The organism is Flavobacterium sp. FlaQc-49, assembly GCF_044005985.1.
Classification (GTDB): Bacteria; Bacteroidota; Bacteroidia; order Flavobacteriales; family Flavobacteriaceae; genus Flavobacterium; species Flavobacterium cupriresistens.
Genome location: NZ_JBIPCS010000006.1, coordinates 228,151 through 285,821 on the forward strand (window position 1 = coordinate 228,151; position 57,671 = coordinate 285,821).

At 34.2% G+C, this 57,671-nt stretch carries 38 protein-coding genes (2 of these 38 only partly in view); 23 read left to right on the forward strand and 15 right to left on the reverse strand.

Features of this window, described 5'->3' with window-relative positions:
- The 14 genes from ACHRV3_RS14420 to ACHRV3_RS14485 form a co-directional block, all read left to right on the forward strand.
- Positions 1–3,434 carry the final stretch of an amino acid adenylation domain-containing protein gene (locus tag ACHRV3_RS14420; RefSeq protein WP_395435095.1) on the forward strand. It extends 7,654 nt beyond the left edge of the window, so the window shows 3,434 of its 11,088 coding nt (coding positions 7,655–11,088); its start codon lies off the left edge, out of view; its stop codon occupies positions 3,432–3,434.
- Positions 3,435–3,491: 57 nt separating this feature from the next.
- Entirely contained in the window at positions 3,492–7,706 is a 4,215-nt protein-coding gene (locus ACHRV3_RS14425; RefSeq protein WP_395435094.1) for a MupA/Atu3671 family FMN-dependent luciferase-like monooxygenase, read from the forward strand.
- Positions 7,707–7,769: 63 nt separating this feature from the next.
- Positions 7,770–11,426: a beta-ketoacyl synthase N-terminal-like domain-containing protein gene (locus ACHRV3_RS14430; RefSeq protein ID WP_395435093.1), complete on the forward strand. Its 3,657-nt coding sequence runs from the start codon at positions 7,770–7,772 to the stop codon at positions 11,424–11,426.
- Between the two features lie 151 nt (positions 11,427–11,577).
- The gene (locus ACHRV3_RS14435; RefSeq protein ID WP_395435092.1) at positions 11,578–13,839 is read left to right on the forward strand and encodes an outer membrane beta-barrel protein; all 2,262 of its coding nucleotides are present in this window, start codon (positions 11,578–11,580) and stop codon (positions 13,837–13,839) included.
- A 54-nt stretch (positions 13,840–13,893) separates the two neighbouring features.
- Positions 13,894–14,619 carry a thioesterase II family protein gene (locus ACHRV3_RS14440; protein ID WP_395435091.1) on the forward strand — a complete coding sequence of 242 codons (726 nt, stop codon included), beginning with the start codon at positions 13,894–13,896 and terminating at the stop codon, positions 14,617–14,619.
- Positions 14,620–14,645: 26 nt separating this feature from the next.
- Positions 14,646–16,283 carry a cyclic peptide export ABC transporter gene (locus tag ACHRV3_RS14445; RefSeq protein WP_047773439.1) on the forward strand — a complete coding sequence of 546 codons (1,638 nt, stop codon included), beginning with the start codon at positions 14,646–14,648 and terminating at the stop codon, positions 16,281–16,283.
- A gap of 106 nt (positions 16,284–16,389) precedes the next feature.
- Positions 16,390–20,835 carry an amino acid adenylation domain-containing protein gene (locus ACHRV3_RS14450; RefSeq protein ID WP_395435090.1) on the forward strand — a complete coding sequence of 1,482 codons (4,446 nt, stop codon included), beginning with the start codon at positions 16,390–16,392 and terminating at the stop codon, positions 20,833–20,835.
- Between the two features lie 35 nt (positions 20,836–20,870).
- Complete coding sequence (locus tag ACHRV3_RS14455; protein ID WP_395435089.1) at positions 20,871–22,811, forward strand: alpha/beta fold hydrolase; 1,941 nt, start codon at positions 20,871–20,873, stop codon at positions 22,809–22,811.
- Between the two features lie 72 nt (positions 22,812–22,883).
- Positions 22,884–24,254 carry a hypothetical protein gene (locus ACHRV3_RS14460; RefSeq protein WP_395435088.1) on the forward strand — a complete coding sequence of 457 codons (1,371 nt, stop codon included), beginning with the start codon at positions 22,884–22,886 and terminating at the stop codon, positions 24,252–24,254.
- Between the two features lie 26 nt (positions 24,255–24,280).
- Positions 24,281–24,931, forward strand: a complete 651-nt coding sequence (locus tag ACHRV3_RS14465) for a 4'-phosphopantetheinyl transferase superfamily protein (RefSeq protein WP_230002485.1) — start codon at positions 24,281–24,283, stop codon at positions 24,929–24,931.
- Between the two features lie 709 nt (positions 24,932–25,640).
- The gene (locus tag ACHRV3_RS14470) at positions 25,641–26,828 is read left to right on the forward strand and encodes an FAD-dependent oxidoreductase (protein ID WP_395435087.1); all 1,188 of its coding nucleotides are present in this window, start codon (positions 25,641–25,643) and stop codon (positions 26,826–26,828) included.
- A 12-nt stretch (positions 26,829–26,840) separates the two neighbouring features.
- Positions 26,841–28,604, forward strand: coding sequence for a flavin monoamine oxidase family protein (locus ACHRV3_RS14475; protein WP_395435086.1), 1,764 nt, complete (start codon positions 26,841–26,843; stop codon positions 28,602–28,604).
- 367 nt (positions 28,605–28,971) lie between these two features.
- Complete coding sequence (locus ACHRV3_RS14480; RefSeq protein WP_395435085.1) at positions 28,972–29,160, forward strand: type II toxin-antitoxin system HicA family toxin; 189 nt, start codon at positions 28,972–28,974, stop codon at positions 29,158–29,160.
- A 62-nt stretch (positions 29,161–29,222) separates the two neighbouring features.
- The gene (locus ACHRV3_RS14485; RefSeq protein WP_395435084.1) at positions 29,223–29,633 is read left to right on the forward strand and encodes a type II toxin-antitoxin system HicB family antitoxin; all 411 of its coding nucleotides are present in this window, start codon (positions 29,223–29,225) and stop codon (positions 29,631–29,633) included.
- 643 nt (positions 29,634–30,276) lie between these two features.
- Here ACHRV3_RS14485 and ACHRV3_RS14490 read toward each other — a convergent pair.
- Positions 30,277–31,308 carry a hypothetical protein gene (locus ACHRV3_RS14490; RefSeq protein ID WP_395435083.1) on the reverse strand — a complete coding sequence of 344 codons (1,032 nt, stop codon included), beginning with the start codon at positions 31,306–31,308 and terminating at the stop codon, positions 30,277–30,279.
- 64 nt (positions 31,309–31,372) lie between these two features.
- The gene (locus ACHRV3_RS14495; protein WP_395435082.1) at positions 31,373–32,905 is read right to left on the reverse strand and encodes a sulfatase-like hydrolase/transferase; all 1,533 of its coding nucleotides are present in this window, start codon (positions 32,903–32,905) and stop codon (positions 31,373–31,375) included.
- Positions 32,906–33,568: 663 nt separating this feature from the next.
- On the opposite strand from ACHRV3_RS14495, the gene ACHRV3_RS14500 reads away from it, so the two are divergent.
- The 4 genes from ACHRV3_RS14500 to ACHRV3_RS14515 all read left to right on the forward strand — a co-directional run bounded on the left by ACHRV3_RS14500 (position 33,569) and on the right by ACHRV3_RS14515 (position 37,431).
- Positions 33,569–34,324 carry a LuxR C-terminal-related transcriptional regulator gene (locus tag ACHRV3_RS14500; protein ID WP_230002479.1) on the forward strand — a complete coding sequence of 252 codons (756 nt, stop codon included), beginning with the start codon at positions 33,569–33,571 and terminating at the stop codon, positions 34,322–34,324.
- Positions 34,325–34,532: 208 nt separating this feature from the next.
- A complete protein-coding gene (locus ACHRV3_RS14505; RefSeq protein ID WP_395435081.1) occupies positions 34,533–34,673 on the forward strand; it encodes a hypothetical protein in 141 nt (46 codons plus the stop codon).
- A gap of 3 nt (positions 34,674–34,676) precedes the next feature.
- Complete coding sequence (locus ACHRV3_RS14510; protein ID WP_395435080.1) at positions 34,677–36,299, forward strand: ELWxxDGT repeat protein; 1,623 nt, start codon at positions 34,677–34,679, stop codon at positions 36,297–36,299.
- Positions 36,300–36,534: 235 nt separating this feature from the next.
- The gene (locus tag ACHRV3_RS14515) at positions 36,535–37,431 is read left to right on the forward strand and encodes a cyclase family protein (protein ID WP_395435079.1); all 897 of its coding nucleotides are present in this window, start codon (positions 36,535–36,537) and stop codon (positions 37,429–37,431) included.
- Between the two features lie 190 nt (positions 37,432–37,621).
- Here ACHRV3_RS14515 and ACHRV3_RS14520 read toward each other — a convergent pair whose 3' ends face one another.
- Both ACHRV3_RS14520 and ACHRV3_RS14525 read right to left on the reverse strand, forming a co-directional pair.
- Entirely contained in the window at positions 37,622–37,837 is a 216-nt protein-coding gene (locus ACHRV3_RS14520; protein WP_395435078.1) for a hypothetical protein, read from the reverse strand.
- Positions 37,838–37,907: 70 nt separating this feature from the next.
- On the reverse strand, positions 37,908–38,177 hold the full coding sequence (locus tag ACHRV3_RS14525) for a hypothetical protein (protein ID WP_047773416.1): 270 nt from the start codon (positions 38,175–38,177) through the stop codon (positions 37,908–37,910).
- Between the two features lie 126 nt (positions 38,178–38,303).
- On the opposite strand from ACHRV3_RS14525, the gene ACHRV3_RS14530 reads away from it, so the two are divergent.
- Positions 38,304–38,630: a helix-turn-helix domain-containing protein gene (locus ACHRV3_RS14530; protein ID WP_395435077.1), complete on the forward strand. Its 327-nt coding sequence runs from the start codon at positions 38,304–38,306 to the stop codon at positions 38,628–38,630.
- A 372-nt stretch (positions 38,631–39,002) separates the two neighbouring features.
- Here the strand turns inward: ACHRV3_RS14530 and ACHRV3_RS14535 are convergent, their stop codons facing one another.
- Positions 39,003–39,689 carry a DUF4386 domain-containing protein gene (locus ACHRV3_RS14535; RefSeq protein ID WP_395435076.1) on the reverse strand — a complete coding sequence of 229 codons (687 nt, stop codon included), beginning with the start codon at positions 39,687–39,689 and terminating at the stop codon, positions 39,003–39,005.
- A gap of 393 nt (positions 39,690–40,082) precedes the next feature.
- Here ACHRV3_RS14535 and ACHRV3_RS14540 point away from each other — a divergent pair, with 393 nt between their 5' ends.
- A complete protein-coding gene (locus tag ACHRV3_RS14540; protein ID WP_395435075.1) occupies positions 40,083–41,432 on the forward strand; it encodes a hypothetical protein in 1,350 nt (449 codons plus the stop codon).
- Positions 41,433–42,288: 856 nt separating this feature from the next.
- Here ACHRV3_RS14540 and ACHRV3_RS14545 read toward each other — a convergent pair.
- Positions 42,289–42,654 carry a lipocalin family protein gene (locus ACHRV3_RS14545; RefSeq protein ID WP_047773410.1) on the reverse strand — a complete coding sequence of 122 codons (366 nt, stop codon included), beginning with the start codon at positions 42,652–42,654 and terminating at the stop codon, positions 42,289–42,291.
- Positions 42,655–43,036: 382 nt separating this feature from the next.
- Here ACHRV3_RS14545 and ACHRV3_RS14550 point away from each other — a divergent pair, with 382 nt between their 5' ends.
- On the forward strand, positions 43,037–43,627 hold the full coding sequence (locus ACHRV3_RS14550; RefSeq protein WP_395435074.1) for a M15 family metallopeptidase: 591 nt from the start codon (positions 43,037–43,039) through the stop codon (positions 43,625–43,627).
- Here ACHRV3_RS14550 and ACHRV3_RS14555 read toward each other — a convergent pair whose 3' ends face one another.
- The 9 genes from ACHRV3_RS14555 to tsaD form a co-directional block, all read right to left on the reverse strand.
- Complete coding sequence (locus tag ACHRV3_RS14555; RefSeq protein ID WP_230002470.1) at positions 43,628–44,194, reverse strand: hypothetical protein; 567 nt, start codon at positions 44,192–44,194, stop codon at positions 43,628–43,630.
- Between the two features lie 2 nt (positions 44,195–44,196).
- Entirely contained in the window at positions 44,197–45,378 is a 1,182-nt protein-coding gene (locus ACHRV3_RS14560; protein WP_395435073.1) for a class I SAM-dependent methyltransferase, read from the reverse strand.
- 2 nt (positions 45,379–45,380) lie between these two features.
- Positions 45,381–46,472, reverse strand: a complete 1,092-nt coding sequence (locus ACHRV3_RS14565; RefSeq protein ID WP_230002468.1) for an AI-2E family transporter — start codon at positions 46,470–46,472, stop codon at positions 45,381–45,383.
- A gap of 113 nt (positions 46,473–46,585) precedes the next feature.
- Positions 46,586–47,548 carry a zinc metalloprotease gene (locus ACHRV3_RS14570; protein WP_230002467.1) on the reverse strand — a complete coding sequence of 321 codons (963 nt, stop codon included), beginning with the start codon at positions 47,546–47,548 and terminating at the stop codon, positions 46,586–46,588.
- A gap of 410 nt (positions 47,549–47,958) precedes the next feature.
- Positions 47,959–48,918: a zinc metalloprotease gene (locus tag ACHRV3_RS14575; protein WP_395435072.1), complete on the reverse strand. Its 960-nt coding sequence runs from the start codon at positions 48,916–48,918 to the stop codon at positions 47,959–47,961.
- Positions 48,919–49,077: 159 nt separating this feature from the next.
- Positions 49,078–49,572 (reverse strand): TrmH family RNA methyltransferase, encoded by a 495-nt coding sequence (locus ACHRV3_RS14580; RefSeq protein ID WP_047773395.1) that lies wholly within the window; start codon positions 49,570–49,572, stop codon positions 49,078–49,080.
- A 10-nt stretch (positions 49,573–49,582) separates the two neighbouring features.
- Positions 49,583–50,221, reverse strand: a complete 639-nt coding sequence (locus tag ACHRV3_RS14585) for a DUF4159 domain-containing protein (RefSeq protein ID WP_047773394.1) — start codon at positions 50,219–50,221, stop codon at positions 49,583–49,585.
- Between the two features lie 146 nt (positions 50,222–50,367).
- The gene (locus tag ACHRV3_RS14590) at positions 50,368–51,078 is read right to left on the reverse strand and encodes a 16S rRNA (uracil(1498)-N(3))-methyltransferase (RefSeq protein WP_395435071.1); all 711 of its coding nucleotides are present in this window, start codon (positions 51,076–51,078) and stop codon (positions 50,368–50,370) included.
- A gap of 2 nt (positions 51,079–51,080) precedes the next feature.
- The gene (tsaD, locus tag ACHRV3_RS14595; protein ID WP_230002464.1) at positions 51,081–52,103 is read right to left on the reverse strand and encodes a tRNA (adenosine(37)-N6)-threonylcarbamoyltransferase complex transferase subunit TsaD; all 1,023 of its coding nucleotides are present in this window, start codon (positions 52,101–52,103) and stop codon (positions 51,081–51,083) included.
- A gap of 204 nt (positions 52,104–52,307) precedes the next feature.
- Here tsaD and ACHRV3_RS14600 point away from each other — a divergent pair, with 204 nt between their 5' ends.
- Together ACHRV3_RS14600 and pfkA are read left to right on the forward strand one after the other, a co-directional pair.
- A complete protein-coding gene (locus tag ACHRV3_RS14600; protein WP_395435070.1) occupies positions 52,308–56,795 on the forward strand; it encodes a translocation/assembly module TamB domain-containing protein in 4,488 nt (1,495 codons plus the stop codon).
- Positions 56,796–57,445: 650 nt separating this feature from the next.
- A protein-coding gene (pfkA, locus tag ACHRV3_RS14605) for a 6-phosphofructokinase (protein WP_047773389.1) crosses the window boundary here: on the forward strand, positions 57,446–57,671 show its start. Its footprint extends 761 nt past the window's final position; the window shows 226 of its 987 coding nt (coding positions 1–226); its start codon is at positions 57,446–57,448; its stop codon lies off the right edge, out of view.

Sequence of the window (57,671 nt, forward strand, 5' to 3'; positions counted from 1 at the left end):
AGAATAAAATTGGTATTCGGGATAATTTTTTCTGGATAGGAGGAGATTCGATTCTGTCCATCCGATTGATTAGTAAAATTAATAAGAAGTTCGATGTAAGTTTAACGATTGCTCAATTGTATGAATTTAATACAGTTGAGGCATTACGTACTCAGATTGAAAAAGATGTTTATTCCTCTAAACATAAGCAATTCATTAAAAAAGAGATTGAGGATAAAATTGACCTTATAAAGGAAAAGGTGCTGACCGAAATTTCTTGCCCGGAAACAATTGAAGATGTTTACCCGATGAGCGATATACAGAAAGGAATGGTAATTCTTTCTAGTTTAAATTCCGGAACAGGAATATACCACGACCAATTTGTTTTCCAAATTCCGACTGTCAACACAGAGCGATTTCAAGAAGCATTTTCAATGTTAATTTGGAAACATGCTTCATTGAGATCAAGGTTTGATCTGACAACTTATGAATATGAAGTACAAATAGTAGAAAAGGAGATAGAATTCGCTATAGATTATCAAGATATTAAGGAGCTTGGGACTAAAGAAAAAGAGGATTATATCAAAAGATATATGGTATCGGAGAGACAAAATACGTTTAGCATGGAATCAGGCTTACTTTGGCGTATTAGTTTATTTCAAATAAGTGAAACAGCAACTATATTTTTATTCCAGTTTCATCATGCCATTTTAGATGGATGGAGTATGGCTACTCTAAACACTGAATTGTTCCAAATTTATAGAGATCTGACCAATAGCACTACTCCTAAATTCGAAAAGTTAAAATCTACAAACAGAGATGCTATAATTGAAGAATTATATGAAAAAAACAATCAGGAGAATATCAGCTTCTGGCAAGAAGAATTAGCAGATTATAAGCGCCTGGATATATTTAAAAGTGAAAATGCCAATGAACATTTTGAAAAAGTCTATGATTTTGATTTTAAATACAAATTGGAGGAAAAATGTAAAAAAGACGGTGTTTCTATAAAAACAGCAATTTATGCAGCTTTTATTCATGTTCTTAAAATTATGAATTATGAAGAAGACTTTGTAATCGGAATGGTCACCAATAATCGACCTGTAATTGAGGATGGAGAGAAAATCTTAGGTTGTTTTTTGAATACTATACCAGTTAGAAACAGGTTGGAGAATTCTCATAACTTAACATGGTCTGATTATTTTAGAAATACAGAAAATCAATTAACGGCTATTAAGAAAAATGAGCGGTTAACATTATATGAAATTTCAAAGGTAACAAATGAGGAAACTCTGGGAGGTTCACCATTTTTTGATGTGTTGGTTAATTATGTCGATTTTCATGTTTACAATGAATTAGAGTTGGAAACAGATGAATCATTTGTTAAATCTCGGGAGTTTGATTTCAATGTAAAGTCTTTTGAAGCAACTAATACTGTTTTTGATTTGAATATCAATCTTTCCGGACACGAATTAAAATTAGGCTATGCACTAAAAAGAGGTTTGAAATTAGATATTACACTAGAGAAAATTCATAGTTTAATTGATGAAATTTTATCAATTTATCTCAATTTACCAAATCAAAAATTGAGTGAAACAAATTTATCGATTGATGATCGCGATTTAATATTGAATGTATTCAATGCTACTGCAGTTAATTATGAAGAGGATAAAACAGTATTAGATTTATTTAAAGAATGTGTTTCAGAATTTCCGGACCACACAGCAGTGAGCTATCAAGATACAATTATTAGTTATCAGCAATTGGATGTTCTTACAGATCAGTTGTCCTATTACTTATGCGAAAATTTTGAAGTTCAACCAAATGATTTAGTGGGTATAAAACTAGAGCGCAGTCAAAAAATGTTGATAGCTATCTTGGGGGTTCTAAAATCCGGAGCAGGATATGTTCCAATAGATACACATTATCCTGAGACTAGATTAGAATATATAAAAAGCGATAGCAGTTATAAGATCTGCATAGATGATGCCGTATTAGAAATATTTGAAAGAGAAAAAAGCAACTCTAAAATTCCAGCAGTACAGAGAACTGTTTCGGGCACAAACATAGCCTATGCGATATACACATCCGGTTCAACAGGTAATCCTAAAGGAGTTTTAAATGATCACTCAGGATTATATAACAGGTTGTTATGGATGCGGGATGATCTTAAAATTAGCTCAAAGGATGTTATTTTACAAAAAACGCCCTATACTTTCGATGTTTCCGTTTGGGAGCTTTTAATGCCTTCTATAACCGGATGTGAATTAGTTTTTGCTCAACCTGAGGGACATAAAGACCCTGCATATCTTCAGGAAATAATAGCAGAAAAACAAGTTACAGTTATGCACTTTGTGCCTTCGATGTTAGGCATTTTTCTGGAAGAACTAGATCCTTCAAAATGCAAAAGCTTGCGTCATGTGGTTTGTAGTGGAGAGGCTTTACCGGGAGTCATGGTTGAAGAGTTTAAGCAAAAATTACCTTGGGTTCGAATTCATAATTTATATGGACCAACAGAAGCTGCCATCGATGTCACTTCAATTGATTTAACAGAAGTAGATACAAAAAGAGTGGGAGTTACTATAGGAAAACCGGTAGCTAACACAAAAATCTATATCGTAAATAAGCAAATGTCATTGCAACCTGTAGGAATCCCCGGAGAACTTCTTATTGAAGGGATTCAGGTAGCCAGAGGCTATTTGAATAATCCGGAATTAAATTCCGATAGATTTATACCTAGTCCATTTAATAGCCAGAAGCGCGCCTATCGCACAGGAGATTTAGCAAAATGGCTTCCAAATGGAGAGATTTCTTATCTGGGAAGGATTGATAATCAAGTTAAAATTCGAGGAAACAGGATAGAATTAGGCGAAATAGAAACCAGGATTCAAGAATTCGATTACGTAGAGCATGTTGCCGTATTGGTAAAAGGTGATTCGACTCTTCGTAAATATCTGGTAGCTTATGTTATTTCAAAATCAGGATATACCCAAGAACTGTTATTTGACCACCTAAAAGATAGTTTACCGGATTATATGATCCCAAGCAGAATTGTAGAGTTGGATAGTTTTCCATTAACCAACAGTGGAAAATTAAATAGAAAAGCCTTATCAGATCTAGAAGAAGAGACAGCTGTTTCAAGTTATGAAGCCCCTCGAAATGAGATGGAATCTGAACTGGTATTGATATGGGAAGAAGTTTTAAAGCAGAATAAAATTGGTATTCGGGATAATTTTTTCTGGATAGGAGGAGATTCAATTCTGTCCATCCGATTGATTAGTAAAATTAATAAGAAGTTCGATGTGAGTTTAACGATTGCTCAATTGTATGAATTTAATACGATTTCAGATTTAACGGATCAAATAAAAAACAATGTTAACTCCTCTGAAGAGCATGAAATTGTTAGAGAAGATATTCTAATGTCATTTGATAAATTGAGAGAAGAGATTATGTGATCGTATAAAAAATGAATTGTAGCAGCAAAATTAACAACTTAAATTATATAATAAAAAATGGAAAAAAGTAAAATGGAAGATGTATATCCGATGACAGATATACAAAAGGGAATGGTATTACTATCAATAATGAATGATAAGCAAACGATATATCATGATCAGTTTGTATTTCACATACCAAAAATCAACCCTGATGTTTTTTCGAAAGCAATTTCGTTAATGGTACAAAAGCACTCTATCTTAAGAACAGCTTTCGATTTAGATAATTACAGTGACGAAGTACAAATAGTTTATAGTGAAATTGTAGAGGATGTTACTTTTGAAGATATAACATCAAAAGACGCTAAAGACCAGGAGATTTTCATTAAGGACTTTATGAAGAATGAGCTTAAAAGACCTTTTGAATTCAAAAAGGCCCCTTTGTGGCGCATTAATGTTTTTAATATTAACGAGAACAATAGTATCTATATATTCCAATTTCACCACGCTATTTTAGATGGATGGAGTTTGGCTTCTTTTAATGCTGAATTATTCACATTATATTTTCAACTGGAAGTAGACATCAACCACAAACCTCAAATGCTAAAAACTACTTTTAAAGATGCAGTAGTTGAAGAAATAGCTGAAAAAACGAATATAAACACAATTAATTACTGGAAAGAGAAATTAAAAGAATATAAAAGGTTAGATATTTTTTCAAAATCTGAGGAAGTTATTTTTGATGTTATTCGAAGAGAATTTGATCAAAAAATGGTTGAAAGAATTAAAGTAAGATCATTAAAAGATGGACTTACTTATATAAATGTTTTATTTGGAGCCTATGTTTATGCATTGAGTATGCTGACAATAGAAGAAGATTTTGTTGTAGGGTTAATATCGAATAACAGACCGGTTAAGGAAGATGGAGAAAAGATTTTGGGATGTTTTTTAAATTCGATACCGGTAAAAATGGATTTTAAAGACTTTAAAGGAGCTACTTGGTTAGAGTACCTTAAAGGGATTGAGGCTCAGATAACCGAATTAAAAACAAAAGGAAGATCCACATTATATGAAATCTCTAAAATAACAGGAGAACGAGTAGGAACCGAAAACCCATTTTTTGATGTTATTTTCAACTATATAGATTTCCATGTATATGGAGAAATGTCCGTTCCGGAATCTAGAATTAATGAGTTTGATCAAAACGGAAGTCTTAAATTAAAATCATATGAAGCCACCAATACATTTTTAGATTTAAATGTAATTGAATCAACAGACAAGTTGTTGATTTTTGAATACAGGTTGATGAAAAAGATTAAGTCCGGAATTACATTAGATAAAATTCATCAGTTTGTTGAACAGCTTGTAGATTGTTATTTGAACTCCCCTTCAGACAAGATAGATAGCAACAGTATTTTGCCTTTGGAAGAAAAGGAAAAATTAATAAATGACTTTAATAAAACAGATAAGAAAATTGATTTCTCTTTATCGGTTATTGATTTATTTGTAGAACAGCTTAATAAGAATGCTGAAAAAGAAGCCTTAATTATCAATGATAAAGTGTATTCATATAAAGAGTTAGATGTTATTTCTAATCAATTTGCTAATTATTTAAATGAAGGCAATAAAATAAATAAGGATGATTTAGTTGGAATTAAATTACATAGAAGTGAATGGTTAGTTATAACCATTTTGGCGGTTTGGAAATCAGGAGGAGCATATGTACCAATTGACCCTACTTATCCGGAAAACCGTATCGCCTATATGGAGGAAAATAGTAACTGCAAAATCATTATCGATTCTAAAATGCTTGAGCAATTTATTATTGAAAAAGAGAAATATGCTACTAAATACGACATACAGTCTATAGATGAAAATAGTCTGGCCTATATGATTTACACTTCTGGTTCAACAGGTGAACCTAAAGGGGTAATGATTGAACATACAGCCCTTACAAATTTTATATTAGGGATGAATGACGCTCTGGAAATAAATGAATCAGATCATTTACTTGCGGTAACATCAATATCATTTGATATCTCAATATTAGAATTGTTCTGGACTTTGTGTAATGGTATAAAGACTACAATTAAGCAGGATAATTTAGATTTTTATGATTTTGATAATCTTCTTCAGAATGATAAAAAAATGGACTTTAGTTTGTTCTATTTTGCAAGTCAAGATGCTGATGGAGATGATAAATATAAACTCCTTATGGATTCTGCTCGATTTGGAGATGAAAATGATTTTAGTGCGATTTGGATTCCGGAAAGACATTTTCATGAGTTTGGAGGGATATTCCCAAATCCGTCCCTATTAGGTGCTTCTATAGCAACGATCACAAAAAATATTAAAATACATTCCGGAAGTGTGGTCTTACCTCTTCATGATACCATCAGAGTTGCTGAAGAATGGTCGGTTGTTGATAATTTATCGAAAGGTAGAGTCGCATTATCAATAGCTTCAGGTTGGCATGCAGATGATTTTGTGTTTAAACCTGAAAATTATACAAACCGTCATTCAATTATGTTTGACCAAATAGAGGAGCTTAAAGACTTATGGAAAGGGAGTTCTGTTAAAAGAATTAATGGGGTAGGAAATGAAGTTGAATTAAATATTTATCCTAAACCAATTCAAAAAGAAATTCCAATCTGGATTACTTCTTCAGGAAGTGTAGAAACTTTTAAAAATGCAGGTAAAATTGGAGCTAATCTGTTAACACATCTCTTGGGGCAAGATATCAAAGTTTTGGAAAAAAACATAAAAGCCTATAAAGAAGAATTGGTGAATAATGGACATGATGTAGAAAAAGCCAAAATTACAGTAATGCTTCATGCCTATGTGGGCAATGACATGGATAGTATAAAGGAAATAGTGAAAGAACCTTTTAAAAACTATTTAAGATCAAGCGTAGGATTGCTAAAAAATCTTTTAAACGGATTAGTAGTTGAAGAAACTACTATTGAAGAAAAAGAATTAGAAGACTTATTAGAAATGGTTTTTGAAAGATATTGGAATACTTCTGCTCTTTTTGGTACAAAAGAAAATTGTAGAAAAATACTTAATAGCCTTCATAATATAGGCGTTACAGAAATAGGTTGTTTAATCGATTTTGGAATAGAAAATGAAAAGGTAATGGAAGGATTGACTCATTTAACGGAGTTGAAAAATGAATTTAATTCAAAAGGAAATACTTCTAAAGATCAAGGTATAACATCCATGCAAATAACGCCTTCTTATTTAAGCGCTTTAATAGAGGATAAAGAATCTCACAAATTTTTGAAATCGATTAAGAATTTGATTGTTGGAGGAGAGTTTTTCTCAGAGAAATTAAAGAAGAAAGCACTTGAACTGACTGATGCAACTATTTATAACATGTATGGTCCTACAGAGACAACTATTTGGTCAACTTTCTGTAAAGTAGAATCTGAAAAAGAGAACAGCATAGGTAAACCAATAGCTAACACCCGTATTTATATATTGAATAAGGAAAGAAAGTTATGTCCTATCAATGTTAAAGGAGAATTATATATTGGAGGTAAAGGGCTTTCAAGAGGATATTATAATCAAGAAACAACTACTACGGAAAAATTTATAGATTCTCCTTTTGATAAAGGTGAAAAAATATATAATACCGGCGACTTAGCAAGATGGTTACCAGACGGAACGATTGAGTTTTTTGGCAGAGAAGATGGACAAGTTAAGATAAGAGGTCATCGTATAGAATTAGGAGAAATCGAATATCAACTTGCGAAGAAATCAGATATTGATGAAGTTGCCGTAATTGACAGAGAATTAAATGACGGTAATAAAGAACTGATTGCTTATGTTACTTCAAAAAGCGAACAGAATAGTTCAGAATTGCGAAATTTTTTAATGAAAAGTTTACCTGCAATTATGGTACCTGCTTATTTCGTGCAAATAGATAAGATGCCACTAACATCTAATGGTAAAATAAATAAGAAATCTCTTTTGAATATTGACCAGTCTGAATTGACATCGAAGATAGATTACTTAGCACCAAGAGACAATACTGAGAAAGAATTAGTTGAAATCTGGGAAGAAATTCTGAACAGAACTCCAATTGGGGTGAAAGATAATTTCTTTGAAATTGGTGGTAGTTCTCTAAATGTTGTGAGGCTTAGACGTCTTTTGAAGAAAAAAATGAATGTTTCGATAAGTATTATTGATTTGTTTAAATATAATACAATTGAAGACCTTTCTTATGCTATAAATCAAGAGTTGAATGAATCAGAAGAGGTTGAAGAAAATGTAGATGTCTTAAAGTTTTAATCTAAAAATAGAGACATAAGTTTTATATAGAATCATACAAAACACCTAAAAAGTTTACATATAATGAACAAATCAATAGCTGTTATAGGAATTTCATTTGAATTGCCGGGAATTAAAAACTGGTCTGAATTATCCCAATCATTAAAAAATAAAGAAACAAGTATTGGAGCTTTGTCTTCGGAAAGACTACAAGATATTCACAATCAATTTGGTCCTGTAGAGATGGGGATTGGAAGTTTCTTGAAACGAATAGACCTGTTCGACAACGAGTATTTCAATGTAACAGAAAGAGAGGCAACAAAAATGTTTCCAGAGCATAGATTTTTCATGTCGTATGCCCTCAGAGCATTTTATGATGCCGGATATACAGAAAATGATATTAAACAATCAAATACTGGAATCTTTTTCTCTACAGCAAGTTCACAGTATACAAACTTTTTAGGTGGGCAGTATGATTTTTTTGATGCGCTTCCGGGCATTGAAGCAACGCGCCTGGCAAATTTCTTGGATCTAAGGGGACCAGTTGTATCTGTAAATACAACCTGCTCTTCTTCTTTGGTTTCAATACACAATGCATGCTCAGCTTTAAAACAGGAAGAATGCAACATGGCCATAGTTGGAGGTGTAAAATTAGGTGCTATATCAAAAGAAAGGGCTGAAAATTTTGTCGTAATATCAAATAAAGGCGAATGTAGGCCATTTGATAAGGACGCTGACGGGATGCTAAATGGAGAAGGAATTATTTTTATGGTTTTAAAGCGGTTGGAAGATGCTGAAAAAGATAAAGATACAATTTATGCCACGATAGAAGGTAGTGCTATTAATCATGGAGGAGCAAGAATATCGAGTCTTACGGCTCCTAGTGTAGAGGCACAAAAAGATGTTATTATAAAAGCATGGGAAAATGCAAACATAAATCCTGAGGATATAAAATTTATTGAAGCTCATGGTACGGGAACCATATTGGGTGACCCGATAGAATTTAGTGGAATTAATGAAGCATTTACTGAAAAAGAAATAGTAAAATCTAATTGTAAAATAAGCTCAATTAAAGCTCAAATAGGACATTTAGATACGATGTCAGGTATGGCTGGTTTGTTAAGATTAATTGTTGCATTGAATAGCAAGATTATCCCTGCACAAGCAAATTTTACAACACCAAATGAACATATAGATGAAGAGGATAGTGTAATTAAAGTACAAAGAGAATCTGAATATTGGGAATCTAACAACGGAAAAAGAATAGGAGGAGTTAGCAGCTATGGACTAACAGGTACCAATATACATATGGTATTGTCTCATCAAGAAAAGAATCCACTCCCAGTTTCTAATTCCCAAATTAATTTCATACAACTAAGCGAGAATACAAAACCGAGATTAGAGGATCTAAAAAGGTATATAGTAGAGCATCTTGAAAATAATAAAGAGGTTAATCTATCAAGTTTTAGTACTAAAATAAACGGAATATATAAGAATGCTAAATATAAAACGGCATTAACCTTTTCTAATACTGCAGAGCTTATAGCTAAACTTAATAGTCCGGAAGAAAGTACTGTAACATCAAAAAGTACTTATATGTTACTGGATTTAGAGCTCATTTCTTATGATATTGAAACAGTAAACGAAATTCTTGAGGAAAATATACTTATAAAATCATCTTGGGATAAGTATGTTGGGAAGCAGCATTTACCTGAAACTTTGCAGGAGAGTAAAACGATAAGCGTTTTATTTCAATACGTTTTATACAAGTATTTATTAGCTGTTTTAGAAAATAATGTTCGCGTGATAAGTAAAAAGGGCGATGGAATTATCCAAAAAATGTTAAACAATGAATTATCTCCTCAAGCAATAATTGAAAATCCAAATTTAATAAAGGAGAATGAGAATGATTTCAATTATGCAGGATTCAATGAATATATTTCTAAGAATCATGGAGAAGAAAAAGTGATAATTATTAATTTCTGTAAAGAGGATCATTTTTTAAAATTTGAAAATAAGAAAGAGGTAGAATATATAAATGGAAGATTAAATAAAAAAGATCGATTTGTCTTGTATGAGAGTGCGTTAAGAGCAGATAAAAACCCGTTAAAGACTAAAAACCCATCTGTGTTTTTGCACGATTTTCATTTGCCAATTTATAAAACGAAAAGATTTTGGCCTAAAAATACAATGCCAGTAATTAGTGCTGAAAAAGATGCAATTGAGAAAAAAGAATTAGTAGAGAAACAGAAAAAAACGAATCAATACAGTCTTTTAGAACTACAAAGTAAGATAAAGGCAATATGGAAAACTATTTTGGAAATAGAAGATGAAATAAATGAAAATGATGATTTCTTCAATTTAGGAGGTGACTCTTTGACCGGACTGGATATGTTAGCAGAACTGGAAAAAGAATTCAAGAAAGCTTATATTAATTACGAGGAAATATTTAGTTTTTCAACTGTAAAAAAGATTGCAGAAGTACTATTTGAAAGAATGAATGAACTAGTGGTTCTTGAAAAAAGCGATGAAAAGAAGTTTATAAAACCTCAAAAAATAAGACAGGAAGAATATGACTCTTTGATCAATGAGATACAAAAGGGCGAAATGCCTAAAAAAATTGACTGTAAAAATGTTTTAGTTACCGGAGCTACAGGACAGGTGGGGTCATATTTAACCAAAGAGCTATTAGAAACTACTGATTTTAACATAATATGTTTAGTCAGAGGGGCAGATATTAAACAAGCGAATGACAGATTTTGGAAGGTATTCGAAAAGAATTTCAATATAAACAACCATGGAAGAATCAAGGTCGTAGTTGGTGACCTAAGTCAAAAAGATTTGATGCTTAATGCAGAAGGAATCTCTTTATTAAAAGAATTAGATGCAGTATACCACGTAGCGGGAACCCCTTCTTTTGTTGGAAAGCCAAATCTCGAAGAACATATAAATTACGTAGGTACAAAAAACATCTTTGATTGGTCGGTTTCAAATAGTGTAAAATACTTTAATTATGTTTCTACAATTGGAATAGTTGGAAAATCAATGCCTGAAGAAATAAAAGCATTTTATGAAACGGATCTAAACTTAGGGCAAGATACGACTCATTTTATTCATATGGGCTCTAAACTGATGGCTGAAGGATATATCAGAAATAATGAAAGTTCAATTAAGACAAACGTCTTTCGTCTTTCGAATGTAGGAGGAGACTATGTCAATGGTGTTTTACAGGGAGATATGAATAAAAACCTCATGTATTTAAAATTACTGACACTTTCTAAAATTGCAAGTTACTCTGATGAATTTTTGAAAGCAGAAGCCAACATAAAATTGATTCCTGTAGACGTTTTGGCTCGTGTTATTTGCCAACTTTCCCTTGTTGAAAATCAAATTCTGGATACTTTTCATTTAAATTATGAGAATGAATTCACTATAGAAAATGTAATTAACGCTTTCGAAACAAACAAAGTATATTTTACAAAATTAGATGACGAAACGTTTAGAGATTATATCGAAGAAACTAAAAAAGATTCCAAAGATTTTACTATCGGACATAATAAATACGGAGCATACGACAAAAACGAAAATGACTTTGTTGTTTTTTCGGCAGCAACGAGGGAATACCTTAACAAACTGCAGTTAACAATACAATACGACAGAGAAAAGTATCTCGGGAATATCATAAAAGAAGGTATGAAAAATCAATTCTTCACTTTCGAAGAGAATTTAATTATAGAATAATACAACTGCATAAACATTGTAAATAAAAATGAAACAAAAAGATTTATTAAAAATATTGATAATTAAACTATTATTAATTTCAACGCTAGTTAGTGCTCAGTCAATTAATACCATAACGGGAAAGGTCGTAAATTCTAAAAATGAATTGTTAATGGGAAATGCCGTCGCATTAGCTGTTAAAGACTCAAGTTTTATCAAAGGAGTTAGTTTTTTTGACGAGCCTTTTGTATTGTCAGATTTAAATCATGATGAAGTTTTAATAAAGCTTACTTCACTAAAATTTAAGGATACCATCTTTCATGTAAAATACGGTGCGAATTCAAAAATTGATTTGGGTAAAATCATGATTCGCAGTGCGACTGTTGATCTGGATGAAGTAAGAGTGGTTTCAAAAGCTCCTTTATTTAGGAATAAATCAAATGGGACAGTAGAAGTAAATGTCGCCAATACTATTTTGGCAACAAGTACCTCAGTAAACGAAATTCTTTCGAGATCGCCTAATGTTATTGTCGCTGAAAATGGAGTATCTGTTTTTGGAAAAGGGGAAGCCATTATTTATCTGAACGGGGTACAAATAACCGGTGAACGATTGGCTGCTATTTCTGCCGCTCAAATAAAGAAAATAGAAATTATATCTAATCCTTCTTCAAAATACGATGCCGAAGGTAAAGCAGTTATCAATGTCATTACGGTAGCCAATTTTGAGGAGGGATACAAAGGTTCAGTCAATCAGTATTATACCGTATCGGATTTTTCTTCTCCAAGTTCAAACACGAATCTGAATCTGAATTACAAAAAAAATAAATTATCCTTAGTGGGAGCTTATGGTTTGTTGCTTGGAGAAACCAGAGAAGTTTTACATACAAGCAGAGAAAGACCGAAAGAAATAGACAATTTTAAATCAAAATTAGAGACAGATTGGGAAAGAGAATATAAAAATTTCTCGAACTATACGCTTGGAGGACAATATGATTTTAATGAAAAACAATATGTCTCGGTTGAGTACAGCGGATATTCAAACAGTTTGGGCGGAACTACCAAAAGCCAAAACGGTATCACTTCTAATACAACAGACGGTAATTTTAAAAGTAAAATTGATAATGACGTTATGACCGTTAACAATTCTATTTCTGCCAATTACAATGCAAAAATAGACAGTTTGGGAACTTCGTTTTTTGCCGGGATGCAATACTCTCTTTTTGATTCTGAAACAGACGATTTTATTAATGAAAATAACATCCTGAACGGTCAGCAATCCTATAGAAGCTTAAACAATAAAATAAACCATAAAATTAATGTCTTTAGTACTCAAGTTGACTATACAAAAGCATTTAACACTAAGAGTAAATTGGACTTCGGAGCAAAATTCAGTAACGTAGGAAACAAATCTGTTTCGGATTTTTATGTTTCTGAAAACGGTGATCCCTTTGCTCCTGACGATGAACTATCAAATGATTTTAAATACGAAGAGATAATTACAGCTGCTTACGTAAATTTTAGCGGAGAAATTAATGAAAAAACAAATTACGGTGCCGGATTAAGAAGTGAGTACACTAAATATGATTTGAATACCATTATCCAAAAAGAGGAAGATTATGTGTACCTGTTTCCAAGTGCCTATTTGAACATGAAAGTGTCCGATAAAGTACAATTAAGAGCCTCTTACTCTTCCAGAATAACAAGACCAAGATATCAGGCATTAAATCCCTCGATTATTTATCAGGACGCTTTTACAACCATTGAAGGGAATCCATATTTAAAACCCGAGAGAACGCATTCGTTTGAAATGTCGGCTTCAGTAAGTAAATATAATTTTAAAGCAGGGTACAACTATACCGTAAATCCAATTTCAGCAGTAGCATTAGAAGGACGTAACCCTAATTCATATGTGTTACAAACGGTAAACCTATCTACGCTTAATTCCTATTTTGCATCCGTTTCTATTCCCTACAGTAATGATTGGTGGACCTCTATGAATACAGTCAATGTAAGCTATGACAAGCTAGCATCCGATAATGTCGTTTTTAGTTTAAAAGAGAGTAAACCGCTCTATTATTTTTATTCCAGTAATCAATTTGATATTAAAAAAGTACTTAAAATACAGTTATTAGGCTGGTATTTAGGAGATAAAAACGATGGTCTCTATTACCGAAAAAATCGTTCTGTTATTACTTTGGGCGTAGAAAAAAATTTCCTCAATCAAGCTTTAAAAGTAAAACTGATGGCCAACGATATTTTTCATAAAGATAAATCGGCTGGAAATTACGAGGTGGGTAAAACTGTTGTAGAATTTGACAGAACGTTTAATACAGACTATTACAGACTAATATTAACCTACAATTTTGGGAAGTTGAAAAAGGTTAATTACGATAACACTTCGTCAGGAGAAGCTGAGAGTGACAGAGCCAGATAATTTTAATTTTTAGAAACAAGGAAGCTGTTTCCTTAAACTATATAAAATAACGATATGCAATTATTTTTACTCCATTTTGCCGGAGGAAATTGTTACTCCTATGATTTTTTGAAAAGAAAATTAAAGGACAAAGAGATCAGCGTTTACGCCTTAGAACTCCCTGGCAGGGGTAAAAGATATAATGAGGATCTGTTATTAAATAAAAAAGAAGCGATACAGGATTACGTAAAGCAAATAAAAAAATTAAGAAATAACGAGCCTTACATCATTTACGGACACAGTATGGGAGCCACATTGGGATTCTCAGTCGTAAAAGAAATGGAACAGGAAAATGATGCTCCATTACAATTTGTGGCCACCGGTAATGCCGGACCGGGATTAAAAGTATTTGATGAAGAGGGAGTCGAAATAAAAAGAGACCGCTACAGCTTGCCGGATGACGAATTTAAATCGGTGCTTAGAGAATTGGGCGGCATTCCTGAGGAAGTACTGGAAAACAAAGAGTTGTTCGATTTCTTTGGCCCTATTATCAGAGCAGACTTTCAAGTGTTGGAAAAAGGTGGATTTATAGAGCAAAACATTAAAATAGATTGCCCGATACATGCCATAATGGGGGATAGCGAAAAAAAGGCTCATCTCATTGACAATTGGAAAAATTATACGAATGCCGACTTTAAAAGTCAAGTATTACCGGGAAACCATTTTTTTATACACGAGTATCCCGAAGAAATAGCAAGCGTACTATTAAAATGTGTCAATAGTGAGCAGTTAAAAATGTAATAATTAAGATTAAAACAACTTTAAAAATGTTAAAATTAAAACCTAAAGAAATAGTTTATCTTCTACTGTATGCCATTCCAAATACCGTTTTAAGCTTTGGTATAGTCTATATTATTAATAACATATTGGCTGGAAATGAGCGTTTCCTTAAAAATTATATGGGAATCGTTTTTGTCTCCATAATAGTCTACAGTTATTTATTGAATGTTATTTTTCAAAAAAAACTCAATAAATTTTCCTTTAAACTGCTTTATGACAACGAAAAACATATTTTTTCGCAGATACTAAAAGCACCGTTGCAAAGGCTTGAAAAACTGGGTTCCCAGCGTTTTTTTACGGCAGTAGAAGATTTGCGTACTTTTTCGTTTCTGCCTTATACGGTAACCCATACGGTAAATTCGTTATTAATGCTGGTGTTGTGTTTGGTGTATATGTTTACGCTCTCCACACTTTCTGCCTTAATTGTGATCGCCCTTATTGTGCTGGTTGCCGGATGCTATTTTATGGTCATGAAATCCATGTCAAAACAAGTAGCACAATTAAGAGGGTATAATGAGAATTATTACAAATTTGTAGACGATGTAATGAAAGGATTTAAAGAATTAAAACTAAGTTTTTTCAGAAGAGAAAGTCTTATGAATAATTTTCTGATTCCAAACAGAAACCAATCTATGGACTTGGATTTTAAAATTAATTATATCTTTTTGTCCATCAATCTGATAAGCCAATACGGATTGTATTTTGTTGTAGCCGTAATTCTGTTTATACTTCCGGAAATGGGACTGCTGTCAAGAGCAGACGTGATTTCTTATGTGGTGATTATATTATTTATATCCGGGCCAATCAATAACATCATCAACTTGCAACAAATGTATACCCGATTTATGGTAGCCAACGCAAGAATAAAAAAGTTTATTAATGATTTTGAAATTGTGGATGATACCTACAATTCCAATTCCAAGGAAAAACAGGACTTTCAATCGTTAAGTTTTAAAGACATTACATTTTCGTACCATAATGAAAATGAAGAATCGGCATCCTTTACTTCAGGACCAATCAATTTTGACATACAACAAGGCGAAACCATATTTATAGTAGGAGGTAACGGATCCGGTAAAAGTACTTTTATCAATTTGCTTACCGGTTTATACAAGCCAACAGGAGGATCTATGTTAATGAATGGAGAAGAGAAAGCAGACGTTACCGAAATAACACAAAGTTTAATTTCGGCCGTATTTACAGACAATCACCTGTTCTCTCATAACTATGATGATTACCAGCTTGAAAACAATGAGGAATATGCCGCATTGCTAAAAACGATGCAACTAAACGGAGTTGTTGAAAACGACAAAGAAGAATCCGCCAGAAGAAGATTCTCTAAAGGGCAAAGTAAACGTATGTCGTTAATCTTTGCTTTACTGGAGAAAAAACCGGTATTGGTACTTGACGAATGGGCTGCGGATCAGGATCCTCATTTTAGAAAATATTTCTACGAACAATTAATCCCCAAACTTAAAGAAGAAGGAAAAACAATAATAGCGGTGACACACGACGATGCTTATTTTCATCTTGCAGACCGAATTGTAAAATTTGATTACGGAAAAATTGTCAGAGATTTAAAAACAACTACAAAAGAAGAACTAACCGAAAATCTTTGGGTGTAACCCTTTTTTGTTTAAATGCCCGGGCCGATAAGGCATTTTTAGAGTCTTCAAAGCAACGAAGATGACAGGGGATTTGATTCTTATAATTGTTTTAAAACTAAAAAAAATGAAACTCACACTTCCACAACAAGATGTTTATTTTGAACAACTAATGTATCCTGAAGATCCTATTTACAACATAGGAGCAAAAATAATAATTAAGGGAGAAATAGTTTTCGAAGTATTAAATAAGGCTTATATAGCGCTCATCAATCAGCATGATACCTATAGAAGTATTCTGAATCTATTGGATACGGAGGTAAGAATAGAGACTATTGAGGACTATGTTATGGCATTAGAATTTGTTGATTTCTCCTCTAAAGTAAATGCAGCTGCTGAGGCCAACGAATTTATGCAGAATACGTTTGAAATTCCATTTCAATTAAATGAAAAAAAAGTACTGCATAAATTTATTCTGGTAAAAGTAAATGATACGCTTCACTATTTATTCTCAGTGTACCACCATATCATAACAGATGGATGGGGAACCTCCTTAATGTTTCAAAGATTGGTAAAAAACTATAATGAACTTTCAAGATTCGGAAAAGTAGTGACAGAATATCCTTTTACGTACAAGGATTTCATAAAAGACGACAGTGCGTATGCTATATCCGAAGATTACGAAGGAGATAAGTTGTATTGGAAAGAAAAATTCGAAAAGCTTCCCGAAAGACTATTTGAAAAAATCGACCAAAACAACAAACCAAATCGAAGCAAAAGACAAGAAATAACAATCAAACGGGCGGTTTACAACCAATTGGAACAAGTTGGTAAAGATTTGGGAGCTACAACATTTCATGTAATTTTAGGCGTATTGTACCTTTATTTTGGCAGAAAACACCAGAATAAAGATTTTGCAATAGGGCTTCCGGTTTTAAACAGAGGAAAATCGATATTCAAAAAAACAGTGGGATTATTCATGGGCGTATCGCCATTGCGAATTCAATTTGATTTTGGAGATAATTTCGGAGATCTGGTAAAAAACATCAAGCAACAACTGCGACAAGACTATCGTCATCAGCGATTCCCATTAGGAAAACTGATAAAAGAGCTGGAGTTATTTCAGGAAAAAGACCGACTTTTTAATATCACTTTATCTTACGAAAAACAAAATTATGCAGATCATTTTGCCAATTCGGAGACCACAGTAGTACCCTTGTCACACCAGTCAGAGCGTGTTGCTTTGGCCATTTACATTCGGGAATTTGATGAATCGGAAGATGTTAAAATTGACTTTGATTATAATGTCAATTATTTTAGTGCATCCGATAGTTTGAAAATGGTAACGCATTTTGAAACCTTGCTTTCCGCTGTAATTGCCAATCCGGTTGAATCACTTTCAAAATTCCAATACCTGACCGCATCAGAAAGAAAAGAAGTCGTAGAAGATTTCAATAAAACAGAATTTAGTTATCCGAGCGAGGCTACTTTTTTAACTCTTTTTAGTGAACAGGTAAGCAAAAATCCGAACAAAATTGCACTGGTAGACGAGCAAAGAACGTATACGTATAGGGAGCTGGATGCGCTATCCAATCAAATAGCAGTTTATTTGCAGCGAATAAACAAGGAACAAAATACTGCCCCAATTGCAGTTTTAATGGATCGTTCGGCCAATCTTGTGGCGACCTTATTAGGGATATTAAAGTCGGGCAGTGCTTATATTCCATTAGACCCCTCTTTTCCAAAAGAACGTTTGGAATACATTATTGAACACAGTGGCGTACAACAAATTATAGCAACCCAAAATCTAAAACACAATCTGGACCTAAAGGACAGTATTATAGATATTGAAGTTATTATAAAAGAAGAAATTAAGTTAGAACAAACGGAACAAAAAGAAATAGCAGCTGTGTCTACAGCCTATATCATCTATACTTCGGGATCTACAGGCAAACCTAAGGGAGTAGCCATAAGCCACAAAGCATTATTGAACTTTCTAATCAGTATACAACACAAACCTAAAGTAGAAGAGCAGGATTATTTATTTTCAGTAACCACACAATCGTTTGATATCTCTATACTTGAATTTTTTGTACCGTTAATTTCAGGAGCTAAACTATACATCGCTAGTCCGGAACTTTTAGCAGATCCATTGGCTATTGTTGTAAAGTTGGCAGAACTAAAACCGACAATAATTCAGGCGACTCCAAGCTTTTATCAAATGCTTTACAATGCAGGTTGGAAAGGAGATAAAACGCTCAAAATTTTATGCGGAGGCGATCTGTTAAGCGAAACATTAGCCGAAAAGCTAATTACAACCACTGCTGAAGTATGGAACATGTACGGCCCGACAGAAACAACAATTTGGTCCAGCTGTAAAAAAGTAACTCAGGCAAATGAAGCCTCAAATATTGGGAAACCCATTCACAACACCGAATTGTATATACTCGACGATTGTATGCAATTGTTGCCTGTTGGTAGTGTGGGAACGATTTATATTGGTGGTGACGGATTAGCACAGGGGTATTTTAAAAATGAAGAGTTGACCAATGAAAAATTCATTCAAAATACCTTTAAGGAAAACGAAAGAATGTACAATACGGGAGATTTAGGAAAATGGAACGAAAAAGGGGAAATAGAATTCCTGGGACGCAACGATAATCAGGTCAAAATAAGAGGATATCGCATAGAACTTGGAGACATAGAAACGAAGTTAAATCAAATAGAAAATATTAAAGAAGCCGTAGTAATTGCCAGGCAAAGTGCCGGACAGGAAGCCGTATTAATTGCCTATGTAATTGTGCAAACCGGAACCTTTAATACGGTTGAGATTATCAACACATTGAGAGAAGAATTACCGGAATATATGATTCCACATGCACTATTTTCTTTAGACGAATTTCCGTTAACTCCCAATAAAAAAGTCGATAGAAAAGCGCTGTCACAGGTAAAAATTACCACAGAAAAAGCAGCACTTTCTTATGAAAAACCAACAACAGAAATAGAAATTAAGCTCTGTTCGTATTACCGTGAAGTATTGGGGACAGCTGCAGAAATTGGTATTACCGATAATTTTTTCCAGCTTGGTGGTCACTCCCTGAATGCAGTGAAATTAATAAACAGTATAAACGAAAAACTGCAGTACAGAATAACTTTAAAAGACATTTTTGACTATCCTACCGTACAAAAATTAGCAAAGTATCTCGAGCAAAAAGAAACCGTACAAGCGATCGCGATTCTACCGGTAGCAGAACGTTTGCATTATGCAATTACGTCTTCTCAATACAACATATGGCTGGCATCACAACTAAAAGAAAAATCGATATCCTATAATATGTCGGCCGTATTCAAAGTACAAGGTCAAATTAAAAAAACGGTTTTAGAACAAGTGTTTTTGGAATTGCTAAAAAAACATGAAATCATAAGAACAAATTTTATTGAGATAGAAGGAATTCCCAATCAAAAAATTGCTGCTGCGGAACAAACACAGGTAATAGTTGATGAATTTTTCTATGAAGAAAAAGAGCGAACAAAGTCCATACAGGAGTACGTAAACAAAGCCTTTGATTTAGAAAAGGAAACACTGTTGAGAGTAGCATTATTTCATCAGAAAAACGGGGATTCTTATTTGGTATTTTGTACCCATCATATCATTATGGACGGTTGGTCTTTAGAAATTTTAGTAAAGGAGTTTGTTAGTCAATACAAACAAATAGAACAGCAGAATAACATAGAGGTTCACAAATTAAAGTTTCAATTTAAGGATTATGTTGTATGGCATCAGGAGCAACAAAGAAGTGCTAATGAGACCAATTTAAAATTCTGGAAAACATACCTCGAAGGATATACCTGGAAAAACAGTATTCCTTTTGATGCAGATGATTATGAAGAGAAACATACAGGAACAGATCATGATTTTGTATTTGACTCTCTTACATTTTCGGAATTAAACGAATTCACACAACAGCAAAATATATCGCTTCACACCCTTTTGGTCGGTACATTTAGTTTGCTCCTGCATAAAATGTATGGAGAAGAAGATTTTTGCATCGGAACGGTTAATTCCGGAAGAACCCATTCCGAACTGCACAATCAACTTGGAATGTTTGCGAAAACGTTGCCTCTAAGGAATCGTATAAATTCAGAAAACAGTCTTAGTGAACTACTAAAAGAAACGCACCAAAATCTGTTACAGATTGATGAACACCAGGATCTTCCCGAAGTCCTACAGAATAAATTGCGATTAGATGTACTGTTGGTATTGCAAAACCCTTCGTTCAGCTACAAAAACATTGCGATCAATGAAAAGTTGCAGCTGGAAATAGCGCCTATGAGTACTTCCTACAGCAGACTTCCTATGTTGATCAACTTTGTCGTAAACGAGGGAAATGTAGCAGGAACAATAAGTTACAATACCACAAAGTACGAAGCAGCTACAATTGAACTAATACTACTAAAATACGAAAAACTACTTCGTGAAATTGTAGAAAACGCCAATCAATCTTTAAAAACAATAGACATAGAATTAGCTATTGAAAAAGAAAGAACAATAGACATAGGATTCAATTTTTAACTGAAATAAATAGAAAAAAACATAAGATAAACATCATGAGATTAAGAAAAACAATTAGTACTATTTCTTTTTTATTTGCAATCCTGATCGGGAATTTGCAGGCGCAAAATGTGACTTTTGAGAATAGGACCGCTTTTATGCCTCAATTCAAAAAATCAGATCCCAAAAAAATCAGCTGGGGCTACCTTACTGTTCCGGAAACCTGGGGAGCAAATGATGGTAAAACAATAAAAATTGCGGTAACTGTACTAAAAAAGAATGCAACAGCAAAAGATTCGAACGCAGTAGTTTTTATACAAGGAGGCCCGGGCGCGAGTGGTATTGATAATATATGGTTATGGTTGAATCATCCTCTAAGGGAAAATAATGATATTGTATTATTTGATGTCCGTGGGACTGGCTATTCACAGCCAAGGTTGGATCAGGGACTAGGAAAGAAATTTTTAGAAATTCTGGCAAAAAACCAGTCAGAAGAAGAAGATGAAAAGCAAAAAACGAATGCTGCAATGTCCTGCAAGCAAGAGCTTATCAACAGAGGAATCAACCTCGACGCTTACAACAGCCAAGCTGTAGCAAAAGATCTTCATGCCTTAAAAACAGCATTAAAGTACAAAAACTGGAATGTATACGGCGTATCATACGGAACCTACATGGCACAAGTATATGCAAACAATTTTGCCGGGGATGTAAAATCATTACTGTTAGACTCTCCGGTTTATGACATTTCGACCTATTATGTAGAGAATACTTCAAATTATATGACGAGTTTACAGAAAGTATTTAAAATCTGTAAAAGTGACAAGACCTACGATAAACAATATCCCAATTTAGAAAAAATATACTACGAAGTAATTGCCGATCTGGAGAAAAACCCGCTGACTGTGACAGTAGATAAAACATTAATTCCTTCCGGCACATTTACATATAATGCCGAAGATTTTAAAGTAGCAGTTCAGCAAGCCCTATACAATAAAAAGTTAGTAGAAGTTATTCCGCTCTTAATTTATCAGTTTCATGAAAGAAGAGGAGAATCTTTAGGAAACCTGGTAAGTGCTTTCTCAAGTTTATTGTCGATGGATTATGGCGTATATTATTGTGTGAGTTGTAACGAGACCCTTCCCAACAATGATTTTTTAAAATATCAGCAAAACGCATCGCAGTTTAAGGGATTAAATGGAGGAATTTCATTCTACAAATCAGATTTTAAAGTTTGTGACGCATGGAATAGTAATCGTACAATAGCTGCAAAAAAAGACAATACGTTTTCTAACCTTGCTACTGCGGCATATCCTGTGTTGGTTTTTTCAGGCGAATTTGATCCGATCACACCACTGGATAACGGAAAAAAAGTAGCACAAAGATTCGGTAAAGCCAATTATATCGAAGCCAGAACCTATGGCCATGTTCCTAGTTTTACAAAAATTGGATACAAGGTTGTAGAAAGTTTCATCGATAATCCGAAACAAAAACTGGATCTCAATAGGTTTAAGGAAGCCGATAATGTAAAACTAGTTACAGGAATTACGATTAACAAAGGAGTTGCGAAAACCGGTAAAAGTATCGGAGAACAAGACCCTATTTTTCTATTCCCTTTAGCAACAGCTTTAGTAGTAATGTTAGCCTTTATTTTTGCCTACCTTATCAAATTAATCAAAAAGAGATATACCACAGTTCAGGATAAGATAGTAAGGATTGGGATAACGATTACTTCTATTACCGGATTAGTACTTTTCGGATGTTTGCTTATGGCCATCACGAAAGTTTCAGAACAAAACTATTTCATTCTGGCATTTGGTCTGCCGCAAACCTTCAACTATATATTTCTGTTGGTACTGGTCTTTTTAGGGTGTCTGATTTTGACCTTGCTGTATTACATTTTAACCATTAAAAAAACCGATGCCAGAAGCGTCATTTTCTCCGTGATTTTTTCAAACATACTATTAGCAACCTATTTGCTTTATTGGGGAATACTATAAAATATAAGAGTAGGTTTTGGACCTGTCTTATTTCAATTAGAAGCATATATATTAAAATAAAAACACTTTTTTATGATAAAAAATACGACTGAAGAATATACAATCCTTTCCGAAAAATTTTTAGAATTTGAAGGCACTAAAGATATTCCCGCAAGAATAAATACCAACCATGAGTCCGTTCCTGATGTATTTAAAAGTTACAAATATCCCGTAAGCGGATGGCCCGTGCTCATCAATAAACAAATGACACAAGAGTTAACAGCACTGTCTGTAAAAATCCCAAGCCTGTTAAAACAAATTCCATCGTTGTATTTTAATGATGATATAAAAAAACTGGCAGAATTTTATTTCACAGGAGACGAAATGATGGCAGAATTTGCCATGTTATGTCATAAAAAAGATCTTGAAATAGGCTGTAGATTAGATTTGACTTTTACAGAAGACGGGTTTAAAGTTTTGGAAGCCAATATTGGATCTTCAATAGGAGGATGGCAAATACAAAGCTTTGAATCGCTGATAAGAAATAACCATCCCGAATTAGTAAATAAAGACAAAGTTCTGGATTACAAGGGAAGGAACACCTTACAGATCTACATGAAATTCCTTATCGAACAAATCATTAAACAGTTGGGTAAACAAAGCACTATTAACCTGTTTATGGAAATGGGAGATATCGAAGATGAAGCCGAAAAAGAAGAAAGTCTAGGCTTTTTTGACAAGCTGTTTAAGGAAGAATTAGCCAATTTTGGACTAAATGGCGGTGCATATGGCGGAGATATGAATGAATTGACACTAACCAATGGAAATCTATGTTTAAGAGATAAAGTGATACACAGTTTGATCATTTTAACAATGGATATGAATGTTACCCCGGCCATATTCAGAGCTTTTATGATGGACAGGATTTACCTTCCCGACCATCTTGGACTTAGGATGCTTGGTGATAAAAGAAACTTGTTTATTTTGTTGGAATTGGCTCAGGCAGGAAAGTTTTCACCCGAAGAAAATGAACTGATCCTAAAAAATATCCCGTGGACTTCGTTTATCGAAAATAAGAAAGTCATTTTTAAGGGTATAGAGCATAATCTTCCTGATTTATTGAAAACCGACAAAGATAAATTTGTAATAAAAGTAGCAAGAGGATTTCAGGGGAAGGACGTTTTTATTGGCAAATTTTCAACTGAAAAAGAATGGGAAGAAGCATTAGAATTAGCACTGCAAAATAATGCGTTTATTGCCCAGGAATTTAGCGATTCACTAGACTTTTTAGCTCCCAACGCAGAGAACGAATGGACGTTGCATAAACTAATTTGGGGTTCATTTGGATTTGGAGATTGTTATGGAGGTGTGTGGGTAAGAATGTCAGAAGTAAAAACAGATGTAGGGGTTATAAATTCTGCGACAGGTGCCGTTGAAGCAATTGTATTTGAGATTGCCAATTAATGATATAGATTAAATACGGATACAAAATGACGCACATTTTATACGCTTACATTTCTGAAGAGAATCACAATTATCTTATAACGAATTATCTAAATGAATTTTCGGCCGATTTTCAAAAAAAGATATTGGCTTACAGACGTTGGCAAGACAGTCAGTTGTCCCTGTTAGGAAGATTGCTTTTGCGCCATGGTCTTCAGAAAATGAGTAAAAGTTACGCCGAAGCAGAGCTGAGTTATACGCTTTACAGTAAACCATTTCTAAATGACGATACGACTAAATTTAATATATCACACTCAGGAGAAATTGTTGTTTGTGTGCTGTCGGATAGGAGCGATGTGGGAATAGACATTGAAATAATCCACGACATAGAGCTCGAAGGATTTAAATCGCAAATGACAAAAAGAGAATGGGACAATCTCTCGCTTAACGAGGATACCGAAAGTGCCTTTTTTGAGTATTGGACACAAAAAGAAGCCGTTATCAAAGCAAATGGTAAAGGGCTTTCTATTCCTTTAAAATCGTTTGAGGTAACGAACCATTATGCCAAAATAGAGGAGGAGTATTTTTTTGTGAAAGAAATTTTTCTGGACAAAAAATACAAATGTCATTTAGCCTTTAAAGATAAAATAGACGCTATCATTGTCGGCCCCAGTAGGATGCGGATTCATGATTTATAGTTACTAAAAACCACTCCAACGAGTGGTTTTTTTGTTTTTAGGATTTTGATGCAGTCTAAAAGTTAGTTAGAATAGTAAGTGTCGGATCGATTTTTTTCGCCACGAATTACACTAATTTTCACGAATTGATTATTGAGATTCTTAGCGTGAAATTTTTGCCACTGATTAAAGGATTAAAATGATTTAACCTTATGCTACAATTCACAAAAAATTAGTGGAAATTAGTGCAATTCGTGTCCAACTTTTTCTTGTATAGCTGTTACTACAAACCAACTCCTGCAAGATCTTTTTGAGATCTGGTAGGTGTTTTTACGCCCCCAGAATCAAATAAAATAAAGCCCTGGAATAACAAAAACAACTGCAAAAGGCCTAATTTAATTATCAGGTTGAGGTTCAAAAACTCCATTTATAATAATAGAAAATCAGGTATTTACACGCTAAATTCAGCTTCATAAAAGTTCTATTTTTGATTTAGCATGTCTCGTTTAAACAATGCTATTCTTACAAAACAATACCCTTTAAAAAGCAGCTAATCTCAATTTTTCTAACGACAGCGACCAATTTGGTCAACTGGAACTAGTTTGACGTTTTTTTTAAACAAAGGATTTTCGAAGACTAAAGAAAGTTACCGAAAAAAAAGCAGGCAACGAAAAGCAGCAATACCCGATCAATACCACAAACAACCATAAACAAATAAAACAAGCAACAAATGATTAGAGAAGACTACGACGTAATCGTCATTGGAGGAGGAGCAATAGGCTTAGCCACTGCGAATCATCTTGGTAAACGAAATGCAAAGACTCTGGTATTAGAACAATTCACCTTTGTGAATCAACTGGGGAGCTCTGCGGGAGTGTCACGCCAATTCCGAATCCCATATCCGGATGAATATATGGTACAAATGGCTTTAGATTCGCAGCCGTACTGGGATGAACTCGAAAAAGAAACCGGCAAACAGCTGCTTGACAAAGTAGGAACACTCTGGTTTGGAGACCCCACCGTACAATCTACAGAAGGGAATATTGCTGAGGCAGAAGAAGCACTAAAAGCATTAGGCGTTCCTTACACCTCGCTGACTTCAAAAGAGATAGAAGATAAATACCATTTTAAAAACTTACCGGTAAAATATAGTGGACTGTTTCAGGAAGATGGTGCCAGTATCAATTTTAAAGCAACGATAGAAGCGTATTTAGAACTGTGTGAGAAACAAGAAACGGTACACTTAGAAGAAAATTCACCCGTACTTAAAATCAATCAATTGGGAGATCTCTTTGAGATTATTACACCAAAAGGCGCTTATATTACTAAAAAATTGGCGCTAATTCCGGGGCCTTATATTAACAGTGTGATCAACTTGCTGAATTTTCACATAGACGCTACGTATTGGAATATGTCTTCGGCTTATTTTAAAAAAACCGATCCGGACATTCAATACCCAACTTGGTTTGTATTTCAAAACCCGGAAGGCGAAAGCGGAAATCAGTTCTACGGTTTCCCTGAAGTCGATTGGGATCACCCCGGGTATATTCGCGTGGCACCGGATTTTGTAATGAAACCTATAGAAGAACCGAATGACAGATCGTTAATCCCAAATTCACAAGAACTGGGATATACCTCTGATTGGGTAAAACAATACATGACCGGATTAAATGCAGAACCGGAATATACTTCAACCTGTCTTATTGCCCTGAGTAATATCCCAAACAAGGAGCTGCTGATTGATTTCGCACCAAGTTATGTACCCAATCACGAAAACATCGTATTGTACGCGACCGGATGGGCTGCAAAATTCACCCCTTTCTTAGGCAAAATTATGTCTGATCTTGCATTAGACGGATATACTGATTTTGATATCACACCTTTCCAACTAGGACACAAATTCTTTAGAGCACTTTAAAAAGATACGATCATGAATAAAAACACACCATTAAATAAAGGAATGCATCCTGATTTAAAAACTGAAGTAGCTATTATCGGTGCCGGAACTTCCGGATTATACACCGCATATCGTTTAGTAACCGACAAAAAGTATACCGCCAGTGAAGTTCAAATTTTTGATATGAACAACAAACTGGGCGGCAGATTGGAATCGGTTATTATGCCCGGAATGAATTTCTGGGGCGAATTGGGAGGTATGCGTTACCTGACTTCTCAGGAAATTGTGACCACATTAATTGAAGGTTACCCGCTTACCGAACCGGATCCTGCCAAACGTACTCCCGTTCTGAACGATAGAATGACGCCCGTTGCCTTTCCGATGGGAGATCCCGCAAAACTGTATATGTATCTTCGTAAAGAGCGCTTTAAACAAGATGCCTGGGACGTCGCTCAGGAAGCAGGTGATAAATTGATAACCCGATTTTATCTAAACGACGATGATTTGGGTTTCAGTTCTGATCAGTTGTTCAATAAAATTATTTACGATGTTTTAATAGCAGATCCTTGGGTTGCTGAAAATTACGGTGATAAAATCATTAAAGGAGATACAATTTATGATTATTCTTTCGAATTAACCAGCAGAGATTGGGATGACGTAAAACCTAAATTGGTCTACAATTTTCCTAATTCCCCCTATTACAGACGTAAAGTAAATGATCTGGGTTTTTGGAACTTGATTAAAGATCAGGTTTCAGAGGAAGGATATACCTTTTTGGCGAATGCCGGAGGATATTATTCCAATACCATCAATTGGAATGGAGCGGAAGCTTTCCCGTACATGGTAGGCGATTTCTCTGCGGGAACCATTTACAAAACCATTGAAGAAGGCTATGACAGTATCGCCTATGCCTTGGCCAATTCTTATACCGATCATGAAGAGGCCACGATTTGGGCTGAAAATAAGCTGCTTACTTTTACCAAAGAACATTCTTCAAGTCAAACTCATAAATACGAATTGACTTTTCTAAATTTGGAGAGCGATACCGAATGGAAAGTATATGCCAACACATTAGTCCTTGCTATGCCGAGAAAATCTTTGGAACTTCTGGATCAGAACAATTTCTTTTTTGATGTAAATGAAAATTCAGTGCTCAATGAGAATATCCGTTCTGTAATTATGGCACCCGCTTTTAAAATATTAATGGGTTTTGATTATCCGTGGTGGAAAGAACTAGGAATTGATTCCGGACATTCGATCACTGATTTACCGATGAGACAATGTTATTATTTTGGAACAGATGCTCAAAATGATAACTCGATGTTGTTAGGAAGTTATGGAGATATGGTCACCCAGACCTTCTGGAAAGCGCTTTCCGATGACAGAATACTTTTTGAAGTTAGAGCCAACAAATCAGCATCATTAAAAGAACTGCATGAACTGGATGATGTTCAAGCTACGAAAATGATGGTTGACGAATTGATAAACCAACTTCGCGAACTCCACGGACCGGACGTAACCATACCGGATCCCTATGTAACGTATTTTAAAGACTGGACAGACGAGCCGTTTGGTGCAGGATACCATGCCTGGAAAGCCGGTTTCTCAGTAAAAAATGTAATGGAATACATGAGAAAACCGGATGCAAACGAGCAAATCCATATTTGTGGAGAAGCCTATTCAGACCAACAAGGCTGGGTAGAAGGTGCTTTCTGTGAAGCCGAAAAAATGTTACAGGAATATTTCGGACTTGATCGTCCAATCTGGTTGAGCCCGACTTATTATTTAGGCTGGTAGTTGCCGGATAAAAAAGAACAGTAATAAAGGAATAAATTTCCTAAGAATGAAAGGCCACTCAATCGAGTGGTTTTTTGCTTTTTATTAGGCTCATGATTACAAAAGTTATTTTTAATGATTCATTTATAAAATGATCAGTTGGTAAATGTCCTTAGGTTATATATTGTGGAGCGCTATTATTTCGAATGATAGAAGTGAATAATTTTTGAAAGTTATAGTTGGTTTAGATAATTAATTAAGGTTACATTGATAGTGATTGTTAAAATAAAAAACGATATAACATTTTTGTTATATAACAAAAATGTTATATATTTATCATGTAATTGCAATAACGTTTTTTTGATATGTTTTGTAATTTAATTTTAAAATGGCAACAGTAAATGAAATATTGAAATTGCTAAAAAAAGAGGGTTGGTATCTTTATAGAAGTGGTGGAAATCATGATTTATATAGACACAAAAACAAACCAAACCAAATTCCAATTCCGCGACACGGCAGCAAAGAATTGGCAAATGGTACTTTAAATAGTATTTTGAAAGCTGCAGGGCTTAAGTAATCTTGTTGCTTTTGTATTTTACTGTTAGCAAGATTACATAAGAACAATTTTGAAAATTTATTATGGAAAAGAAAAACGTTACTACGGTAATAGTTGAAAAAACAAGTACTGGTTTTTCGGCATACGTGAAAGAAATACCAGGATTAACTACAGTTGGCGGCAATCTATCGGAATTAAAGGAAAATTTCAATGAAGTTTTGCAATATCATGTAGATTATTTAAATGAGAAAGGGGAATCGCTAACGATTAAGGATTTCAATATCAACTATGTTGTTGATTTAGAACAAATATTTGAGTATTTTAATGTTATAAATAAATCAGCCTTTGCAGAACATTATGTTGGAATAAATCAAAGTTTATTCCGTCAATATACAAAAGGACTAGCTCCTTTATCAGGGGAAAAAATGGAGCAAATTTCAAGAGGTCTCCATAAACTAGCAGATGAAATAAGTGATTTAACGTTTGCATACTAATTAATTGTAGAACATTATTTTTCTAATTTTTTTATACTACAAACGCGCCCTCAATTGAAGTCTTTTGCTTTTAATTTTTAGTATATTACATCATTAATACAATCCGTTGGGTTTAATTTAGCTAGATATTATTTTAAAACAGAATCTCCTATTTTTAAGATCCAATTTTCTGCTTTCTAGCTTTGGATTTCTAAAAATGTTATGGAGTCTCAAAGTTTTTTTCCGTTTTTTCATTAATACTTTGCGATTTTGCGACTCTGCGAGATTTTTACTTCCCTACAACTTTTGGACTTGATCCTCCTTTACCAGCCTATAGTTAAAAAGTAAAAAGCGATTAAGAAAAAATTACTTTTCCCTTAACCGCTATATAACAAAAATTTAGATAAAAAGTTGTTTTCTATAACAATTCAATCACTAAAACCCATTGGCTACAATTAATTTTAGAACAAAGAAGTATAGTAAACAAAGCTTAAAAAAGACGTTTTACTAAAAAAACAAACATAAGAACTATGTGAAAAAATTATAATTTTCTTCAAAAGTTTTAAATTGTTAGCCCAAAATCTATGTTTCTATGTGTTAAAAAAAATTAGCTAACAGTTTGATTAAAGTAAAACCTTAGTACGAGCCACTACTTAGCTTATTTCTAAACGCTAACTTTCGCAACAAAAGAAGAAACCACTTTAGTACCAGAATCATTCACGGAGGTGTAAATACCCAGAAGATTATTTCTGTAAACGGTATTAGCACTGTTAGCACTTGAATTCGGAAACTCGATATCTACCCAGTTTGCCTCTCCAAATGACCCGTTAGAATTTCTGCGAACAGAAACAAACGATGCTCCGCCACCTTCTCCATTTGCAGAGATCCAGTCAGCCGGCATATTATAGCCATTGTCTTCAGAAACGGTGATCCCTTCAAAATGAGTAATGATAGACAAAACAGTTTCATTCTTGTAGCTGAATGTTTTCAGATTACTGATTTTTCTGGTTTTAGCATTGTAATCAACAAGAAAAGCCTGGCTCAGTTTTCCCAAGTGAAGGCTGGAATACCCTCCGGCTAGTGTATAACTATCGTCACCATTATGCCAGATACCATATAAAGTATTGGTTAACGAATCAGGGAGTTTAAAATTAATACACTCTTTAGTTGTAGTATTGTACAAGAAAGCATGGCCATTTTTATCGTTTTCGACATCATAATTGCCAACCGCAATTCCGCCCATGACACTATGAACAAAAACATTATTTGTATTCCCTCCGTTCGGACTAACCTGTACCCATGTTCCCGAGCCATCAACAGGACCTTCATAATAAAAGCCGAGATTTCCGCTAGGTGCTTTATCCGTTGAGGTTGCCGTTTTATAAGAACCAACAATTTGCACCGTTCCATTTGGACCATTATTGGGTCCATAACAAGAAGTATTGTTAACTACTGCCGACGGTGTACTTGGAAAATTAACTACATACCATTTTCCATCGTTGCCGCCACCCTTAAGAGGCCCTTCGTAAATCAATCCTTGAAGCGCATTATTCTGACCCAATAAACTTCCTGAAATATAAACATTTTCAGATCCTGAAACGCCTCTTATTCCTTGTATCGTGGTTTGTCCGGTAGCCGGATTATTAAAATCGGTATAATGTACCGTACTAACTTCCAAATTTATATTTTCTGACATAATGTATAGGTTTTTAATATTAGTATTTGATTTGTATTTTTTATGGGGTATTCTAAAGCAGTTTTTAGTTGAACGTTGTCGTACTAAAAACATCTTTAGGTGCATTTACCCAAAGTTTTTCTACTTCAAGTTGATGCAATTGTTCTTCTAAATCTCTTCTGATTTCACTGTAAGCAGGATCATAAGCCAAATTGGTAATTTCCAACGGATCATTGATCAGATCATACAATTCATATTGTTTGAAAAAAGCAGTTGCAGCATCAAAGTAGTAATCGAATTTCCACTTTTCGGTTCTGATACAACGAATACGATTCGCCGCTCTGACGATGTTCCAATTATTATTCGATCCCGCTTTGATATCGTCATAAGTAAACAAAATACTATGCTGTACCGCAGTGTTATCCTCTATAACAGGCAACAAACTGGTACCCGCAAGTCCTGTTGGTGGATTTGATACATTGGCTATGTCGATAAAAGTCGGTAAAATATCTGCCAAAGTTGCCAAGGCCATGGAGTGTTTCAGATCACGATCTTTAAATAATATTGGATTCGAAATAACAAGCGGTATTCTCAAAGCTTCTTCGTAAGCCACAAAAGTTTTCTGACGCAAACCACCATGTGCCAGCCCCATTTCACCATGATCGGAAGTCATGGTAACAATGGCGGTATCAGCCAATTTGTGTCCATTTTCGTCCTCTTTGTATAATTCTTTAATAAAATAACCAACTTCTTTGTCAACATGACTTAACAAATTGCCGTAGAAATTAATATAATTTAGTTTTTCCTCAGGAGTTGCAATAGCGCCCAGACCCAAAGCCATATTAATTAAAATCTGCTCCTGTGCCATTGGTTTTTTGTTTTCAAGTAAATTTTCACCCACAGTAGCAGGAAGCCCAATTTCTCTGCCCGACCAGCTATCCGGATGATATCCTGAAGTAGCCGCCGTGTTTGGATAAGCCAAAACATCATGAGGATTTACAAGCGAAAGGATCAGGCAATACGGTTTATGATCTCCAGTTGCTCTTCTCGCTTTTACTTCTTTTAAATATTTTATCGCCTCGGCAGTATATCGGGCATCATGGTTGGCATATCCGCCTCCAAAATTAAGAGGGTTAACATCTTCACCCGCATCCGGAGCAACCCAGCCCATTGCGCCATACAAGGAGAGATCTGCAGCTGTTAAATCTTCATAGTTTGTTTTAGTACCATTTGGCGCTACTCCTTTACTCATATGCCATTTGCCTCTGTATTGTACGTCATACCCATCTGCCCAAAGCACATTCATGATATTCGGCAAAGAATTATCAAGTGTCGGTTCTTGTGGAGATAAAAGACCTCCTTCTGTTAACGTTTGGCTTACACCGTGTTTGGCAGGATAGATTCCTGTAAATAAGGTTGTGCGACTGGGAGAACACATACAGGTATTGCAAAAAGCCCTGTCGAAACTAAATCCGTTCCTTTTTAGAAACGTAAGGGTAGGAAGATTTTTTTCCTCCCATCCCGGTGGGAAATGTTGTGTGGCCCGTTGCTCATCTGTAATAATAAGGATCATGTCCGGCTTTTCGCCAATTTGGGAAAGTTTTTCTTTTAAGTTCATTGTTTGTTGTTTTAATGGTTAATAAAAAGATGTAATTCTATAAGCACAGGTAGGTGACACCTATTGTTAATCAATTTGAGATCAGCAAAAAAAATAAGTTGTTTTGGAATTTTCCTGAAGAATATAGGCGTGGGAGATTGGTATTGAAGGTATTCTAATTGAGCCTAATAACCATAAACAATAATTTTGTTCTTAATCTTATAACACACATTTTAGAAAGCATCGGTTTTTTATACTTTGATAAAATAGAAGTGTTCTGTCTTTATTATTTTTAAAATAATGCAGGTAAAAAATGTCAACTTAGTAAAAATCTATTTGGTAAAATCTACTAAGTCTGAAATCTGCTAGTTGTTGATATACAACGTACTACAAGCTCGTAATGCAGTGTCGGTGTGTTATTTATAAGAATAAAATTACAATAAGAAACTAGACCCACGTAACGTATAAATACCTGTTTTACAGCGGTATAATAAAAAAGTAAAACAGCTTTAGGTTCAAAACAAAAGAGAATTTGGATTGAAAAAGTAGCGCAACTGTAAAAAGTTGATTTTGAAGTTCAGCAATAGGGCATTCTGATTTTCTAATTTGAGTCTAAAAGTTTTGTTTTAACATTTTTTTATGTTAATTTGTTAAACAAATAAATGATTTAGTAAACAAATCGATATGCTTCCGGAAATAGAAAATCTACATAATGTTTGGCAGGCCAATCGAACTGCTAAAATTTCACCGGCCCACCAAATTTCTTTTAATGATCTTACCAACTCTATTATCAGTAGTGGCCCTTTTTCGTTCTATATAATTGATTTTTTCGACATGTCGCTTTCTTACATCAGTCCTTCTCTGTATGAGATGCATGGCTTTGATCCGGATACTTTAACTTTTAATGATGTATTGGGAGCAATTCATCCCGATGATATCAATTTTGTAATAAAGGCCGAAGGTTTTTTGACCCGTTTTTTTTCAGATAAAATAGATCGTAGTAAATTATTGAGTTACAAAATAAGCTATTGTCACAGGGCCAGGCTTCAAAATGGGGAGTATGCTTTGTTCAATCACCAAGCCGTAATGCTGACAATGGATGACAATGGAGGTTACGGAAAATCGTTGAATATACATACGGCAATTGATCATTTAAGTACACACAATACCTACAGAATATCTTTGATCGGTCTCAACGGAGAACCCTCTTTTATGAATTTGTCTATAGACGAAGACGATCAGGAATTAAAGGAATTTTCAAAAAGAGAGATTGATATAATTAAACTGATCGCCAACGGCTTAAATAATACGGAAATTGCCGAGAAACTGTTTATTAGTCCATTAACAGTAAAAAAACACCGCACGAATATTTTGGCCAAATCAAATTGTAAAAACTCCGCGCAGCTTATTAAGAACTGCATTCTTCAAGGTATAATTTAATTTCAGATTATGAAAAATACTCCAAAAGGAGTATTTTTTTTGCTTTTGTTAAGCTTTAATTTTGATGATGTAATGATGCTGTTTTTTCTGTCTGGACTAAAAGTATCCCGAAAGTACTTTAAAATAAGTAACAAAGGAGTAAGACACTTTTTTGTCTGGAATAGGAAAATCTAAAATGTAATCAAACAATTAAGCTAAAAACCAAGAGATGAAAAAAAACTACTTTTTACTTCCTTATTTTAAACGTACAGTATTTACAAGCTGTATTCCGATGTTAAGTGAACCTGCTATTCAAAATGAAATAGGGGATGACAAAAGAGATAAATACAGATCAATCTTAAAATTTTAAAAAATGAAAAAGATATTGATTCTTATTCTTTTGTTGGGTTTCGCAAAAGTAAATGCTCAGGAACTTATACTGGATATAAGAGAAGGTTATGAAAGTTCAGGGCCGGGTAATTTTTGCAGTAACAATGGATTGCTTTTTTTTACGGCTATGGACGGAAATGTATATGGCGAATGTGAACTTTGGAAAACCGATGGAACCGTTGAAGGTACAGTAATGATAAAAGATATCAATCCGACCGCCGGAGCGATCAGAGCCAATAATAGCTTGGTAGCCATGAATGGTTTTGTGTATTTTCCGGCCAATGATGGTGTTCATGGTTTAGAATTATGGAAAAGTGACGGCTCCGCAGCAGGAACAGTATTAGTAAAAGACATTCAAGCCGGACCAGCCGGATACGGTATTTGGAATTTATGTGTAATGAATAATGTGCTGTATTTTAGTGCAGATGATGCTGTTCACGGCAGAGAATTATGGAAAAGCGATGGTACAGCCGCAGGAACTGTAATGGTAAAAGATGTTCTTCCGGGAGAGTATAACGGTTTTTTTGATACACAAAGTGAATTCGGAATACTGGATGATTTTTTATATTTTAATGCCAGAGATGCAACCAATATTACCTCACAATTATGGAAAACAAATGGTACAGAACAAGGAACAACAAAGGTCAGTAACATTTTAATTGAAAAGAATAAAAAGTTAAAAGTATTCAATGGCAAAATTTATTTTAGTGGTTGTGAAAATTGCGAACTTACAGGGGAAGAATTATGTGTAAGCGACGGAACAGAATCAGGAACAAAACTACTAAAAGATGTAAATACAAGTTTTAGTGGCAAAGGCAGATCGGCTCCGACAATGTTAATAGAATACGATGGAAATTTGTTTTTTACCGCCACAGACAATGTTTATGGGAATGAATTATGGAAAACGGATGGTACAGAAGCAGGAACAAAATTGCTAAAAGATATCTATTCCGGTTCAGGAAGCTCCTTTCCAAACAATTTGAGAGTATATAATAATTCGGTTTATTTTTTTGCATATAGCAATGAAGGAAGGACGCTGTTCTGGAAAACGGATGGTACTGAAGAAGGAACAAAAGCATTAACTACCAGTGCAACAAGTTTCAGTAGCTCACTCGCAGTCTTTAAGAACAAGCTATATTTAGGAGCAAGCGACGGTATTGTAGGAACAGAACTATGGGAAAGTGACGGTACTTCAGCAGGAACCAGGCTATTGAAAGACATTCAGCCGGCAGGGATAACTGTAGGAGCCTCTTCTTATCCGGAGGGATTTTACAACCATGACAATAAAATGCTGTATTTTTTAGCAGATAATGGTAGAACAGGAAAAGAGTTATGGAGATTAGACGGGACAAATCTTAAAGTTGCTTCCTTTGAAACGGCTAAAATTTCAATTTTCCCAAATCCTTCCTCCTCAATACTAAATGTACAATTAATAAATAATGAGGAAGTTAACAAGATAACAATAACCGATTTATCAGGTAGAAAAGTAAAAGAAGAAAAAGGAAACCATACTAAAATTAATATCGAGAATTTACCAAGTGGAATATATATATTAGATGTTTATACAGGGAATTCAAAAGTTTCTAATAAATTTATTAAAAAGTAAAAGCAAACTTGTGTAGCTTAAACCAGGTAAGGACCATTTAAAAGCACAAAAAAAGAAGGAGTTTTTTATCTAAATTCGACAAAGTAGCCGTCTCTTTTTTGGGGCGGCTTTCTTCGTTTTATTCTTTTATGTTTTTATAATTTTTCGATATATTTGTAAGTAACGCCAGTAAAAAAAAGCACTACTGAGAGCTGATAGTGAGACGTTAGAAGTACTAAATAATTGATAATTACTTATGGATAAAAGAGTAAAATTTGATTTCGAAATTTATTTCACAAACGGTGGAAGCATTAAAGGAGAAGACTTTCGACTTGACATTTCAGGAGATACAATTTCAGATAAAGAACTTGCCGATTATATCGTAGAAGATTTACGACTGCTTATGGTTGGGCAAACTAAAATACTGAATAAAGAGGTTTTTAACGAAGCACATAAAAGAAAGCCTGTTAATGAAAAATTAGGAACAGAACTACTAATTGATTTGAGCCACACTATTGAGGATGGACTTGTAACTTATAAAGGATTGCCGGCACCCATTGTTTGCGATTATTTGAGCAGAGAAAACTCAAAGCAGTTTTATGAAGAAGGCACTCAGTTTCAAATTGGAAAAATTGAAATGGTGACCAATACAGGAACCTACCTCGATTGTCCTTTTCACAGATTTGAAAACGGAAAAGATCTTTCTGAAATTGGACTGGAACATTTGGCAGATCTTGACGCAATTGTAATCAGAGTGCCCTTTACTGAAACGCTGGAAATAACAGAAAATGAATTGAAAAATTATGAAATAAGAAATCGGGCAGTTTTAATTCACACTGGTTGGGACAGTCATTGGAATACCGAAAAGTATTATGAGAACCACCCCTATCTTACAGAGGGAGCAGCCCGCTACTTAAAAGAGTGTGATGTTAAGCTCGTTGGTATCGACTCTCATAATATAGATTGCACCTCAGGAAAGACCAGACCCGTACACACGACGCTTTTGGGAGCCGAAATCTTAATTGTTGAGCACCTTTGTAACCTGTCTTTAGTACCAACAGCTGGTTTTACATTTAGTGCAATTCCCCCAAAATTTAAAGGAGTCGGCACATTCCCAGTGAGAGCTATGGCAAAGCTGACAAATAAAAGTTAAGCACTATATAGCCACAAATGGTAACTGTTCTAACGGTATTGTAACTTATTTATAAAAAGGCCTTTGATTGTTTCCGCTATTTAATGGTGGCTTATTCTTTTATAGATATCAAAAGAATAAGGCAGCTTTTTAAGATGCAATTAAGGGTCTTTTCTATTTCATAAAGCTTTTGCCGTTATACCAAAGCAGATTAAACGTAATTTAGCTTATAAAAACACTCGTTATGATATTTAGTTCCTTCAATATATTGTTGAGGTGACATACCATACAACGGCATACTAAGGTCAAAATAGATTCCTTTAATCCCTTCGGAGGCTTCCGGGCTATTTTCGCAGGAAGCAAATTGTTTTTTATGTAATTGTGTAAGAACTGAAGAATCTGTTTTTTCTAAATTTCTGTTTGGCATAGTTGGAGACTTTAAGTAGTTAAATGCTGATATTCATTTTTTGAGAACCAAACCGTTTTGTACTTACTTTCTAAGTGGTTAAAACTTTAATTTTTTCAATAGCTATTTTATTATCGTTTGCAACCTCGACCAATGCAAGAAGAATATCATTCCTTAGAATTATTTTGTTTCTTACATTTCTGATAATTGTTTTACTAGGTGATTTATGACCTTTTTTAACTAAACATTCAATAGTTAATTCTACATAAGTATACGGTAAGTGCTCATCTATAAATTTGTAAGCTTTTTCGTTATGTGAATACTCATCTTTGATCTTATTATTTTTTATTAAATTTGACATATCTTTATTATTTATTACTTAATATGGTTATCGGAATTGTAAAAGTAAGAAAAATAATATATAAAAGATGTCTTTTATAATACAAAATGTACAAATAGTTCTAATTTATAACAATTTTGAAAGATTATGTATACTGAAAAATTAAGTAGATTTTTTAAAGGCAAAGGACTTAAGCAAAAAGAAGTTGGTCAAATTTTAGGCTTTAGTCCGGCAATGATTGGAAGATATCTACATGGAACTGCCAACATTAACTCAGAGTTTTTGATTAGTTTAAGTAAGAATTTTCCCGAGTTGGATTTGAATTCGCTTTTTATCGAGGATAAAAGGGAACTTGATGCTGTTGGTGAAACAGGGGCGAAGTATGAAAGTGCAATTCTTACAGATATTGTAGAAATTGAAGACAAACTACAATTGCTAAAGGAGAAATTAATACGTAGAAACCTCAAAGAGTAAAAAATAAGATATATGTTCGGATTCTTTCTCGCGTTTATGCGGTGTAGAAATCTGTGCCTATTGGAACAATCAGCCATTGTAAATGCTTCAACTAGTTGATTGGCCAGTAGTTTTTTTTCATTGAATGAGTTACGAAAAAAGTAGTTTTTGTAACCATGGTTTTTTTCGTGGACAAAACTATTTTTGTTCGAGTATTTGCCTGCAGCAGTTTCTGTAAGCATAGAACAATAGGCTATTTTTTTGCTGTGAAAGAATATAGCTTTCTCAGTATATTTTGCATTCCTTAACCATGAAAATGTTTATATTTTCGAACATTAAAAAATAAAGTGCAAGGGCAATTATACAGACAAGGAAAATAGTACTGCAGATTACTTATACAATACTATTGTTTTTGACTCCCTTTATCAAAAGCCATAAAACCATTGCAAGCTCTGCAGTCGCAGATGTTATACCCACCAGAATCCCTGTTTTAGAGTGATATTCCGGGAAAAGGATAAAAGCGGTAGTATCTATTAAATAAGATAAACCACCAAGAATTAAAAGTATCCCCAATATTTTCGGGATAAATTTTGATTTATAAACTAATTGTCCAAAAGGAATGAGCCAAAGCCCCCAGAAAATTCCAATGATAACATTTCCATTCCCATACATTTTTAAGCTCAACATCGCCAACGTATTTTGTTGAATGGAAGAAAAGTTGGTCATAAAGTTTTCTTTCAGAATCAGTAGTAAATAGTATTCATTAAAAATAATGAAAAAGGCAATCGGAACACCCACCAATACTAAAGCGACCAGAGTACGTGCCAAGTGCGCACTGACATTCTTAAATAGATTGTACAAAGTCAAAGCTAAAAAGACAAATACAGTTTGACAGACTAAGTCACTAAAGACTCCAAATCGAAAGAGTAATTCATGATCTAGAATATTCTTTGCCGTCAAATTGATGTCGTTACTCACAAACAATTGTGTTGGAACATACATAATTCCAAATGCACCCGTGATGGCAATTATTAAATACAATATACCGGCTATTCTTGCTGTTTTTTTGGCTGAGTTCATATTTTGAGTAGTTGGTTAAGGAGTAGACGACTACAATCGAAAAATGTTACAATCAGTTTTTTTAAGAACATTTTATCAATGTATCCAGATATGGAATACCCTATTCGCAATCGCCTTAGATGGTTTTAGTGACACAACGAACTTTGTTTGTGTTTAAATTACTTATAAATTAATTAAGTAGTAACGTAAATTAATAAAATCCTTTCAATTATACATAGATATGGTTTTGTATAATTAAATTTTACGAATTTTACTACAAATTAATACTTTTTTGTTCTGGATAGAAGAAAATAATGATTAGTAGTAGTTTAGAAAGTTTTATTTATCGATAGAATAGAATTCATAGAGGGTCAGAAAGATGGTGAGGTATAACTTAAAATAAAAGAGAGAGCAATGAGAACAATAATTACCAGAGTGTTTGTTTTTTTTACCGGTTGTATGATTCAGGCACAAATCGTTCAGAAAATAGGAAATAATCCGATGCAGCTTAATATCTCTGCCGCTTTAGAAGTGGAGTCTACCAATAAAGGCTTCTTGCCACCAAGAATGACGACAGCAGAAAGGAATGTTATTGTTTCTCCGGCAATTGGTTTGATTATTTATAATACTACAACAAACGTACTGGAAATATGGGATGGGAAGGTTTGGTACAATACTTCTGCTAGTGGACAGTACGTTCCGCTTGCAGGAGGTACTATGACTGGTTCACTATTATTGTCGGCAGACCCAACTTTAAATTTAGAGGCAGCTACTAAACACTATGTTGACACAAAAGTGGCAGCGGTTCCGGCAACGTCCGATGCAACCTCCACCGCGACAGGGAAAATACAATTAGCCGGAGATCTAGCAGGTACAGCTGCACTTCCGACAGTTAAAGCCGCTTCACTAACACAAGCAGGCAAAGTTCAATTGGCAACTGCAACAGAAACAACTTTGGGAACCTCCACAACAGTAGCGGTTCAACCAGCAGGACTGAAAGTGGAATTAGATAAAAAAGCACCCATTGTAGCCCCAACATTCAGTGGTGATGCCAAAGCGGTCACAGCATTCGAAGGTGATGATGACACTTCTATTGCGACAACCGGTTTTGTAACGACAGCTGTAACCAGTGGAAAAGACAATTTAGGAAATCATACCGCCACGCAAGATTTGAATATAGCAGGTAAAAACCTTATTATGAGAGATCGGGCAACAGCAAATACTAAAGAGTTTCAATTATATAAAAATCTTGGAAGATTTACGATTTATAATAAAGACCGAAACTTCGATGAACTCTTTATTGACGAAACAACAGGAAGAACTACCTTAAGTTCATTAGCAATCACAAAAGGTTCAGATCGAGCAACTCCAATAATAGGTCAGGTTGCAACTGCAGCAGATGCAAGCGGTAATGTAGTTTGGAAACCAACAACAGAAACGTATTTTATTTATACATCCAATTCAAGTTTTACTTTGTCGACAACAATTAGTCAAGTGGTTATGACAGATCGACTTGCGGTCAATTTATCTCTTTACTTGCCTAATAATGCTAAACCCGGTTTGTTGCACCGTATAATTAATTTATCCGATAAAACAGTTACTATTTATGCTGCTGATGATTCCGTTAGTGCACATGGTACTATAAATTATAACGTTTCTAATCTGAATCAATGGGAGTATACCTTACCAGGTTACCAAAAAGTAGAATTTGTTTTTTATGATAGTAAAGGAGGGTTGACTGTACCTTCTTGGTATACTTTTTAAATAAAATAAAATGGAGTATTACTTTATTTGAGTTGCCTTTCTGCTTTAACTCAGTGTCATTAAGTCAAAGATTATCAAAAAAGCCTCACGCAGATTTTAGCAGAATGAAAAAAAAAAATCCGCAGAATCCCCAGAATCTGCGAGAAAAAATAGCAATAAGTTAAAAACTATCAAAAAAAACTCACGCAGATTTTGACGGAATGAAATAAAGAAATCCGCAGCATCCCCAGAATCTGCGTGAAAAAAAACATTAAGTTAAAGATTATCAGAAAAAGCCTCACACAGATTTTAGCGGAAAGAAAAAAAAATCCGCAGAATCCCCAGAATCTGCGTGAAAAAAAATCATTAAGTTAAAGATTATCAAAAAATGCCACACGCAGATTTTAGCAGAATGAAAAAAACTCCCCAGAATCCCCAGAATGTGCGCGAAAAAAAGTCATTAAGTTTAAAGACTATCAAAAAAAGCCTCACACAGATTTTAGCGGAAAGAATAAAAAAAATCCGCAGAATCCCCAAAATCTGCGTGAAAAAAAAACATTAAGTTAAAGACTATCAAAAAAAGCCACACACAGATTTTAGCGGAATCAAATAAAAAAAATCCGCGGAATCCGTAAAATCCGCAAAATCCGCGTGAAAAAACAGCTCAACTTAATAGCACTAAACTAAAGAAGGAAACAGTCCAGAAGAATGTTTCCATTCTTCATAATAGTGCAAAAGTTTAGTAGCCCCCCAATTGATTGAATCAATTTAAACGACCTCTTTGATAAACCAATAAATCATTTAAAAAACACTGCGATTATAATTCAGAAAATGAGTCATAAAGGGGTTAATTCCAAATGTAAAATAACTGATAACTCTAATCGACTACTTTTTTATACTCAAAAGTACCCAATGATTCGTAAGTCATGACACGTTTCTGAGCATCAAAAGAATCGATTTGAAATTTTATAGGCATAAGAGTTGAAATGATGGTTAATTCGGAGTTATCATCAGAAAGTTTCCACTTGCCTTTTTTAATTTTGTCACCATTAATACTTTGAAATTCTCCGCCATCAGAAAAGACCTGATAAACCTGATCTGTTTTAAAGTATGACTGAATGTCTTTTTCTTTTCCGTTTTGCGTCCATTTTACCAGTTGCCATTTCCCAACAAGTTCTTTCGAAGTTTGTGAATAGGCCGAAAATCCAATTGTACAAAGTAATAGTAATAGCAGTTTTTTCATCGTTTTGAGGTTTAAATTGAAAAATTAAATTTACTGATTTTTACGAATTAATTGAGGCGATTTTAAGTAGAAAATTTTTGCTACTGATTAAGGATTAAAATGATTTGGCCTATTTTACAGCTCTCAAAGAAATTAGAGAAAATTAGTGTAATTCGTGGCAAAAATGCTCCTGATTTCAGGTCAAAAAAGTTATACTCTTTCTATAATTATAAATTTAAAGAGACCCTTAGAGTGCAGTCAGTAGCTTATTTTACGTGATGTCTGATGAAATTTTATTAAATTCGTTGCCGTCGGTCTATTTTTAATTTTGCAACAATCCATTATGAAGTGTTTATCCCTTAAAAAATTTCTCTTGTGTGGCGCTTTTTTCTTCGTTCTTTCAATGCAGGCACAGCTAGAATGTTATACTTCGGATACTGTTGTAGCCGACACAACGTTTGTCAATTTAAAAGACTATAGTAAAGAGTTTGTGTATGACATGAAATATGCTACTGAAGATAATTTCCTCAAAGCCAAAGTGTACGATTGTGCAGAATGCCTTTTGCGATTAAAGACAGTTCAGGCCTTAGTCTCTGCCAATGAAGATTTTATGAAAGACGGTTATAAAATCAAACTTTTCGATTGTTACAGACCTTTATCGATTCAAAAAAAGATGTGGGAGATTGTGTCAAATGCAGCGTATGTTGCTGATCCAAAAAAAGGCTCCATCCACAATAGAGGAGGAGCCGTTGATATTTCACTTGTTGATGCAACCGGAAAAGAACTGGATATGGGAACTCCTTTTGATTTTTTCGGAATTCAGGCAAGCCATAACTATACGAAACTTTCAAAAAAAGTACTTTCCAATAGAAAATACCTTAAAAAAGTGATGGTGCGAAATGGCTTTAATTCTTTTGACTCAGAATGGTGGCATTATAATTTAAAAACAGGTTTAAAAGATGCGGTTTCGAATCAGAAATGGAATTGCGAGTAATTATTCCACACATCTGATATTGTCCATGAAATAGGTATTTGGATGATAGGTTTTAGCATTCATTTCAGATACCAGGTCCGCTTTTAGAATATAATCTTCAGTGTTAGTTAAGTATTTAATACGCATAATCGAAACCGGAGATTTTTTGAGGTCTTCATAATTATCTTTTAGGAACATAAAAATACCGGTATTAACACGATTGTCAAAACCTTTTTCGTCATGAATAAGGGTACCGCAACTTTCTTGATTGATATGTTTTAAAGTAACGATTTTTCCGTTTTCCAATTGCAGATATACTTTTGAATTTGGATCAAAACAATTCGCTTTTATAAAGTCTTTGCTTTTTTGGATAAGTTGAAAATTTAAGGTTGGTAAACCATCTGTCTGCGCTAGTGTAAAGAAAACATAACTGAAGCTTCCTCCAAAGTACTTCTCGCTCATCAGGTATTCATTTGTTACTTTATAGGTACCAATGGAATCGTTTACGTTTGCGCTGTATTCGCATGGTTTTTGTGCAAATGCTGTAAAGGTTAATAGAAAAAAAGTTAGTGTAATTAGTTGTTTCATTGTTAAGTTATTTTTCTGCAAATTAAAACTATTTTGTTATCATTTTTATCAGTTGTGAAAAAACAATAAAGATTTCCTCCGTTTTTTATTTTCCATTTTTTTCTAATGTTTTCGACCGTGTCAGGAAAATTTCTTGTGGTAACATTTGCCTGCTGGTTTAACAATTCCGTTTTCATATCATTTTTGTTGTATGAAATGGTTTTTTCGATCTCAAAAACTCTTCCGGGAAAATCGATTAATTCCGTTGCGGTATACAAATGGGAATGTTTATGGAGTTTGTTTATTTTAAAAGCGGTACTAACTTCATCAAAACCACCCGATTTCATAATCGCCGAATTGGGTTCGTACAAATATTTTTGAGGTAAATGATAGGTCGGGAAATCAGTATCATGATCTAAAACAAATTCAAATGTTTCCGTTTTATCCTTTAAAATATTAGCAGTTTTAATTGTTATGGGACCTGAATAGTGATTGTGAATTTCAAAAAGTAACTCTTTGACTTCATTTTCTAGCGCAATAATATGAATGTTCTTTACAAATTTCAATTCAGATAAACCTGCTGAAATGTCTAATAGCGGAGCCGTTTTTATTAAAATTGAATTTGTTTTTTCGAAGTAAAAAGGAAGTAATTCGGGAACATTAGGCAAACAATCCTTCAGCATAAAAACCTTACCCTTTGCATCATTTCTTCGCGAGGGATCAATATACATCCAATCCCATTTTTGATCGGATTCGCTTAGAACAATAGTAGAATCTGCCGCATAAAAGCTGCAGTTTTTAACGCCCAGTTGTTTGAAATTATGTTGTACTATAGCCGATAAATCTGCATTGATCTCACAATGTGCTATCGTTTTGAAATTTTTTGCAAAATAATAGTCATCTACCCCAAAACCTCCTGTAAGATCTATTAAGGTGGCTCCGGAAATCAAAGACGTTTTATAGACAGCTGTTTTTTCAGATGAAGTTTGTTCTACTGAAATTTTACTCGGATAAATAATATTTTCCGTAGAAAACCAGGTTGGCAGTTTGTCTTTTGCCTTAGATTTGGCTTCAATTTGATTTAAAATTAAAATCCAGTCCACTTCCGGAAACGGATTTTTCTGGAGTGCTAATTTTGAAATCGAGACACCACTATTTTGAGTTATAAAGTCTTGAATAGGTTTGCTTAAAATAGAAGTGTTCAATGCTAAATTCTTTCGGTTAATACGGAGACAATTTTGTTGTTAGGAAAAAATTCTTTTAAAATTACTTTTAGCATTGTAAATACCGGAATAGCGATGATCATGCCGACAATTCCAAAAGTAATTCCACTGATTAAAATAACCAGAAATATTTCTAACGGGTGCGAATTTACACTTTTTGATGAAATTATAGGTTGACTGATGTTATTATCAATGGCTTGAACAACCAAAAATCCTATGATTACATAAATGGTAGTAGGTAAAATTTCGGATTGAAAGTCTTTACCAATTAAACTGATCATCGTTAGAATTCCTGCTAAAGTGGTTCCTATAATTGGACCCACATACGGAATCACGTTTAAAATGGCGCACAAAAATGCGATAACAAATGCATTTTTATTTCCGAAAATGATCAGAACAATTAAATAAAGGATAAATACTACGGTTAACTGTAATAACAAACCAACAAAATATCGGGTTAGTAAATGGTTTATTTTAGTAATCGAATTTAGAATTTTATCCTCATTGGTATCTGGAAGAACCCTTCTGGCCTGATCTTTAAAAGTATCCTGATCTTTGATGAAAAAGAACGTAATAAAGAATACAGAAACCAGTCCCATCCCCATATCAGCCATGAATCCCATAATGGAGTTTATAAAACGGGTAAAATAACTAAAATCGAACATGGAAGTTATTTTAGATTCTTTCAGTACTTTATTTAAATCTACATGTTGAATGTTAAAATAGGTTTCGATACTTTTTTCGGTCTCTACAAATTGCTGCTGCAAATGATTGGTGTCTAATAAAGACAGATTGTTAGCCTGAGAAATGATTAAGGGAACAAAAAGCAGTATAAAACCAACCATCATTAGGATAAAAAATAAGATCGTGGTTGATGCGGCTAACGAATTGCCGAATTTTAATTTATTTTTTAAAAACTGAACCAAAGGGTTTGCAATCAGGCACAATATCAGGGATATACAGAGGTATACGATTACGGTTTGTATTTCGTATAAAAAGTATAAGAGTGCTCCGGTAATTAATATGGTAGCAAGAGCTCTTAAAATTCCGTTAGATATTGTTTTTGATGTGATCATGTTGGGTCTTTAAAGTTCAAGTAAATATAAGAAAAGCTTTTTAATTTAATAGGAAACATAAAAAAAGCGGGATGAAACCATCCCGCTTTTAAGTATATTTTTCAATTTTTGGTTTAGATACCAAAAGCTGCTCTTGGTCCACCAGTTACAAAAATAGCAGCCATTCTGTTTTTTTGTCCAGTAGAGAACATGTACATACCAGCATCGTCAGTATAGTCCATGTAGTTCATTGTCATTTCTACAGGAGTTCCAGAACAAGTGCTTAAGTGTGGGTAAGCAGGTACTCCGTAGTTTGCTGTATTGTGCGTTGGTGTATCAGATACTAAATCGCTTCCACAATTTGCATCTCCCCAGATGTGACGTAAATTCATCCAGTGACCCACTTCGTGAGTACCAGTTCTTCCTAAATTGTAAGGAGCACTTCCAGAACCGGATAATCCAAAATATTTTGTATCGATTACAACACCGTCTGTAGCAGAAGATCCTCCAGGAAATTGTGCATATCCAAGGATTCCACCACCAATTTTACAAGCCCATAAGTTAAGTTTTGTTGTTGGAGTTGTTGGGTTTAAACCACCTTGAGCTGTTTTTTTCATAGCATCATTAGTTCCCCAAGAAGTTTTTGTTGTAGATTTTCTGTTAATTTTATCTAAAACAAACGAAATTCCTACATTCGCTTTCACACCTGCAAATAGCGCTGGTACACTATTGTAGTCTGAATTTAAAGCATTAAAATCTTTGTTTAAGACATCAATCTGAGATTGAATTTGTGCATCAGAAATGTTTTCTGCAGCAGTTTTGTATAAAACATTTACTACAACAGGAATTTGCACTTTACCGTTTACCAATTTGCCAACACGGCCACTTAGAAGTTGTTCTGTAGTAAAAGCTTCAATTTGATTCATTCTGATCGCTAAAGTTGGATCAGCTTTTAATTGAGCTGTTAATACGTCTTGCGATGCACATCCGCGAAGGGCAATCGCACTAGCTTCCGGGTTAGAAGCTTCAGTTGTTTGGTCATTTTGACATGAAAACAGCAAAAGTGCTGTAAATGCAGATAAAAAAACTTTTTTCATAATAAAAGGGGTTTTTGTTATATTATTGTTGATTAGTTAAACAATATGGCAATTTTATAACTAAATATTTATTGTAACAAAAATTTTACAATAAATATTTTGTGAGAAATTTACAATCCCTTGTATAGTCTAGTTCTTACTAAAAAAAGTGCAATTTTTTTAAGGTGTTATTTCTTACAAATTGATATTTTTGATTTCTATAACGTTCATTATGCATTTGTTAGCGAGTCAATTTATAAGAATAATCGGATGGGTAAATTTTAACATTTTGAGCTGAATTTTTATCCGTTTGACTTCTTTTGAAAGTGATTTTATTATTTTTAGAAAGTCCCGTGCTTTTATTACAACATACCCGATAAAAAAAAGCGAGATGTCATACATCTCGCTTTAAATTTAATTCTTTTGTTATTTTATAGGGCATAAGCAGCTCTAACACCACCAGTAGCAAATATAGAAAGCATTCTGCTTTTTTGTCCATTAGAGAACATATACATAGAGTAGTTATTAGTATAATCCATGTAGTTCATCGTCATTTCTACAGGAGTTCCCGCACAAGTGCTGTAGTGTGGATAGGCCGGTGCACCGCTATTTGAAGTATTGTGAGTAGGAGTGTCCGCTACTAAGTCGCTTCCGCAAGTTGCATCTCCCCAGATGTGACGTAAATTTGCCCAGTGACCTACTTCGTGAGTACCAATTCTTCCTAAGTTGTAAGGAGCATTTGCTGCACCCGATAATCCGAAGTTTTTCGGATCAAGCACTACGCCGTCAGTTGCAGCTGAACCTCCCGGAAATTGCGCATAACCAAGAATTCCTCCACCAATAGGGCAAGACCAGATATTAAGTTTTGTTGTAGGTGAAGTTGGGTTTAAACCACCTTGAGCTGTTTTTTTCATAGCGTCATTAGTCCCCCAAGAAGTTTTTGTAGTAGATTTTCTGATAATCTGATCTAATACAAATTTGATTCCTACATTGGCTTTTACGCCTGCAAAAAGAGCCGGAACACTACCGAAGTCTGAATTTAAGGCATTAAAATCTTTGTTTAAAACATCGATTTGAGATTGAATTTGTGCATCTGAAATGTTCTCTGCAGCGGTTCTGTAAAGTACATTTACTACTACATGAACGGTAACAGGACCTGCCATTGCACGACCAGTTGGATTTGCAAGTGCTTGTTTAGCCGTAAAGGCTTCAATTTCGTTCATTCTGATAGCCAATGTCGGATCAGCTTTTAGTTGGGCTTCTAATACTTCTTGTGTGGAACATGCCAGACGATCCTGGGCAGCAGTTTCTACTTTTGAAGACTCAGTTTGATCATTTTGACAAGAAAGCATCAAAAGAACTAATAATGATGATAATAATACTTTTTTCATAATAATAGGGGTTTTTTGTTATAATTATTGGTTTTAGTTAAACAATAATGCAACTTTATGACAAAAAATTATTGTAAAAAAATATTTACACCAAAAAAATATGTAAGAATTTTACAATCCCTTATATAGCGTAGTTCCTACAAAAATAAAACGAAATTATTAAGAAGTAAATTCATACAAAGCAATACTCGCCGCTTGTACAACATTCATACTGCTGTTGTTCCCAAACATATTGATGTGAACAATTTGATGTGCTATTTTTAATAATTCGTCTGAAATTCCATCAATTTCACTGCCTATTAAAAGAGCAATTTTTTTGTTTTCCGGAATTTGGACTTCTCTAAGAGGTTTACTATTGCTGGCAATTTCCAAAGCAATAATTTCGAAGTCGTTTTCGATTAAATAAGGAATTAAATCGTCTGTTTTTTCAATTATACTATGAGGTACATGAAGATGTGTACTTCTGGAGGTTTTGTTTATCTTTCGGGGTGTCAGGGGGATGTCCTTTCCTAAAAAGATAATGTTTTCCACTCCAAAAGCTTCTGAAATTCTAAAAAGGGAACCAATATTCTGCTGAAAATAGATATGATCGCACACTAAGGTTATCGGAAACGTTTTTCTTTCAAATTGATTTTCTTCGTGAGTTAGCTGCACTTCTTAAGGATTAGTTGGTAAAAATATAATTGATAATGTTTGCTCCCATTTTTAAAGCTTTGTCTCTAACGGCAGCAGGGTCGTTGTGTACTTCGGGGTCTTCCCAGCCATCACCTAAATCACATTCGTAGGTATATAACAAGACTAATTTGTTGTCAATAAAAATTCCGAAAGCCTGCGCACGGGTTCCATCGTGTTCATGAATTTTTGGAAGTCCGTTGGGAAACGGAAAAGGCTTTTGAAAAATAGGATGATTAGCCGGAAGTTCAATCAGATTATTGTTGGGGAATATTTTTTTGATTTCTTTTCGAATGTATTGATCCATTCCAAAATTATCATCAATATGAAGAAAACCGCCACCGGTTAAATAATTTCTTAAATTACTTACATCGCTGTCGCTGAAAACCACATTTCCGTGTCCCGTCATATGTACAAACGGGTAGGAGAGTAAATCAGGATTACTCGGTTCAACCGTAGAGGGTTTTGCTTTTATTCGGGTGTTGATGTTTGCATTGCAAAACTGAATTAAATTGGGCAACGAAGTAGGGTTTGCATACCAATCGCCACCACCACTGTATTTTAATAAAGCAATTTCCTGAGAAAAAGAAGAAACAGAAACGAGTAATAATAAGTAGAGTATTTTTTTCATACAAGTATAAATTATTCAGGTATTTTCCCTTTAGCATGCATTATTCTTGTCGTTTCGACGAAGGAGAAATCGCACTGGCTAAACACACAGTTGGTGATAATTTGGATATGATTTCTTCTTCGTCGAAAGGACAGAACTAAATTTATTTATGATTTTTCATTAAAAAAAACAACACTATGGCAGGCAACAATTGCTGCTGTTTCAGTTCGCAAACGGGTATTGCCCAAAGTAACAGGTTTAAAATCGTTTTCTAAAGCCAAAGCAATTTCTTTTTCTGAAAAATCTCCTTCAGGACCAATCAGTAAAGTTACATTCTGGTTGGGTTGCAATACTTTTTTGAGTGACTTTTTATCCGTTTCTTCGCAATGGGCGATCAATTGTAGACCTTCCTTTTTTTGTTTAATGAATTCCTTAAAAGAAATGGCAGGATTTAACTTTGGTAAAAAAGTTTCATTGGATTGTTTCATAGCCGAAAGAATGATTTTTTCAAATCGTTCCGGATTTATTGCTTTTCGCTCTGAGCGATCACAAAAAACAGGAGTGATTTCCTGAATTCCAATTTCAGTGGCTTTCTCTAAAAACCATTCGTAACGGTCATTCATTTTGGTCGGTGCCACAGCCAAATGCAAATGAAATTTAGGTTTATCCGCTTTTTTTACAGAAAGAACCTGAACCGTACATTTGTTGTCGGAAGCCAAAGTAATTTCTGTTTCAAACAAAAGACCGACACCGTTTGTAACATGTAAAATGTCCGAATCTTGTTTGCGCAAAACTTTTATAATGTGTCGGCTTTCTTCTTTGTCAAAAGAAAAGCTTTCTGTAGTTTCGTCTATATTCGGATTGTAAAATAATTGCATAATTAAAATTGAATTCGCGCTTTTGAAACGACAGCAGAAGTTTCAAAACGATTTGATAAATATTTTTGATAGCCTACAATCCCAATCATTGCGGCATTATCTGTGGTGTATTCAAATTTGGGTACAAAAGTTTTCCAGCCATATTTGCCTTCACTTTCTTTTAATCGGGTTCTGATACCTGAATTTGCCGAAACACCGCCACCAATTGCGATTTGTGTGATTCCGGTTTCTTTAACGGCTAATTTTAATTTGTCCATTAAAATTTCGATAATCGTATATTGTATAGAAGCACAAATGTCATTTAGATTTTCTTCAATGAAATTTGGATTTTCTAATTTTTTCTTCTGAATAAAGTATAGAATGGCCGTTTTTAATCCCGAGAAACTAAAATCCAGTCCCGGAACTTTTGGTTTTGTAAACGCAAAAGCTTTCGGGTTGCCTAATTGGGCATATTTATCGATAAGTGGTCCACCCGGATAAGGAAGGCCAAGGATTTTGGCGCTCTTGTCAAAAGCTTCTCCCACCGCGTCGTCTGTGGTTTCGCCAATGATTTCCATGTCAAAGAAACCGTTTACTTTTACAATTTGTGTATGTCCGCCACTAATCGTTAAAGCCAGGAAGGGAAAATCGGGTTTATCAAAACCTTCTTCGTCTATAAAATGCGCTAAAATATGAGCATGCATGTGATTCACAGCGATTAGCGGAATTTGTAATGCAAGTGATAACGATTTGCTAAAAGAACTTCCCACCAAAAGAGACCCCATCAGACCAGGTCCCTGGGTAAATGCAATGGCGGTTAACTGTTCTTTTTGTACATTTGCCTTGCGAAGCGCAGCGTCAATTACAGGAACAATATTTTGTTGATGTGCTCTTGAGGCCAACTCAGGAACCACACCACCATATTGATTGTGAATTAGCTGATTGGCAACAACATTGGAGAGTACTTTATCGTTATGTAAAACTGCAGCAGCAGTATCATCGCAGGAACTTTCGATGGCAAGAATAAAAACCTCTGAATTTTGCATATAAAGGCACGAATTTTGGATTATATTTGACAAATCAAATTTCTAAATTTCTTTGATTGCAGTAAACGCCAAAATTAAAGAAATTTTATCAAAACAGCCGTCCTTTGTCTGTTCAAAATAAAATTAAAAGAAAACTAAAATTATAGAGCTATCAGAAAAGTAAAGAAAATAATATCACGAACCCTAATTGGGTTAATTTTACTTTTGTTGGCTCTTGCTATAACACTGTCTTTGCCTGTCGTTCAGACAAAAATTGCAAAGTATATTACAGAATCGCTCAACGCCGATTTTAAAACTAAAATAAGTGTAGAAAAAGTAGCAATCAATATTTTTGGAGGCGTCAAACTTAAAAAAGTTCTTATTCTGGATCATCATAATAAGACTTTAATCTATTCGGATCTCATTAATACAGATATTGTAAGCATAAAAAGAGTACTCGACGGCGATCTGATTTTTGGCGATCTGCGTTTAACGGGATTAATTTTTAACCTGAAAACGTACAAAGGCGAAGACGAAAATAATATTAATAAGTTTGTTAAATTGTTTGAAACAGGCAAGCCTTCTACATCGACCAAACACTTTTTGTTGACCGCTAAAAATGCCTATATCTCCAGAGGTAATTTTTCTGTAATAGACGAGAATAAAAAAACACCCAAATTTCTTGATTTTAAAAAGCTTAACGCTTATATAAGTGATTTTAAACTGTATGGGCCTGATGTAAATACAACGATTCACCGGTTTTCATTTTTGGATCATCGCGGTTTGTATGTTTCTAATTTTGCAGGGAAATTTAGTTACACCAAAAAGCAAATAAAGGTCGAGAATCTGGCCATAAAAACCAAAAGATCTTCTATTTACGGTCAGGCGATATTGAATTATAAGATAGAAGACTTTTTGCATTTTACAGATAAAGTAAAGTTTGATGTTGCGTTAGATTCTGCTTCGATTGCGACTAATGATATTCGTTATTTTTATGATGGACTGGGTAAAAACCAACATTTTAAAATTAAAACTAAAATAAAGGGTACCTTAAATAATTTGAACCTAAGACGATTAAGACTTAGCGATACCAACGGTTCAAGAATTGTTGGAACAATCAATTTCAGAAATCTTGTCGGAAGCGAAAATCAAAAGTTTTCTATGGATGGAAAATTTGATAAGCTGCTTTCGAGTTATGATGATCTGGTTGTTTTATTGCCGGGTGTTTTAGGAACTAAACTTCCGAAAGAAATTCAGAGGTTGGGCAGATTTAATATGGTGGGGAAAGCTAAAGTTTCGACTACGGCCTTGGAAACTGATTTTAAAATGACAACCGATTTAGGAAATGGTCAAATCGATTTGCATATGAATAATATGGATTTTATTGACAAAGCCTCTTATTCGGGAAATATTATACTTGATAATTTTGATGTTGGGACTTTATTACAGCGAAAAGATATTGGCAGAACTACATTAAATTTAGATGTTGACGGAGTTGGTTTTACCGAGAAGTACCTCAATACAATCGTAAAGGGGGATATTGCTAAATTAGATTATAATAAGTACACCTATAATAATATTGTTGTAAACGGTAATTTTAAATTGCCATATTATAAAGGACAGGTCTCTATTAATGATCCGAATGTAAGTCTGACATTTGACGGTTTGGTTGATTTAAGCAAACGAGAAAGCAAATATGATTTTCATATCAATGTTGAAAATGCCGATTTGCGAAAGTTGAAATTTGTAAAAGATTCCATTTCTCATTTTTCCGGTGATGCTATTGTTGAACTGACGGGAAATTCTATTGAGAATCTTCAGGGGAATGTTTATATCAAAGATGCGGTATATAAAAATCCAAAATCGACTTATGTTTTTGATGAAATAACGGTAAATTCTAATTTTGATAAAGACCGATTGCGAACTATTAACATCAACTCGTCGGATGTTGTTAATGGAGAAATCGTGGGTAAATTTCAGTTTAAAGAACTGGATAAACTGGTCATGAATTCTGTGGGAAGTCTTTATACCAATTACAAACCTTATAAAGTCAAAAAAGGACAGTTTTTGCGATTCAATTTGCATGTCTATAATAAGGTAGTCGAAATGTTGTATCCTGAAATTGAAATTGATTCCTCAACCGTTTTACGTGGAAAAATTGATTCCGATTTAAATGAATTCAAATTTAAATTCAATTCTCAAAAGATTACTGCAGCGAAAAATACATTTGATAATATCAGAATCAATGTCGATAACAAAAATCAGCTTTACAATGCCTATGTAGAGTTAGACAGTATTAAGACACCTTATTATAAAGTACGTGATTTTAGTTTGATTAATGTTACGGCAAATGATACGCTGTTTGTTCGTTCCGAGTTTAAAGGGGGAGATAAAGGGGAGGATTATTTTAATATGAATCTCTATCATACGATAGATAAAGACAAGAACAATATTGTGGGAATTCATAAGTCGGAGATGAAATTCAAAGACTATTTGTGGTACTTAAATGAAGATGCTGAAAAAGACAATCAGATCGTTTTTGACAAAGAATTTAAAAACTTTAAGATCGATAATATTGTTTTGTCTCACGAAGATCAGAAAATTGATTTAAATGGTGTTTTAAAAGGAAAAGACTATAAAGACATTGTGCTGAATTTTGAGGATGTTGATATTAATAAAATAACACCTTTCAATTCGAAGTTTGTGTTTAACGGTAATCTGAACGGAAGTGTTAATTACAAGCAGAATAAAGATGTCTATCAGCCCACAGCCTCTATTGTAATTGATCATCTTAATTTAAATAAAATTGATTTAGGAACTTTAAATTTTGATATCGCAGGAGATGAAAGTTTTAAAAAGTTTACGATAAATTCGTCCATACAAAATGGTTTTACAGAATCGTTTAAAGCAGACGGAAATTTTTCTGTAGAGAATAAGGAAACTTTCTTAGACATGAATCTAAAACTCGAAGGTTTTAATCTGGCTACTCTGGGAACAGTTGGCGGCGAAGTTCTGTCGAATGTGAGAGGAACAGTCTCGGGAAATGCAGCGGTTGTCGGAAATCTGAAAAAACCCGAAATCAATGGAAGGTTATATGTTGAAAAAGCCGGTATGACTATTCCGTATCTCAATACAGATTATGAGTTGGGTGATCGTACTGTTATTGATTTAACGGATGAGAAGTTTTTGTTTCGAAATAATCAGCTGACAGATACAAAATACAAAACCAAAGGACTGTTGAATGGTAGCATTGAGCATCATAATTTTGGCGATTGGAAATTAGATTTGAACATTTCGTCCAAGCGATTGCTGGCACTTGATACAAAAGATAGTGAGGATGCGGCCTATTTTGGTACGGCCTTTATTAATGGTACGGCAAGCATTAAGGGTCCGACAGAAAGTTTGTTTATTAAAGTCGCTGCCAAATCAGAAAAAGGAACGCAGGTTAAGATTCCGATTAATAATGCACAGAGTGTTGGCGAAAGCAGTTTTATTCACTTTGTAACGCCGCAAGAGAAATATAATCTGGAGAATGGGATAGCCGAAAAGACAAAAAATTACGGCGGTCTTGAATTAGAGTTTGACTTTGATATCACACCCGACGCCGAAGTCGAGGTAATCCTGGACCGAAATTCGGGGCATGGTATGAAAGGGAAAGGATACGGATCGCTATTGTTTAAGATTAATACATTAGGTAAATTTAATATGTGGGGAGATTTCCAGGCGTATGAAGGAACCTATAATTTTAAATATGGTGGTTTAATCGATAAAAAATTCGCAGTTAAAAAAGGAGGATCCATTATTTGGGAGGGTAACCCGCTAAAAGCGCAGTTAAATTTGGAAGCCGTTTATAGAACGTCTGCCAATCCTGCTGTATTACTGGAAAATTCTTCTTTCAATAAAAAAGTACCGGTTGAAGTAGTCATTGGTTTAAGAGGAGATTTAACAAGTCCGGAGCCTAATTTTGATATACAATTTCCATCGGTAAGCAGTGTTTTAAAATCGGAGATACAATACAAATTAGATGACAAAGACGTACGCCAGACACAAGCATTGTATCTGTTGTCGACCGGTTCGTTTATGAGTGCGGACGGATTTAATCAAAGTGATTTGTCGGGAACATTTGCTGAAACTGCTGCCAGTTTGTTGGGTGGAATTATAAAATCTGATAATGATAAATTCAATATCGATTTGAATTTTATTTCTGCCGATAAGCGATTGGGACAGGAGGCAGACGGTCAGTTTGTGGCTAATATTACGTCTCAGGTCAACGAAAGAATTACGATTAATGGTAAGGTTGGAGTTCCGGTTGGAGGTGTTAATGAATCGGCTATTGTTGGTGATATTGAAATTCTATACCGTGTTAATGAAGATGGAACGATGAATCTGCGATTGTTTAATAAAGAAAATGACATCAATTATATAGGACAAGGAATTGGTTATACGCAGGGAGTCGGTATTTCATACGAAGTCGATTTTGATACTTTTAGTGAATTGGTCAATAAAATATTCAAAAGCCATAAATTAGAAAGAGCTTTAAAAAACAATACAGATGATTTACAGGATTCGTATTTAAATCCGGATTATATGAAATTTTCAAACAAAAAAGATGCCGATAAGAATAAAAAGAAATCGGATAAAAAAGAAGAAGAAAAGCCACAACCAACAAATAATAACAATCAGGGACTAATACCTGATAATGATGATTTTTAAGTTTGTGTTAAAAATGTCCTATAGAAAACCATTACGTCGCGTAATGGTTTTTTTTATGCTTAAATTTAGGGGTTAAGGAGTTTTTTTAGGATCAGTTTCAAAAGTTGGAAATTAAGTCTAGAAGTTGTGGAGTAATTTGTGTAAATCGCCTCTATTATCAGAATTAGCAGTTTTTGAGGTTTGTTTTATTGTTGATTTTTAAACGGTTATTTCTCGCAAAGACGCAAGGTCGCCAAGTTTCTATTCTGATTTTTTAACTTTGCGACTCTGCGTCTTTGCGAGATTTTTGTACGGCTGTCACCCTGAGCGAAGTCGAAGGCTGGTTAAGTTAATAAGGGCTTCGACTTCGTTCAGCCTGACAAATGGAAAACCATCACGTCATTTAATGGTTTTTTTATGCTTAAAATTAGAGATAAAACCTTTTTTGAAGCTATTTCTTAAAATCGACAGTTTTGTAACAGTTCATTATTGTATTGTTAATTTTAGAGATTTAATTAAAAAAAGAGACTTTTATTATTTTTAATGAATTTTTTCATATCAAAAAACTTATTAACGAAAACGTTTGAATTTAACATATTTTATTAATTTATTACAATCATAACCCGAAAAGTGATGAATGTTTGCTAATTTTACACTTTAATACTTAAATAATGCCAAAAACAATAAAAAAAGTAGGTGTTCTAACCTCAGGAGGTGACTCACCAGGAATGAATGCCGCAATACGATCAGTTGTTCGAACATGTGCTTATCATAATATAGAATGCATAGGAATTTATAGAGGGTATCAAGGAATGATCGAAGGAGATTTCAAAGAAATGGGCCCTCGAAGTGTAAATAATATTGTAAACAAGGGAGGGACGATCTTAAAGTCGGCTC

Bases quoted from the DNA above. Each gene is read 5' to 3' on its own strand.
- ACHRV3_RS14425 (WP_395435094.1), top strand. From the start codon at position 3,492: ATGGAAAAAAGTAAAATGGAAGATGTATATCCGATGACAGATATACAA.
- ACHRV3_RS14430 (WP_395435093.1), top strand. From the start codon at position 7,770: ATGAACAAATCAATAGCTGTTATAGGAATTTCATTTGAATTGCCGGGA.
- ACHRV3_RS14435 (WP_395435092.1), top strand. From the start codon at position 11,578: ATGGGAAATGCCGTCGCATTAGCTGTTAAAGACTCAAGTTTTATCAAA.
- ACHRV3_RS14440 (WP_395435091.1), top strand. From the start codon at position 13,894: ATGCAATTATTTTTACTCCATTTTGCCGGAGGAAATTGTTACTCCTAT.
- ACHRV3_RS14445 (WP_047773439.1), top strand. From the start codon at position 14,646: ATGTTAAAATTAAAACCTAAAGAAATAGTTTATCTTCTACTGTATGCC.
- ACHRV3_RS14450 (WP_395435090.1), top strand. From the start codon at position 16,390: ATGAAACTCACACTTCCACAACAAGATGTTTATTTTGAACAACTAATG.
- ACHRV3_RS14455 (WP_395435089.1), top strand. From the start codon at position 20,871: ATGAGATTAAGAAAAACAATTAGTACTATTTCTTTTTTATTTGCAATC.
- ACHRV3_RS14460 (WP_395435088.1), top strand. From the start codon at position 22,884: ATGATAAAAAATACGACTGAAGAATATACAATCCTTTCCGAAAAATTT.
- ACHRV3_RS14465 (WP_230002485.1), top strand. From the start codon at position 24,281: ATGACGCACATTTTATACGCTTACATTTCTGAAGAGAATCACAATTAT.
- ACHRV3_RS14470 (WP_395435087.1), top strand. From the start codon at position 25,641: ATGATTAGAGAAGACTACGACGTAATCGTCATTGGAGGAGGAGCAATA.
- ACHRV3_RS14475 (WP_395435086.1), top strand. From the start codon at position 26,841: ATGAATAAAAACACACCATTAAATAAAGGAATGCATCCTGATTTAAAA.
- ACHRV3_RS14480 (WP_395435085.1), top strand. From the start codon at position 28,972: ATGGCAACAGTAAATGAAATATTGAAATTGCTAAAAAAAGAGGGTTGG.
- ACHRV3_RS14485 (WP_395435084.1), top strand. From the start codon at position 29,223: ATGGAAAAGAAAAACGTTACTACGGTAATAGTTGAAAAAACAAGTACT.
- ACHRV3_RS14490 (WP_395435083.1), bottom strand. From the start codon at position 31,308: ATGTCAGAAAATATAAATTTGGAAGTTAGTACGGTACATTATACCGAT.
- ACHRV3_RS14495 (WP_395435082.1), bottom strand. From the start codon at position 32,905: ATGAACTTAAAAGAAAAACTTTCCCAAATTGGCGAAAAGCCGGACATG.
- ACHRV3_RS14500 (WP_230002479.1), top strand. From the start codon at position 33,569: ATGCTTCCGGAAATAGAAAATCTACATAATGTTTGGCAGGCCAATCGA.
- ACHRV3_RS14505 (WP_395435081.1), top strand. From the start codon at position 34,533: ATGAAAAAAAACTACTTTTTACTTCCTTATTTTAAACGTACAGTATTT.
- ACHRV3_RS14510 (WP_395435080.1), top strand. From the start codon at position 34,677: ATGAAAAAGATATTGATTCTTATTCTTTTGTTGGGTTTCGCAAAAGTA.
- ACHRV3_RS14515 (WP_395435079.1), top strand. From the start codon at position 36,535: ATGGATAAAAGAGTAAAATTTGATTTCGAAATTTATTTCACAAACGGT.
- ACHRV3_RS14520 (WP_395435078.1), bottom strand. From the start codon at position 37,837: ATGCCAAACAGAAATTTAGAAAAAACAGATTCTTCAGTTCTTACACAA.
- ACHRV3_RS14525 (WP_047773416.1), bottom strand. From the start codon at position 38,177: ATGTCAAATTTAATAAAAAATAATAAGATCAAAGATGAGTATTCACAT.
- ACHRV3_RS14530 (WP_395435077.1), top strand. From the start codon at position 38,304: ATGTATACTGAAAAATTAAGTAGATTTTTTAAAGGCAAAGGACTTAAG.
- ACHRV3_RS14535 (WP_395435076.1), bottom strand. From the start codon at position 39,689: ATGAACTCAGCCAAAAAAACAGCAAGAATAGCCGGTATATTGTATTTA.
- ACHRV3_RS14540 (WP_395435075.1), top strand. From the start codon at position 40,083: ATGAGAACAATAATTACCAGAGTGTTTGTTTTTTTTACCGGTTGTATG.
- ACHRV3_RS14545 (WP_047773410.1), bottom strand. From the start codon at position 42,654: ATGAAAAAACTGCTATTACTATTACTTTGTACAATTGGATTTTCGGCC.
- ACHRV3_RS14550 (WP_395435074.1), top strand. From the start codon at position 43,037: ATGCAGGCACAGCTAGAATGTTATACTTCGGATACTGTTGTAGCCGAC.
- ACHRV3_RS14555 (WP_230002470.1), bottom strand. From the start codon at position 44,194: ATGAAACAACTAATTACACTAACTTTTTTTCTATTAACCTTTACAGCA.
- ACHRV3_RS14565 (WP_230002468.1), bottom strand. From the start codon at position 46,472: ATGATCACATCAAAAACAATATCTAACGGAATTTTAAGAGCTCTTGCT.
- ACHRV3_RS14570 (WP_230002467.1), bottom strand. From the start codon at position 47,548: ATGAAAAAAGTTTTTTTATCTGCATTTACAGCACTTTTGCTGTTTTCA.
- ACHRV3_RS14575 (WP_395435072.1), bottom strand. From the start codon at position 48,918: ATGAAAAAAGTATTATTATCATCATTATTAGTTCTTTTGATGCTTTCT.
- ACHRV3_RS14585 (WP_047773394.1), bottom strand. From the start codon at position 50,221: ATGAAAAAAATACTCTACTTATTATTACTCGTTTCTGTTTCTTCTTTT.
- ACHRV3_RS14590 (WP_395435071.1), bottom strand. From the start codon at position 51,078: ATGCAATTATTTTACAATCCGAATATAGACGAAACTACAGAAAGCTTT.
- tsaD (WP_230002464.1), bottom strand. From the start codon at position 52,103: ATGCAAAATTCAGAGGTTTTTATTCTTGCCATCGAAAGTTCCTGCGAT.